Raw genomic sequence first — 56176 nt, 5'->3', positions numbered from 1 at the left:
TAGAGCGCTATGCGCCGGGCTTCGGCAATGATGTAATCGAGGCGCAGCTTTTACTGCCGCCCGATATGGAGCGGATCGTGAACCTGCCGCAGGGCCATGTTTTCCATGGCGAGCTGTCGGCGGACCAGTTGTTCTTCCAACGTCCGGTCTCCGGCTACGCTGATTATCGCACACCGATTGGCGGGCTTTATATCTGTGGATCCTCAATGCATCCGGGCGGCGGCGTAACAGGCATTCCAGGTCATAACGCGGCGCGGGAGATACTGAGGGATCAAAACACCAAAATGGGGTGAGCAAGATTGTGTGGTAGCTTCGCCTACGAAGGCGTCAATCGCGTCAGGTAGAAAGGTTCGCCTTACGGTCGTCTTATTTGCGGTACCCTGAAGAGGGGCAACAATCCGACCGAACTTCTTCTGATTAAGGATCGCCCCGTACCACCGCGTTTGGCAGGCGGGCCTTTTCGCTCCGTGGCTCCAACTGAAAACGAGGGGGGCGACCAACTTCCGCTAGTCCCTGTAAACGCCTATGGATGTAGTATGACTGAGACAATCCGAATTGCTACTATCGAAGACGCTAAGGCTGTCACCACGATAACCCGCTTAGCATATGCAAAGTGGGTTCCGCATATCGGTCGGGAACCGCTGCCGATGAAGGCAGACCATGCCGCCCATATCCGCGACCACCGCGCCGACCTTCTAATTGTCGGAAAGGAAATTGCCGCTCTGGTCGAAACGATCCAACACCCCCGATACTTGCTGATAGAGAATGTCGCAGTAGCCCCGCCTTATCAAAAGCGTGGTTTTGGCAGGAGGATGCTCGCTCACGCCGAGCAGATTGCAGCAACAGACGGATTAAGCGTTATACGGCTCTACACCAACGCCAAGTTCGAGGAAAACATACGTCTTTACAGCTCGTTGGGGTACGAGGTTGAACGAAAGGAAGCCATGAACGGAGGCATTATCGTTCACATGGCGAAGAGCATCGGTTGATTTGGATTTATAGCGCTTTCTTGCTGGACTACCGAGCCTCAATCGAATGCCGCGATGAAAGCGGCTACCGCTTAAAATCCACCATGGCTCTTTGCCATCTGACTATGGCCGTAGGACCACTGATCTTGGCTCGTAAGCCTGGATCTAGCGGGCATGCGATAGCGCGGCGTTCGGCCCGATGACATGCTCATCGGGAAGTCGCGCGGGAGGTCACATCGACCTTCGTTGTATTCATGTCAGGTTGACTCGGCAAAGCATCGTCATAGTTCTGAAATATATGCGTCATCGAAATCAAGAAGAGAATTTCGCCGTTCAGAAATACGACGGCCGCGAGCCGGTTCTTGGCACGACAGGGCCGTGTTACGGCGTAACCGAGACCTTCGAGCAAGCTGGCGACGTATGCCGATGTCTTGTCTTCGCAAAGACCGATCTCTGGATGCCTGTGCAGGGCTTCGGTGGAGCCGGCGGACCGCTTCGTCATACTTTTCTCATCTACTGCATCTCTCATTCCGCTCATGGAAAGTCGGAAGACATATTCGCCCTGATTTCGGTGCTCTTACATTCCCCTATGAATTGATTTCGACTCGATGGACGTCCAGTCGGAGTATCTCATTAATAATCACGATCCGGGCGGCCCACGCGAAAACATCTGAACAATTGCTATCAATCCGCACTAAAAAGGCCTCCCTTTTCGACCGTGGATGAAACCCTTTCAAAGACGCGTCAGCAGCATCGATATGCCTTGCCCGACGCCGATGCACATGGTGGCCAGCGCCCGCCTGGCATCCCGCTGTTCGAGTTCCAACGCCGCCGTCAAGGCTAGCCGCGCACCGGACATGCCGAGTGGGTGGCCCAGCGCAATGGCACCGCCATTGGGGTTGACGTGAGGGGCATCGTCGGGGAGGCCGAGGTCACGCAGGCAGGCGAGTGCCTGCGCCGCAAAGGCCTCGTTGAGTTCGATGATGTCGATGTCGTCGATCGAAAGACCTTGGCGGGCGAGCAGCTTGCGGGTGGAATAGATCGGGCCGATACCCATGATGCGTGGCGCAACGCCGGCCGTCGCCATGCCGTCGACACGGGCAAGCGGCTGCAGGCCATGGCGTTCGATGGCTGCGCGGGAGGCGAGGATGAGCGCGGCGGCGCCGTCATTGACGCCCGAGGCATTGCCGGCGGTCACCGCGCCGCCGCTTCGGAAGGGGGCGGGCAGACTGGCGAGCTTTTCCAGCGTCGTCTCGCGCGGGTGTTCGTCCTCGCTGACCAGCGTTATCTCGCCCTTGCGACCCTTGATCGGATAGGGGGCAATCTCGCGGGCCAAACGGCCGTTCTTCTGGGCTGCGGCCGTACGGGCCTGGCTGCGGTATGCAAACGCGTCCTGATCCGCGCGCGAAATGGAAAATTCGGCGGCGACGTTTTCCGCCGTCTCCGGCATGGAATCGATGCCGAAGCTTGCCTCCATCTGCGGGTTGACGAAGCGCCAGCCGATCGTCGTGTCGTGGACTTCGGTGTTGCGCTGGAAGGGATTGCTCGCCTTCGGCATCACGAAGGGCGCGCGCGACATGCTTTCCACTCCGCCGGCAATCATGATATCGGCTTCGCCGAGCCGGATGGCGCGGGCGGCATAGCCGACGGCATCGAGGCCGGAGCCGCACAACCGGTTGAGCGTGGTGCCGGCCACGGTTTCCGGCAGGCCCGCGAGCAGCGCCGCCATGCGGGCGACATTGCGGTTATCCTCGCCGGCCTGATTGGCGCAGCCGAAAACCACCTCGTCGATCTCTTCGGCCGGTACGCCCGCCACCCGCGCCAGCGCCTCGCGGATCACGTGGGCGGCGAGATCGTCTGGCCGCACGGAGGAGAGGGCGCCGCCATAGCGGCCGATGGGTGTGCGGACGCCGCCGACGATATAAGCTTCGGTCATGCCGTCAGGTCCTTGTGCTGTCCGGCAAACATCGGTCCGCCTTTGTGGGCGGGGAAGCCGTAGCCATTGATCATCACCACATCGATATCGCTGGAGCGTGCGGCGATGCCCTCCGCGATCAGGGCGCTTCCTTCATCAAGCATCGCTTTCAGAAGACGGGCCGTGATTTCGTCCGCGCTGAAGGCGCGCGGGAGGATGTTCTTCTTAGCCCGTGCGGCCTCGATCATCGCGGTTACCGTGGAATCGACCGTGCGCTCGCCATTGGGATAGGCATACCAGCCGAGGCCGCTTTTCCTGCCAAGGCGGCCGGCCTCGCAAAGCCGGTCGGCGATCTCGACATAGCGTTCGGCCGGGTTGCGGGTTGCGGCATGCCGCTGGCGGCGTGCCCAGGCGATTTCGAGGCCCGCCATGTCGTTGACGGCGAAGATGCCCATCGGAAAACCATAGGCTTCGAGCGCCGCGTCGATCTCCTGCGGCAGGGCGCCGTCCTCCAGCATGAACTCGGCTTCGCGGCGATAGGCGGAGAAGATGCGGTTGCCAATAAAACCCTCGGTGACACCGCAGACGATGGCGAGTTTGCCGAGGCGTTTGGCGAAGGCGAGCGCGCTTGCCAGCACATCCGGCGCGGTGTCGGCGCAGTCGACGACTTCGACGAGGCGCATGATATTGGCGGGCGAGAAGAAGTGCAGTCCGACCACGCGGGAGGGATCGGCTGTCGCGGCGGCAATCTCGTCCGGGTTGAGATAGCTGGTGTTGGTCGCGAGAATGGCCGTGGGCGCGACGATGCCGTCTAGGCGGCGGAACAAGTCGGTCTTGACCGAAAGAGCATCGAAGACGGCCTCGATGACGAGATCGGCGGCTGCGAGCGTCGTCGCGTCGTCAGTGGTTTGGAGACGGGCGAGGCAGGCATCGCGTGCCTCGGCGGTGAGGCGGCCGGATTGCACGGTCTTGTCGAGAGCGGCGGCGATGCGGGCATAGCCGGCGGCCGCGCCTTCCTGCGTCTGCTCCAGCGCGATGACGCGGTAACTGCCGGTCAGCGCCGAAACCGCGATGCCGGAGCCCATCAGCCCGGTACCGACTACGCCAACCGTCTCGATCTGCCGCGGCGAGATACCCTCAAGCTTCTCGACCTTGCCGGCGGCACGTTCGGCAAAGAATACGTGCCGCAAGGCGGCGGATTCGACGGAATCCCGCAGGCGCAGGAAGGTAGCGCGTTCTTCCGCCAGACCCTGTTCGAGGTCAAGCCAGCCGGCCGCCTTGACGAGGCGGATTGCCTCGCTCGGAGCAGTCTGGCCGCGACTTTTCGCGATGATCTTTGCCGCCGCCGCGTCGATGGCAGCGGCATCGGCGGACGGAACATCCAATGCGCCGGTGCGGCGGAGCGGCCGGTCGGCTTTTTCCCGCACGGCGGCAACGGCGGCCTGGATCGGGCCGGCGGTGACGGCATCGGCAAGACCAATGCTCACAGCTTCGCCGGCCTTCACCGTGCGCGCCGTTCCGATGAGGTCGAGCGCGGCAACGGTGCCGATCAGGCGCGGCAGGCGCTGGGTGCCGCCGGCGCCGGGGATGAGGCCAAGCTTGACTTCCGGCAGGCCGAAGCTCGCTGCTTCTCCGGCAATGCGGCTATGGCAGGCGAGCGCGACTTCGCAGCCGCCGCCGAGTGCGGCGCCATTGACGGCGCAGATGACCGGTTTGCCGAAAGCTTCGATGCGATTGATGACATCGAGCAGCAGCGGCTCGACCGGCGGTTTGCCGAATTCGCGGATATCCGCCCCGCCGATGAAAGTGCGGCCGGCGCCGGTGATGACGATCCCCGCGATTGCATGATCACCGGCGGCATGGTCGAGCGCCGCCATCAGGCCGGCCCGCACCTCTGCCGAGAGGGCGTTGACGGGTGCATTATCGATGGTGACGACGAGCACGCCATCATCCAGATCGGCAAAAATAGTTTCCGAAAAACGCAGCTGCGACATCGCGGCAGGCCTCACGCGGGAATGACGGCCGTGGCCTGGATTTCGATCTTGGCGCGGTCTTCCACCAGCGCCACCACCTGCATCGCCGCCATGGCCGGATAGTGCCGGCCGATGGTCTCGCGATAGGCGTGGCCGATGCCGCGCAGGTTGCCGAGATATTCCTGCTTGTCGGTGAAATACCAGGTCATGGTGGTGATGTGATGGGGCTCGGCGCCCCCGGCGGCGAGTACCGCGACGATGTTCTTCAGCGTCTGGCGCACCTGCTCGACGAAATCGTCAGTCTCGAACTCGGAATTTTCGTTCCAGCCGATCTGGCCGCCGACGAACAGTGTGCGGCCGGTCGCTGCCACGCCGTTGGAATAGCCGATGGGCTTGGCCCAGCCTTCAGGTTGCAGGATCGTGTGCATGGGGCATCTCCAGATGATGGGTCAGGGCGGCGCGGATGTCGTCCGGCCAGGCAATGGAGCCGTGGGTATCGAGCGAGGTAGCGACGACGCGATGTTTCGCCGTCCAGAGCACGGTGCCGCGGGCGGAAACCGTGTGCTCCATGTCGAGGGAAGAGCGGCCGATGCCTTTGACGGCAAGCGCGAAGTCGAGTTCGTCGCCCTGAAAACCGGGGCTTTTGAAGGTGAGATCGAGGCGCAGTGTCGGCACGCCGATCTTGAGATCGTCGGTCATCGCCCGGAAGGGAAAGCCGAGCGAGGTAAAGAAGTCCTCCAGCACCCCCACGAGGATGTTGAGATAGGAGGGGAAATAGGCGATGCCCGAAGGATCGCAATCTCCAAACCGCAGCGGTCTTTTCGTCGTGAACACCGCCGGCCTCAATTCGCGAAGGCGGCGATGCCGGTGATGGCGCGGCCGAGGATTAGCGCATGGATGTCATGCGTTCCCTCATAGGTATTGACGACTTCGAGATTGACGAGATGGCGGGCGACCGGGAATTCGTCCGAGATGCCGTTGCCGCCGAGCATGTCGCGGGCGGCACGGGCGATATCGAGCGCCTTGCCGCAGGAGTTGCGCTTGACGATCGAGGTCAGCTCGACGGGCGGATTGCCCTCGTCCTTCATGCGGCCAAGACGCAGGCAGGCCTGCAAGCCTAGGCTGATTTCCGTCGCCATGTCGGCGAGCTTTTTCTGGATCAGCTGATTGGCGGCGAGCGGCCGGCCGAACTGCTTGCGGTCGATGACATACTGCCGCGCCGTCTCATAGCAGGATTCGGCGGCCCCGAGCGCCCCCCAGGCGATGCCGAAGCGGGCGGAGTTGAGGCAGGTGAAAGGCCCCTTCAGGCCGGTGACATCCGGCAGCAGGTTTTCTTCCGGCACGAAGACGTCGTCCATGACGATCTGGCCGGTGATCGAGGCGCGCAGCCCGACCTTGCCGTAGATCGCCGGTGCGCTCAGCCCCTTCCAGCCCTTTTCGAGGATGAAGCCGCGGATCAGGCCATCCGGGGTTTTCGCCCAGACGACGAAGATATCGGCGATCGGCGAATTGGAAATCCAGGTCTTGGAGCCGTTCAGGAGATAGCCACCATCGACCTTTTTGGCGCGAGTCAGCATCGAGCCGGGATCGGAGCCATGGTCGGGTTCCGTCAGGCCGAAGCAGCCGATCTTGGTGCCGGCGATCAGCGGTGGCAGGTATTTGCGCTTCTGCGCCTCGCTGCCGAAGGTGTAGATCGGCACGATCACGAGGGAAGACTGCACGCTCATCATCGAGCGGTAGCCGCTGTCGATGCGCTCGATTTCGCGGGCGATCAGGCCGTAGGAGACGTAGTTCAGTCCCGCGCCGCCGTATTCCTCGCTGACGGTCGGGCCGAGCAGGCCGAGTTCGCCCATTTCGGCGAAGATCGAGGGATCGGTCTTTTCATGGCGGAAGGCCTCCTGCACGCGCGGCAGCAGCCGGTCCTCGGCATAGCCGCGGGCGGTATGGCGCACCATGCGCTCTTCTTCGGTGAGCTGCGCTTCCAGATCGAATGGGTCCTGCCAATCGAACGACGCTTTCGAACCGTGCATAGTGATCCCTCCCTTTATCGTGTCTTCATCAACTCGCGGCCGATGATCAGTTTCTGAACTTCGGTCGCACCCTCGTAGATGCGCAAAGCGCGGATCTCGCGGTAAAGCCGCTCGGTGATCTCGCCGACACGCACGCCACGGCCGCCGAAAAGCTGCAGTGCCTGGTCAATCACCCATTGGGCGTTTTCCGTCGCCGTCATCTTGGCCATGGCGGCCTCGCGCGTCGTCGGCTGCTTCTGCACATCGCGCTTCCAGGCGGTGCGGCAGGTGAGGAGTGCCGCGGCATCGATGGCGGTCGCCATCTCGCCCAGCGTGCTTTGCGCGGTCGGCAGGTCGGAGAGCGTTGCGCCGAACATTTTCCGGCTCTTGGCGTGGGCGACGGCCTCGTCCAGCGCCCGGCGGGCAAAGCCGGTGGCGGCGGCGGCAACCGAGGGGCGGAAGATATCGAGCGTGCGCATGGCGATCTTGAAGCCTTCGCCGGGGCTGCCGAGAAGCTGCGAGGCTGGAATGCGGCAATTGTCGAAGCGGATACGGGCCAGCGGATGCGGCGCGATCGGCTCGATGCGCTCGGCAATACTGAAGCCGGGCGTATCGGCAAAAACGACGAAGGCGGAGATGCCGCGCGTGCCCGGCGCTTCGCCGGTGCGGGCAAAGACCGTGTAGACATCGGCGATGCCGCCGTTGGAAATCCAGGTCTTCTCGCCGTCGAGAATGAAGTCGTCGCCTTCGCGGCGGGCGGCACAGGCCATGGCCGCGACATCCGAGCCGGCATCGGGTTCGGAAAGGGCGAAGGCGGAAATCCATTCGCCGCGCGCGACCTTCGGCAGCACCTTTTCCTTCAGCGCATCGGAGCCGGAAAGGCTGATCGCGCCGGTGCCTAGCCCCTGCATGGCGAGCGCGAAATCGGCGAGGCCATCGGCATAGGCAAGCGTTTCGCGCAGCAGGCAAAGCGCCCGGCTGTCGATCGCCTCGCTGACGCCGCCAAATGCCTTCGGCACGCAGTGGCGCAACAGGCCGGCCTTTCCGAGCGCCGCCACCAGCTGCCGGCAGGCGGCATCGGCATCGCCGTGGTCGATATCGCCAAGACCGCCATTGGCGACGAAGCTATCGATTTCCGCCGCAAGGGCGCGGTGGCTTTCGTCGAAAAACGGCCAGTCGAGGTGGTCGCGGGTCGGCGCTCGCGCGGCAGCGTGCATGGTCAATTCCCCTCGAAGACCGGTTTCGTCTTGGCGGCGAAGGCCTCGAAGGCACGGCGGAAATCCCCGGTCGCCATGCAGATCGCCTGCGCCTGCGCTTCCGCCTCGATCAGCTGGTCGATGCCCATCGCCCATTCCTGATCGAGCATCGTCTTGGTCATGGCATGGGCAAACCAGGGACCGTCGGCGACAGTGCGGGCGAATTTCTGCGCCTCAGCCAGCAGCGCATCGCGGTTATGAAGGGTATTGTAGAAGCCCCAGGCATGGCCTTCGACCGCGGTCATCACCCGGCCGGTAAACAGAAGTTCGGCGGCGCGGCCCTGGCCGATGATGCGGGGGAGAATGCCGCAGGCGCCCATATCCGCCCCGGCAAGCCCGACGCGGGTGAAGAGAAAGGCGGTCTTCGCCTCCGGCGTCGCCACCCGGAAATCGGCGGCCATGGCCAGAATGGCGCCGGCACCGGCGCAGATGCCGTCGATGGCGGCAATCACCGGCTGCGGGCAGGCGCGGATCTGGCGCACCAGCTCGCCCGTCATGCGGGTGAAGTCGAGCAGGTCCGGCATCGCCATGCTGGTCAGCGGCTCGATGATTTCGAACACATCGCCACCGGAGGAGAAATTGCCGGCGGCACCCGTCAGCACCACGGCGCGCACGTCGCTGGCGCGGGCGAGCGACCGGAAGAGATCGCCGAGCTCCTCATAGCTTTCGAAGGTCAGCGGGTTTTTCTTGTCCGGGCGGTTGAGCGTGATCGTCGCGACCCGGCCGTCGGCATCGGTTTCGAACAGGAAGTGTTTGGCCTTGTGGTTCTTGAAGGGGCGCTTCTTGGCCTGCATGGGGTTCGTCATCGTCTCTTCCTTCAAAGAATTTCGCCGCCGGCCACTGCGATGGCCTGGCCGGTGATGGCGGTCGCCTTTTCCGAGGCGAGCCAGAGGACGGTGTGCGCCACCTCGTCAGGCGCCACCAGCCGTCCCTGCGGATTGGAACGGGCAAGGCTGGCGCGGGCTTCCTCGCGCGAGCGGCCGGTCTTTTCGCTGATCGTGTCGAGCGCCCCGTCGATGAGCGGCGTATCGGTGAAGCCGGGGCAGACGGCGTTGACCGTGACGTCGGTGCGCGCCAGTTCCAGCGCAAGCGCCCGCGTCAGGCCGATGACGCCGTGCTTGGAGGCGCAATAGGCCGAGACATAGGCATAGCCGGTAAGACCGGCGGTGCTCGCGACATTGATGACGCGGCCGTTTCCGGCGCGGCGCACCGAGGCAAGTGCGGCCTGCGTTACCAGAAAGACGCCGGTCAAGTTGATGGAGAGTACATGGCTCCAGAGCGCCGGGTCGGTCTTTTCGAAGGGTGCGGAGGGGGCTTCGCCGGCGCAATTGACGAGCACGGCAATCTCCCCCGCAGAGGCAATCGCTGCCGCGATACCGCGTTCGATGGTGGCCGCGTCGGTCACGTCGAAACCATCATGGACGAAGGCTTCGCCACCCGTCGTGAGGATTTCATCCTGCACGGCCTGAAGCTGCGCGGCCCGCCGCCCGGCTAGGCTCACCACATGGCCATCGGCGGCGAGCGCCAGCGCGATCGCCTTGCCGATGCCGCTGCCGGCACCGGTCACGAAAGCGTGGCGGCGGCTCATGGCTTGCCTGCCGTTGCGGCGCGCGCGAGGTTGTTCACATATTGGCCGCGGGCCGAATGATACTGCTTCGGCCAGGGCTGGGCGTCATAGCCGATCTTCGCCGCCTCGTGCATGACGAAGGACGGGTCGGCCAGATGCGGGCGGGCGACAGCGCAGAGATCGGCGCGGCCGGCGGCAATGATCGAATTGGCGTGATCGGCCTCGGAAATCGCGCCGACGGCGATGGTCGGCACCTGGATTTCGTTGCGGATCTTGTCGGAGAACGGCGTCTGGAACAGGCGGCCATAGACCGGCTTTTCCTCCTTCACCACCTGCCCCGAAGAGCAATCGATCATATCGGCACCGGCTTCCTTGAACATGCGGGCGAAGATTGCCGCATCCTCCGGCGTGTTGCCGCCCTCATGCCAGTCATGGGTCGAGAGGCGTACGGAAATCGGCTTGTCCTCGGGCCAGACCTTGCGGATGGCATGGAAGACTTCGAGCGGGAAGCGGGCACGGTTTTCGTGGCTGCCACCGTATTCGTCAGTGCGCCGGTTGGTGAGCGGCGACAGGAAGCTCGACAGCAGGTAGCCGTGGGCGGCATGCAGTTCGAGGATATCGAAGCCCAGATCGCGGGCGCGCTTGGCGGCCTGTACGAAATCCGCGACGATCCGGTCCATATCCGCGCGGGTCATTTCGCGCGGCGTCTGCGAATGGGCGAGATAGGGCAGGGCAGAGGCCGACATCAGTGGCCAGCCGCCTTCGCTCAAGGGCTGGTCGATACCCTCCCAGGCAAGTTTCGTCGCGCCCTTGCGGCCGGCATGGCCGATCTGGATGCCGATCTTGGCCGGCGTCTGGTGATGCACGAAATCGACGATGCGCTTGAAACCCTGCTGCTGCTCGTCGTTCCAGAGACCGAGGCAGCCGGGGGTGATGCGGCCATCGGCTGAAACGCAAGTCATCTCCGGGAAGACCAGCGCCGCGCCACCCATCGCGCGGGCACCGAGATGGACGAGATGGAAATCGTTCGGCACGCCGTCGGTCGCCGAATACATCGCCATCGGCGAAACCACGATGCGGTTCCTGAGGGTCATGCCGCGCAGCTTGAACGGCGTAAACATCGGCGGGGGCACTGCGCCGTTTGCCGTAGGCTCTGCCCCGGCGCGCTCGGCAAACCAGCGCTCGAAACCCTCGAGCCAATCCTTGTCGCGCAGGCGCAGGTTCTCGTGGCTGATGCGCTGCGAGCGGGTCAGCATCGAATACATGAACTGCTCCGGCTCCAGCGTGTCGGCATATCGCGTGCCGACCACCTCAAACCATTCCATGGCATTGCGTGCGGCATTCTGGATGCGGGCGACATCGACGCGGCGCACCTCCTCATAGGCTGCGAGCACGGCGGGGATGGAGGCCTTGTCATGGCCGAAAATATCGAATTGCCGCGTCAGCTCGATCGCATCGTCGATGGCGAGCTTGGTGCCGGAACCGATAGCGAAATGGGCGGTGTGGGCGCTGTCGCCCATCAGCACGACGTGGCTGTTGCCGTTGAAATGGCTCCACTTCTCGCAGATCAGCCGGCCGAAATTCAGCCAGGCCGAGCCGCGCATATGCCGTGCATTGGTCATCAGGCTGTGGCCGTCGAGCGTCTCGGCGAAGAGCTTTTCGCAGAAGGCGATGGATTGGTCCTGATCCATCTGATCGATGCCGTGGGCCTTGAAGACCTCGTCGGTGGTTTCGACGATGAAGGTCGAGGTGTTGTCGTCGAAGCGGTAGATATGGGCCTGGAACCAGCCATGTTCGGTGCGCTGGAAATCGAAGGTGAAGGCGTCGAAACGCTTGTCGGTACCGAGCCAGATATAGCGGTTCGGCCGGACGACCATATCCGGCTTGAAGACCTCGGTGTATTTGTTGCGGATGCGCGAGTTGACGCCGTCCGAGGAGATGATCAGGTCGGCGTCGGCGAATTCCTCGTCGCCCTGCACGTCGCGTTCGAACAGCAACTCGACGCCGAGTTCCAGGCAGCGCTCCTGCAGGATGTTCAGCATCTTCTTGCGGCCAATGCCGACGAAGCCGTGACCGGTGGTGCGGATCTTGCGGCCCTTGAAGACGAGTTCGATGTCGTCCCAATGATTGAAGGCGTCCTCGATCGTCCCGGCCGTTTCCGGGTCCCAGCGGCGCATCGACTGCATGGTGGCATCGGAAAACACCACGCCCCAGCCGAAGGTGTCGAAGGGCCGGTTGCGCTCGACGACGGTGATATGATGTTCCGGGTGCTGGCGTTTCATCAGAAGCGCGAAATAGAGGCCGGCAGGCCCACCACCGATACAGACGATCCGCATGTCGTTCTCCTCCCGGCTGCGTGTCGCGGTCGAGGGTACACCCTCCGGCCGTGATCGGCAGAGTGGGCTCGTTTCGGAGAAATTTCAAGCTTAAAATTGTTTTGGGTGGACGGGCCTTTTTCGCTAGGCGCCGCCCCTGCCGAGAGATGCGATGATCGATCGCTTGAGCTTGGCAAGCTCATCCATTAGCACGCCGCCGTCTTTCGGAGTGAGACCGGCGAAAAGGTCGGAAATCCAGTCGGCGTGACGGGCCGCCATCTTTTCGAATTCGGCGCGGCCGAAGGGGGTGAGCGCGATGATCTGAACGCGCCGGTCGGTCGGCAGGGTCGTGCGACTCAGGTGTCCGCTCTCCGTCAGGCGCTCGACCAGAACGGTGATGTTGCCGGGCGAGACCATCATGCGTTTGGAGACTTCACCCAGCACCATGCCGTCTGCCGCGCGCTCTAGTTGCGCCATGAGGTCGAAGCGGGGCAGGGTCGAGTCGAACTCCTCGCGCAGGCGGCGGCGAACCTCGCTTTCCACCAGCGTCGAGCAGGTGAGAAGCCGCAGCCAGAGGCGCAACTCGGCGCGATGATCGTGCGGTGCTTCCAGCGCCTTGGTTTCGCCATCCACCCAGTCCGGCGCGATGTCGAGCGTCTTGTCAGCCGTCATTTCCAAACGTCCGTTTCTACCTCCGGCCCTGCGCGGAGGAATCCATCGCCTGTCTTTTAGATAGGTTCATCGCGCTTGGACAGGCCGAACGTCGGCTCGGGTTTGCTAATGTCCGGTCATGTGTCTGTACGCAGGCGAAAACGCTGGATTTTGCCGGTCTGCGTTTTAGGTAGCGCCGCCACAAACCGGATGGACCGTGGATATTTATACGGTGCTATGGTCGCCTTGACGTGGTCCTGCAACCGCTTGACGGTCAGCATGTCCGGTTCCACTCCGGCGATGAGAACCACATGGGCCTCGACGATCTGCCCGCGATCGCCATCCGGGGCGCCTATCACGGCGCATTCCAGCACGTCGGGATGGGTCAGCAGCGCCGCCTCCACCTCGGGACCGGCGATGTTATACCCGGCGCTGACGATCAAGTCGTCGGAGCGGGCGGCGAAATGGAAGAATCCGTCCTCGTCCTGCAGGAAGGTGTCGCCGGTGAGGTTCCAGCCGTCCCGCACATAGTCGCGCTGGCGTGCATCGGCCATGTAGCGGCAGCCGGTCGGCCCGCGCACGGCAAGCCGTCCGACGGCGCCGCACGGCACCTCGCGCATTTCCTCATCGACGATCCGCGCTTCGTAGCCGCCGACAGGTTTTCCGGTCGAAGCGGCCTTGCTGTCCTCGAAACGGTTGGAAATGAAGATGTGCAGCATTTCGGTGGCGCCGATGCCGTCGAGGATCGGCTTGCCGGTCTTCTGCGTCCATTCCTCGAAGACGGGGCCGGGCAACGTCTCGCCCGCCGAAATGGCGACACGCAGGGAGGAAAGATCGGCCCCGGCATCCATCGCCTTCAGCATGGCGCGGTAGGCGGTGGGGGCGGTGAAGGAAATTGTCGCCCTGTAGCTCTCAATGATCTCAACCATGTTCGGCGGCGTGGCGTGCTCCAGCAGCGTCGCGGCCGCGCCGAAACGCAGCGGAAAGATCGCAAGGCCGCCGAGTCCGAAGGTGAAAGCGAGCGGCGGCGAGCCGACGAAGATATCGTCCGGCGTGACTTGCAAGACTTCCTTCGCATAGGCATCGGCGATGATCAGGAGGTCGCGATGAAAATGCATCGTCGCTTTTGGCACGCCGGTCGTGCCGGAGGTGAAGCCGAGCAGCGCCACGTCGTCGCTGCCCGTGTTCACGGCTTTGAAGAGCACTGACTTGTCGAGTGCGATACGGTCGAGTTCGGCGTCGTGATTGGCGGTTCCGTCGAAGCCGACGACCTGCTTGAGGAAGGCGCTGTCCTTGGCGCAGGCCACCATCTCCTCCATCAGCCGCGTGTCGCACAGCGCCAACGTTATCTCGGCCTTGTCGACAATCTTGGCAAGTTCTCCCGCACGCAGCATCGGCATGGTGTTGACGACGACGGCACCGGCCTTGGTGGCGGCCAGCCAGCAGGCGACCATGGCGGGATTGTTGGCCGAGCGGATCAGCACCCGGTTCCCGGGCTCCAGCCCGTAATTTTCCACCAGCGCATGGGCGATGCGGCTGGTCCAGTCGGCCAGTTCCTTGTAGGTGCGCCGGCGTCCGTTGCCGATCAGGGCCGTGTGGTCGCCGAAGCCGCGTTCCACCATCCGGTCGGTCAGTTCGACTGCGGCATTGATGCGCGCGGGATAAGCGAAGCCGTCGAGCAGGAAATCCGGCCATTCCTCCGGCGGCGGCAGGTTGTCGCGCGTGAACGTGTCGATATGGGCAGATGGACCTAGCACCGTGGTTCCCCCGAGATGACGGTTGCGCTGCGCCGGGCTGGTGGTCCGGCGCGAACGCTTCCTCTCGTCCCGCCAGCCTTGCCGGGCTGATCGCGGAAAGCTCTCATAGGCAAAAAATTATTTCAAGCCTAAGTTTTTTCCCGCTCGCTTGACGAAAGCGGCGGGTGACGGCCATTGCTATAGACGCGCCGGCTCGATTGGAGGCGGACCGGCGCCCTAAAAAACCGAAATCAAAAAAATGGGGACTTTCTCCAACAGGTGATGCCGGGACAGCACGGAACGGCCGGCATAGTGTAGCGTCGGCGCCAATCATAAACGCAATTTCACGCCAATCCGGAAGCGTTGCATAAAAGAGGGAACAGAAGAAACATGAAGAGATTTCTCATTGCATCCGTGTCGTGCCTGGCGCTGGCTGGGTTCGCCCGGGCCGAGGACGTCAGGGTGGGGATCGAGATGGGCTTCACGGGCCCGATCGAGTCGCTGACGCCGCCCATGGCGCAGGCCGCCGAGCTGGCGATGAAGGAGGTCAGCGATTCCGGCCTTTTCCTGAACGGGGCGAAGGTCGTCCCGGTTCGCGGCGACGAAACCTGCATCGACGCGGGAGCCGCCACCGCGACGGCGGAGCGGCTCGTCACCTCCGACCAGGTTTCCGGCATCATCGGCCCGACCTGTTCCGGCGCGGCCAGCGCCGTGCTCACCAATGTCGCCATTCCGAACGGCATGGTGCTGATCTCGCCCTCGGCCACCTCGCCGGGCCTGTCGACCATCGACAGCAAGGGCCTGTTCTTCCGCACCGCGCCGTCCGACGCCCGCGAGGGGGAAATCCTCGCGCAGATCATGATGGAGCGCGGCGTCAAGTCGGCGGCGATCAGCTACACCAACAACGATTACGGCAAGGGCATCGCCTCCTCCATCCAGGCCGCCTTCGAGAAGCAGGGCGGCAAGATCACGCTGAGCGCGCCGCATGAGGACGGCAAGAGCGACTATTCGGCGGAAGTCGGGGCGCTTGCTTCGGCGGGCGGCGATGCGATCGTCGTCGCCGGTTATGCGGACCAGGGCGGCGCGGGCGTCGTGCAGACCGTTCTCGATACCGGCGCCTTCTCCAGATTCGTGTTCCCGAACGGCATGTGGGGCGAGAGCCTGATCGCGAAGTTCGGCAACCAGATCGACGGCGCCTTCGGGGATCTTCCCGGCTCCGACGATTCAGGCGCTGCCAAGCTCCTGGAGATGACCACGGCCGCCGGCATCAACGGCTCGGCGACCTTCGTGCCGGAAACCTATGACGCGACCGCGATCATGCTGCTGGCCATGCAGGCGGCCGGTTCCGCAAAGCCTGCGGACTACAAGGGCAAGATCATGGATGTGGTCAACGCGCCGGGCGAGAAGATCTATCCGGGCGAGCTCGCCAAGGCCCTGCAGATCCTCAAGGACGGCGGCGATGTCGACTATGTCGGCGGTTCCTCGGTCGAGTTCATCGGCAAGGGCGAAAGCGCCGGCTCCTACCGCGAGGTGGAGGTCGAGAACGGCGCCATGAAGACGGTGAAGTTCCACTGATCCAGGTGTTTCGCGGCCCGGCGCGTCTCGCGCCGGGTCTTCCGCCCAACCTCCAGCAAGGGACGACATACGGCGGATGATCGTTTGTCACGACATACACAAGCATTTCGGCGGCTTCCGCGCCATCGACGGCGTTTCCCTGAAAATTCCCGAAGGAGCCATCACCGGCCTGCTCGGGCCGAACGGCGCGGGCAAGTCGACGCTGTTCAACGTCATTGCCGGGGTGCACAAGCCCACGTCCGGCAAGGTCACGCTGGCGGGCGAGGATATTACCGGCCTGCCGCCGCATGCGCTTTTCGCCAGGGGCGTTCTGCGCACCTTCCAGATCGCCCACGAATTCTCCTCCATGAGCGTGCTCGAGAACCTGATGATGGTGCCCGGCGGGCAAAGCGGCGAAACGCTCTGGAACACCTGGTTCCACCGCTCCCGGATCGCGCGGGAGGAGGAGGAATTGCGGGCCAGGGCCGAGGATGTGCTCGACTTCCTGACGCTCACCCATGTCCGCGACGAGCGGGCCGGCAATCTCTCCGGCGGGCAGAAGAAGCTGGTCGAGCTCGGCCGCACGATGATGGTCGATGCCCGCGTCGTCTTTCTCGACGAGGTCGGCGCCGGCGTGAACCGCACCCTGCTCGCCACGATCGGCGACGCCATCGTGCGGCTGAACCGCGAGCGCGGCTATACGTTCTGCGTCATCGAGCACGACATGGATTTCATCGCGCGGCTGTGCGACAGCGTGATCGTCATGGCCGAGGGGCGGGTGCTGGCCGAGGGCGCGCCTGCCGACATCATGCAGAACGAGCAGGTGATCGAGGCCTATCTCGGCACCGGGCTCAAGAACAAGGTGATCCACGGCGAAGCCGCGGCCATGGGCGGGGCGGCGTCGGCATGAGCAATCCCTTCCTCATCGGCGAGGCCATGCGCGGCGGCTATGGCGCGGCCGACATTCTCAACGGCTGCACCATCGCGGTCGAAAAGGGCGAGATCGCCGTCATCGTCGGTCCCAACGGGGCGGGCAAGTCGACCGCCATGAAAGCGGTCTTCGGCATGCTGCGGCTGCGGCAGGGCAGCGTGCGGCTGGGCGGCGAGGACATCACGCGGCTGCAGCCGCAGGAGCGTGTCGCCAGGGGCATGGCCTTCGTGCCGCAGACCGAGAACGTGTTCGCCTCGATGACCGTCGAGGAGAATCTCGAAATGGGCGCCTTCCTGCGCCGTGACGATTTCCGTTCGACCATGGAGCAGGTCTATGCCCTGTTCCCGGTGCTGCGCGACAAGCGGCGCCAGGCGGCGGGCGAGCTTTCCGGCGGCCAGCGCCAGCAGGTCGCCGTCGGCCGCGCCTTGATGACGGAGCCTTCCGTGCTGCTGCTGGACGAGCCGACGGCGGGCGTCAGCCCCATCGTCATGGACGAATTGTTCGACCGCATCATCGATGTCGCCCGCACCGGCGTCACGGTGCTGATGGTCGAGCAGAATGCGCGTCAGGCGCTGGAGATCGCCGACCGCGGCTACGTGCTCGTGCAGGGCGCCAACCGCTTCACCGGGACGGGCAGGGAACTGCTTGCCGATCCCGAGGTGCGCAGCACCTTCCTGGGAGGCTGACGGAATGGATATATTGAACGCGCTCGTCGCCTTTGCGAATTTCGTGCTGCTGCCGGGCATGACCTACGGGTGCCAGCTTGCGCTCGGCGCTCTCGGCGCGACGCTGGTCTATGGCATCCTGCGCTTTTCCAATTTCGCCCATGGCGACACCATGGCCTTCGGCACCATGGCCACGATCCTGGCCACATGGGGATTGCAGGCGGCGGGCGTCAGCATCGCGCCGCTGCCGACGCCGCTCATCGCCCTGCCGTTCGGCTTCGCCGCCACGGTGCTGATGGTGCTGGCGACCGACCGGCTCGTCTATCGGCCCTATCGCAACCGCAAGGTCGCCTCGATCACGCTGGTCATGACCTCGCTCGGCGTCATGTTCGTGATGGGCGGCCTCGTGCGCATCTTCATCGGGGTGGACGACAGGCAGTTCGCCGACGGCGCCCGCTTCGTCTTCACGGCGGCTCAGTTCCGAACCTGGACGGGCCTTGGCGAGACCGTGGCGCTGCGCACCGCGCAGGTCATCACCATTGTCGCCACGGCCGTCGCCGTCGGCTGGCTGCACTGGTTCCTGACGCGCACCCGCACCGGCAAGTCGATGCGCGCCTTCTCCGACAACGAGAATCTCGCGCTGCTCTCCGGCATCAACCCGGAAAGGGTGGTGATGATCGTCTGGGTGCTCTCGGCGATGCTGGCGACGCTGGCCGGCGTCCTCTACGGCCTCGACAAGTCCTTCCGTCCGATCACCTATTTCCAGCTCCTGCTGCCGGTCTTCGCGGCGGCGGTGGTCGGCGGGCTCGGCAATCCGCTCGGCGCGGTCCCCGGCGGCTTCGTGATCGCCTTCTCCGAGGTTCTCTTCACCTACAGCTTCAAGAAGGTGGCCTCGTACCTGCTTCCGCAAGGCTGGCAGCCGGAAGGCTTGCTGCAATTCCTCGCCACCGATTACAAGATCGCCGTCAGCTTCGCCGTTCTTGTTCTCGTTCTCCTGTTCCGGCCCACCGGCATTTTCCGAGGCAAGACGGCATGAGCCAGACGACACGAAACGCCCTGCTTTTCCTTCTGGTCGGCGCGCTGATCGTGCTGACCGGATTGACCCAGAGCTGGAATGCGGCGCTGACCATCGTCAATATGGGCCTCCTCTCGGCGATCATGGCGCTCGGCGTCAACATCCAGTGGGGCTATGCCGGCCTCTACAATGTCGGCACGATGGGCTTCATCGCGCTCGGCGGGCTGGCGACGGTGCTGGTGGCGATGGACCCGGTGCCGGGCGCCTGGCAGGCGGGCGGCCTGCGCATTCTCGCCGCGCTCATCTTCGGCGGCGCGGTCATCGCCGCCGCCGCGCTCCTTTACCGGCGGCTGGCGGGCAGCCTTTCCGGTGTGCTGGCGCTTGCCGTGCTGCTGGTGGCCGGCTTCGTGTTCTACCGGTGGGTTCTCGATCCGGCGGTTGCCGCCGTCGAGGCGATCAATCCGGCCCTGCAGGGCAATATCGGCGGCCTCGGCCTGCCGGTGCTGCTTTCCTGGCCGGTCGGCGGGCTGCTTGCCGCCGGCGCGGGCTGGCTGATCGGCAAGACGGCGCTCGGCCTTCGCTCCGATTATCTCGCCATCGCCACGCTCGGCATCGCCGAGATCGTCATCGCCGTGATGAAGAACGAGGAATGGCTGGATCGCGGCGTCAAGAACATCGTCGATATTCCCCGTCCCGTGCCCTATGAAATCGATCTCCAGGCGAACGAGACCTTCCTGTCGCTGGTGTCCGCACTGGGGGCGAACCCGGCATCGGCCTCGGCGATTGCGGTGAAGCTTCTCTATGCCGCCATGTTCTTGGTGGTGCTGCTGGCGCTGATCTGGCTGTCGAACGCAGCGCTGCATTCGCCCTGGGGACGGATGATGCGGGCGATCCGCGACAACGAGGTCGCCGCCGCGGCGATGGGCAAGGACGTCACCCGGCGTCACCTCCAGATCTTCGTGCTCGGCTGCGCCGTGCTCGGCATCGCGGGCGCCATGCTCGCCACCATGGAGAGCCAGTTGACGCCCGGCGCCTTCCAGCCGATGCGATACACCTTCCTGATCTGGGTGATGGTCGTGGTCGGCGGTTCCGGCAGCAATCTCGGCTCGGTGCTCGGCGGCTTCCTGATCTGGTATCTGTGGGTGCAGGTGGAGCCCTGGGGCACCGGCCTGATGAGGCTCGCCACCGCCGGCATGGCGGATGGCTCGCCGCTCAAGCATCATCTCGTCGAAAGCGCCGCCCATATGCGCCTGGTGGTGATGGGCGCGATCCTGATCCTGATGCTGCGGTTCCGTCCGCAGGGCCTTATCCCCGGAAAGTGATCCTTCCGGGGAACCGCAACGGTCATTCCGCGCGGGTGGAGGCGGTCAGCTCGATCTCGATCTTCGCGCCGGGGGCGGGCAACTGGCAGATCAGCAGGGTGTTGGTCGGCCGGATATCGCGGAACGTCTCGCCGAGCACCGTCGCCACGTCCTTCAGATAAGAGCCGTCGGTGATATAGACGCGGCAGGCCACGGCGTTCTTCAGGCCCGCGCCGGCGGCTTCGAGCGCCTTGCCGATCGAGGCGAGCGCGTTGCGCGCCTGCTCGGCGACACCCTCCGGCATCGCGCCTGTATCGGGGTCCTGGCCCATCGTACCGGATACGTAAATCGTCGGACCGTCGATCACCGCCTTGGCATATCCGGCGAAGTCTTCCGACGGCGCTCCTGAGAAAATCCGGTTCTTCATGCTGGCAAACTCCTCGCTCTTGCTTGGTCTTGAAACGGTTCCGCTGAACCGCGCCGGCACTTTCGCCGGATTTGCATGAGCAAGGAATGGCCGGGACTTGCGCGATCGGGCGCTTGTTTTACGTGACCGGCTGTTGTGGCGGAGCGCGCCTGGCCTCGGCCATGGCCTTGGCGGCAGCGAGGATCGCGGCCACGGCCGGCCGGTCCTGTTCGTCCGGCCGGACGCCCCAGGCGTGGAAGAACGTCTCGAGGTTGGCGGCCATCGTTTCCGCCGCCGGCTGTCCCTTGCAGTCGAGCGAACCGGCGAGCTGCGCCAGCATCAGCAATTCGCCATGTTCGCAATCGATTTCCGTCGCCAGCACGCTGGCATAGAGGCCGTATTGTTCCGGCTGCTGCTTCAGCCAGCGCCGGGCGGCGCGGATCGGCAGGACGGTCGCTTCGCGCCAGTCCCGCGCGGCTGCCGCCAGCGCGGCCATCTCTCCATCCGGGATGCTGCCGCCGACAGTCCCGCGCCACAGGCAGAACAGCATCAGCGTCACGTCGATGTCGTGGCGCTCCTGCAGCGCAAGGCAGGCGGGTGCGACGTCCGGCCGGGCATAGAGGCGGGTGATGAAATCCCAGGCGGGATGTTCGGGAAACCTGCTCATGCGAGCCATTCGCGAAGATCGATGCCGTCTTCGCCGGGAATGGACTTGCGGGCGAATTCCGCCTCGCGGCCGAAAGGCATGGTGGCGTCGATGCAGAGCCTCCCCCAGTGATCCTTGTGCGGGTCGCGGTAGAAGCCCGGAACATCGTTGAGGATCATGGCGCGTGTATCGGCGCGTCCTCGGGTCATATAGGCCCACATCACGTCGTCGAGATCGTAGATGTCCACATCCTCGTCCACCACGATCACCACCTTGTTGTAATCGAGATAGGAGCCGAGCGCTGCGAGGATGGCGTGCTTGCCCTGGCCCTCGTAGGTCTTGCGGATCTTGATGATCGAGATCATTACGTTCGGGCGGCAGCAGACGTCTATGACGCCCGGCACCTGCGCCGCGACATGGCGATAGACGCGCGCGGCTGTGACGGCTTCCAGCGGCCGCAGATCCTCCGGCGAGCCGCAGACCAGCGCATGGAAGACCGCGCCCGGCCGCCAGCTCACATGGGTCACCTCGAAGACGTGATTGTCGCCGACGCCGACATAGTTGCCCATGAACTCGCCGAACGGGCCTTCCGGCCGCTTGACGTTGGGCAGGAAGCGGCCTTCCACGACGATGTCGACGGAAGCGGGAACGTCGAGATCGATGGTCTTGCAGCGGCGCATCGGGATCTTGCCGCCGGCAATCTGCGCGGCCATCACCAGCTCGGATGCCTCATAGGGCAGCGAGGCGCAGGCGGAGAGGAAGATTTCCGGCGGGCAGGACAGGAGCAGCGCCGCCTCCAGCGCCTCGCCGCGCGATTCCGCCTTGGCCTGATAGCGGGCGAGATCGTGCGTCGAGCCAAGGCGCACCCGCAGCTCGTCGTCGGACACATGCATGGAGCGGTGGAAGGAGAGGTTGGGAACGCCGCTGTCGGGCTCGCGCGCCAGGAAGATCGCCGAGGTGAAGTAAGGCCCGGCATCGCACCCGTGATAGGTGATGGCCGGCAGGTCGGACAAGGTGCCCGAGACGAACTCCGCCTCCACCGCGTCCGGAGCCGGTTCCAGCACATCGGCGTCGCGGCTGGCGATGCAGGCGTCGGTCAGCTCGATCCAGCGCTGGCAGAAGGTCTTGTCGGTGGCGCCGACCAGCCGGCAAAGCCGGTCGTGGCTGCCGTAGAGATTGGAGACGACGGAAAAGACCGTTCCCTCGACCGCTTCGAACAACACGGCCTTTTCGCCGGCTTTCTGGACGGCCTTGGTGACGGCGGCGAGCTGATGGCGCGGATCGACAGGCCGGCGCACCGTGGCAAGTTCGCCCCGCCGGGCAAGATCGTCGATGAATCGCCGCATAATCGTCTCCTTGTTCGATGCTTCAGGTTAACCCCGTTGCGGCGGCGGGCAACAGCCATCCCTTTTATCTTGCCCGCCCAATTTTTTTGGAATTCGGTTTTAGGGGTGCGGCCGCCCCTTTGCCGCGAGGCGATGCTGGGCCATGCTCCGGTCAGATCAGAGAGGAATTGCCCCATGGCCCGCACGCTCGACATTCGCAATCCGCGCACCGGCGCGAACGATTACACGATCACTCCGCTCAGCCGCGAGGCATTGGAGGCCCGCTGCAAGCAGTTGCGCGCCGCCCAGCCCGCCTGGCAGGCGCTCGGCATCGAGGGGCGCGCCAAGGCGATGATCGCGCTTTGCGATGCCGTCGACCGGCACTACGACGCGATCCTGCAGGCGCTGTGCGCCGATACCGGCCGCTACGAATGGTCGGTCAACGAAATCGAAGGCCTCAAGGGCATCACCCGGATGCGCTGCGCCACCGCCGCCGAGGCGATGGCGGAGGCGAGCGGCAATTCCTCCGATCCGACGCTGCGCTTCCGGCAGCAATATGTGCCCTATGAGCTGGTCGGCATTGTCTCGCCGTGGAACTATCCGCTGATCCTGTGCATGATCGACGCCATCACGGCGCTGCTTGCCGGCTCGGCGGTGGCGATCAAGCCTTCGGAAGTGACGCCGCGCTTCATCGCCCCGTTCCGCAAGGCCATCGCCGAGGTCGAGCATCTGCGCGACGTGCTCGATGTGTTCGAGGGCGACGGCGAGACGGGTGCGATGGTGGTCGATCTCACCGACACGCTGGTCTTCACCGGGTCGGTCGCGACCGGCCGCAAGGTGCAGCAGCAGGCCGCCTCGCAGTTCAAGACCGTGTTCCTCGAGCTTGGCGGCAGCGACCCCGCCGTGGTGCTGGACAGCGCCGAATCGGATTTCGCGGCGGAGATCATCGTGCGCGGGTCGGTCGAGAATTCCGGCCAGCTCTGCTGCGCCATCGAGCGCGTCTATGTGCAGCGCGGCGTCTATGACGCGGTCTGCGCCCGCGTGGTCGAGCGCATGCAGGCGCTGAAGATGAACACGGACGATATCAAGTCCGGCGAACTGGGGCCGGTCATCTTCGCCCGCCAGGCGGAGATCCTGCGCGCCCAGCTTGCCGACGCGCTCGCCAAGGGCGCGCAGGTGCTGACCGGCGGCAATATCGTCGAGCATGGCGGCGGGTTGTGGTGCGAGCCGACCGTGCTGGTGAACGTCAGGCAGGACATGGCCGTCATGCGCGACGAGACCTTCGGCCCCATCGTCCCGATCATGGCCTTCGACACCGAGGAAGAGGCCGTCCGGCTTGCCAACGACACGGAATTCGGCCTCTCCGCCGCCGTGATCGGGGCGGAGGAAAAGGCCATCGCCATCGGCAGCCGCATCAATGCCGGCGGCATGTGGATCAACGATTTCGACACGATGGGCGGCGTCGGCGCGCGCGCGGAAAAGACCGCCTTCGGCTGCTCGGGCCTTGGCGGCACGCGCTACGGCTATGGCGGTTTCGGCCGGTTCCTGCGAAAGAAGGCGATCGTCATCCGTTCCGTGGCCGCTTGATCCAGGACTTTCCCCATGACCGACTTCTCCGCCACCCGCGCCGTCTTCCACCTGCCTCAAGGGGTTGTCTACCTGGACGGCAATTCGCTCGGTCCGCTTCCCGTCGCCGCCGGAGAGCGCCTTGCCCGGATGCTGGCCGAGGAATGGGGCAACGAGCTTATCCGCGGCTGGAACAGCGCCGGCTGGTACGTGCAGCCGCGCAAGGTGGGGGACCGGGTGGCCAAGTTGATCGGTGCCGCCCCCGGCACGGTGGTGATGGGCGATACGCTTTCCATCAAGGTCTACCAGGCATTGTCGGCGGCCCTCGGCCTCAATCCGGAGCGGCGCGTGGTGCTCTCCGACAGCGGCAACTTCCCGTCCGATCTTTATGTGGCGCAGGGCCTTCTGGCCGCGCTCGGGCGTGGATACGAGCTCAAGGTGGTGGAGCCGGAGGCGATGGAGGACGCCATCGACGGGAGCGTGGCGGCGACGCTGATCACCGAGGTCGATTACCGTACCGGCCGGCGCCACGACATGAAGCGCATCACCGCCGCCGCCCATGCGGCGGGCGCGCTGGCGATCTGGGATCTCGCCCATTCCGCCGGCGCGGTCGATGTCGACCTGACCGGGGCGGATGCGGATTTCGCGGTCGGCTGCACCTATAAATATCTGAATGGCGGGCCGGGCGCTCCGGCCTTCATCTATGTCGCGCCGCGCCATGCAGAGCGGGCGCGTCCAAGCCTCTCCGGCTGGATGGGCCATGAAGCGCCTTTCGCCTTCGATCTCGACTACCGTCCCGCGCCGGGAATCGAGCGGATGCGTGTCGGCACGCCGCCGGTCATCGCGCTCACCGTGCTCGACGCCGCCCTCGACGCGTGGGAAGGGATCGACATGCGCGACGTGCGCGCCCGCTCCATCGAACTGTCCGAGCGGTTCATCGCCGGGGTGGAGGCCGCCTGTCCGGGGCTGGAGCTGGGCAGCCCGCGCGATCCCGCCCGGCGCGGAAGCCAGGTGTCCTTCCGCCATCCGCACGCCTATGCGGTCATGCAGGCCTTGATCGACCGGGGCGTGATCGGCGATTTTCGCGCGCCCGATTCCATGCGCTTCGGCTTCACGCCGCTCTATATCGGCCCGTCGGATATCGACAGGGCCGTCGCCATTCTCGCCGAGGTGCTGGACAAGCGCCTTTGGGACAATCCCGATTACCATCGCAAGGCTGCCGTGACATGACGCAACCCTATGATCCCGCCGTCGAAGGCGCGCAAATGTCCTTCTCGCGGAAAATGTCCTACGGGGACTATCTGCAATTGGATCAGGTGCTCAGCGCGCAGCAGCCCCTGTCCGAAGCGCATGACGAACTGCTGTTCATCGTCCAGCACCAGACTTCGGAACTGTGGATGAAGCTCGCCATCCACGAAATGCGCTCGGCGGCACAAGCAATCAGCGAGGACCGCTTGCAACCGGCCTTCAAGATGCTGACGCGGGTGGCGCGCATCTTCGATCAGTTGAATTCGGCCTGGGACGTGCTTCGCACCATGACGCCCTCCGAATACAACATCATGCGGCCCTCGCTGGGGCAATCCTCCGGCTTCCAGTCCTGGCAGTACCGGGCCATCGAATATCTCGCGGGCAACCGCAATCTCGCGATGCTGCGGCCGCATGAGCACCGGGCCGAGATCATCGAGACGCTGGAAGGCATCCTCTCGCAAAAATCGATCTACGACGAGGCGATCGCGCTGCTAGCGCGCAACGGCTTCGATGTCGGCGACGAGCCGCGCGCCGATATCCGGCAGGCCCGCGCCATCAATCCCAAGGTGCAGAAAGCCTGGCGGCAGGTCTATGCCGATCCCGAACGCCACTGGCCGCTTTACGAGCTGGCCGAGAAACTGATCGACTTCGAGGATTATTTCCGCCGCTGGCGCTTCAACCATGTGACCACGGTGGAGCGCATTATCGGTTTCAAGCGCGGAACCGGCGGCACCGGCGGGGTTTCCTACCTGCGCAAGATGCTGGAGGTCGTGCTGTTTCCCGAACTCTGGAATGTCAGGACCGACCTTTGAGCGGGGCGAGGCGCATCGTCGTCGGCATTTCCGGCGCGTCGGGCGTCATCTATGGCGTGCGCCTGCTGACGGCGCTCGGCGAGGCGGGCGTCGAGACGCATCTCGTCATGTCCCGCTCCGCCGAGATCACGCTGGCGCACGAGACCGACCTCAAGGTCGCCGAGGTGCGGGCGCTCGCCGCCCACTGGCATGCGCAGACGGATATCGGCGCGGGGATATCCTCCGGTTCCTTCCGCACCATGGGCATGATCGTCGCGCCCTGCTCGGTGCGCTCCATGTCGGAGATCGCCACCGGCGTGACCTCGGGCCTGCTGACGCGCGCCGCCGACGTCACGCTGAAGGAGCGTCGCCGCCTCTTGCTGATGGTGCGGGAGACGCCGCTGCATCTGGGGCACTTGCGCACCATGACGCAGCTTGCGGAAATGGGCGCCGTCATCGCACCGCCGCTGCCGGCCTTCTATGCCAAGCCGAATAGCCTCGACGAGATGATCGACCACTCGATCGGCCGCGTGCTCGATCTGTTCGGGATCGACAACGGTTTGGCGCGGCGTTGGAAAGAGCCCGGCTAACGCCAGGAGTCCCATGCAAATTTTTTCCGATAGATGCTAGATTGCCTGGCCCGCGCGAACGCGGCCGGAGAAATGGATGATTGAGAATGACGCCACCGCGCGGAACAGAGGCCTGTTCCGCGCCAGTTTCGCAGGGCCCGAGGGAACGACCGTCGCTGCATTCCGCAACCTCCTGACGGCCGATGTGCATCGGAAGATCGACACGCGCCTCGGCCTGTTCTACGCCCGCGCGGATCTCGATCCGGGCGAGGGCAGGGGATCGTGGCGCTTCCTTTCGCCCGGCGACGGATTGTTCGCCGTCATGACGGATTGCGAATATTTCACGGTGCGTCATGAGCGCGTGGTCGCCGACGGGCTGCTCGAGTTCCACATCCTGCTCGAAGGCCCGGTTGAACTGTCGCTGCCGCAAGCGGACGATGCGAAGGCGCCGGCCAACGTTTCGTTGATGGTATGCCAGCAGGCGGCGGGAATGGCCTATGACGTCGTCTGCCAGCCGGGAACCTACAAGATGGTGAGCATCTACGCCCAGCCCGCCCTGCTGCGCGAAAGTTTCGGCATAGATGCGCAGGAGAGCCGGATGCGGCAACTGTTCGCACCCGACGAGGGAACGATGGCGATGATGGAGCGCCAGATCGATCCCGATTTCCTGCGGCGGCTGCGCGATCTCTTTGAAATCGACTTCCAGGGTCCCCGCGAACTGCCGCGCGCGCTCGCCTGCATCCTGGAACTCGTCGTCCTTTCCGTCGATGCGCTCGAGCGGGGCGGCAAGGCGGAGGAGCAATCGGTCGTTTTCACGGCGCGGGAACTGGCCATGTTCGAGCGTGCGCGCGAGGTCCTGGCCACCGATTTCTCCGAATCGCAGACCATTCCCCGCCTGGCGCGGAAGCTCGGGACCAACACCACCAAACTGAAAAGCGGTTTTCGCCTGCTCTACGGCACAACGATCTTCGCCTATCGCAACCGTCACCGGATGGATCGTGCCATGGAACTTCTGGCCGAGGACGAAACCTCCATCGCCGCCGTCGCCTCGGCGGTGGGCTTTCGCCATCAGGCCAGCTTCACCTCCGCGTTTCGCGGCCATTTCGGCGTTACCCCCAACCAGGCGCGGCAAAAGCTGGCCCGCGCCGGAAAGACCTGAAACCGGCAAGGCCGGCAATCGGGGTTCGTCTTCCGGGCGTCGTTTTGTCGAATTCCGCCTTTCCGGGCCGCTCCCGGCTTGCCGTCGATTGCGGCCCGGAGTGAGGCTGGCGCAATTAGTGCGTTGCGTGGAAGAGTGCATCGGTCAGGTGGAAGATGGGCGGCCAGAACATAATCGTCATCGGGGCGGGTATCGCCGGGCTTGTCGCGGCAAGGCGGCTGGCGGAGGCTGGCCATTCCGTTCGCGTGCTGGAGGCGGGCGACGTCCCGGGCGGACGGGTCGGCGACAGGGAGGTCCGCGGCATCCGGTTCAACGCGGGCGCGCGGCTCCTCTACAGCTTCAGCCGACCTTTCAACGCCCTGCTGGACGAGATCGGATTGACGCCGGCCCTTACTCCGATCCGCGGCCTTTCGGCGGAGTGTGATGGGATCGGCGAGCGCTGGAGCGTGGAACTCATGCCGGGCGTCAAAAGCCTGCTCACGCCGGGCATTTCAATCGGCGAACGGCTGCGCTTCATCGCCTTCGGCCTGCGGGCGCTCGCCGCGCGCGGCCATGTCGATCCCGACGATGCGGCCTCCGCGTCGAGGGAGGATCAGGAAACCCTTGCGGCCTACATTCGCCGCGTTCTCGGCGCGGGCGTGCTGGAGCGCATGGTGGAGCCGGTCTTCCGGGGCACGCGCAACTGGAATGCCGATGAGGCCTCCGCGGCCTTCTTCGCTTCCGTCACGCCGCATCTGGTGGGGCGCGACACCGTGCATGTCCCCGCCGGCGGCATGGGCCGGCTGCCGCAGGCGCTGGCGGCCGGACTGGCCGTCGAAACCGGGATAAGGGTTCTCCAGGTAGAGACGCCCGATACGGGGCCTGCCCGCATCCACGCCGAGCGCGGCGGTGAAACGTTCGTCGGCGAGGCCGATCTCGTTCTGTGCGCCACCGAGGGCGCGTGTGCGGCCGGCCTTTTCCCGCAGTTGCCGCAGGAGGACCGGGCCTTCTTCGCGCACGTGCGCTACAACGCGCTCGGCATCGTCCACTATCGCCTCGACCGACAGGTCGCCCCCGCCATGCGGTTTTTCAGCCGGGATGCGGCAGGCCCGATCGCGACCTGGCAGCAGGTTCCGGGCAATGAAAAGACCGGACAGGCGCCGCAACTCTATGCCCAGATGTCACCGGAAGGGGTAGAACACGCGATTCGCGAAAACATGACCGGAAGGCTCGACGCCATCGTGCGCGAGCGGGTGCGCGAACTCTATCCGGCGTTGGAACGGGACTGCTCCGATGTTCATAACCAGTGGATTGCCCGCATGTTGCCGCTGTTCTATCCCGGCTATGCGCAGCATATGGCTGCGTTCCGCGACAGTCAGTCGGCCGCCCGCCGCCGGGTCTACTTCTGTGGCGACTATCTCGCCCAGTCCCTGGTCACCGGCGCGGCGGCGAGCGGAGAACGGGCGGCAGCGGATATCCTGCGTCACTGGGCCTGAGGACGTTTTCCTGCGGCATCGCCAGAAGATTTGATGGCATCGTTCAGCCGTTCCAGAACCGGACGCTTCTCCGGGCAAAGTTTCGACATGCCGAGCGCCAGCGGCAGCTTGAGGAAGTGATCGGCCGGTGTGGTTATCCGGCCGGAAAAGTGCTGCCCGGCAAGCAGCGTGCCCGCTTCCAGATTCAGCGCCGCCGCATCCGCCTGCCCGGACACCACCATTCGCAACGGCTCGATGTAGTCCTTCGTCAGCAGAAGCGCCGTTTCCGGCGCATTGGCGCGTAGGAACGCCGCGAGAGGCCCCGTGGCCGGGGTTGCGACGGTTTTGCCGCGCAGACTCTCAAGATCTGATGGCGAGGGGGATGGGGCAGCGACGAAAAAACCGCCGCCGGTCGTCAGTACCGGCTCGCTGAAATCGAACACTGCGAGCCGCTCCGCATTGACGGCAAGGGGGAAGGCGGCCTGCGCCCTGCCTGCGGCTATGATCGCCTGAACGCTCGATGCGGGGGCGGGGATATATTCCAGTTCCACGCCGGCAAGCCGGGCTGCGGCGTCGAGAGCCTCGATCGCCAAGCCGACGGCGCGCCCGTCCTCAGCATGAACGAAGGGCGGAAAACTCTCTTCAACGACAATCGTGAGTCTGGCCGGTGCCCCGGTTGCGAAGGCGTTTTCCGGAGCATCGGCTGTTTGTGCGCTCATATCGGGAACCTCGGGAACGGACTGTGTCGAAGCCCTGTTGGTCAGGGTAGTACGGGATGCACGCGTTCGCGCATATCGCTGGTGAAACGGGAGGCGGACAGCCCACCTTCCGTGGGAAGGTCCACCCCGACGATCCATCGGGATTGATCCTCCAGCAGAAAAAGGACAGGCGCGGCGATGTCGTCGGGGAGGGCTATGCGGCCCGTGCGCTCAAGGATGTCGTCCACATTCTGCATCCCGAAGGCGCTGACGAAATCATCGAAGATCGGCGTCTTCACCGGCCCCGGGCTGACGGCGTTCATGCGGATGCCATGGCGCATGTACCAGCCGCTAGCGACAGCCCGCGTCCATACGATCAACGCCTCCTTGAACTTGCTGTAGCTTTCCTCGAACATGACCGAATGCGCATCGATCCATGCCTCGGCCTCGTTCCAGTCGTCGATATTGGCGAGTTCCCATAGCAGGTTCGCCCTTTCATGCCACATATGACCGGCGGTGCTCGCAAGATTGACGATCGCGCCGCCGCGCGCCATGCGTGGCAGGAGGCAGCCGGAAAGCCGTTTCAGGCCGAGATAATTGACCTTATAGACAGTCTCGTCACCCGCCGTTTCGGGAACGCCCGCGATGTTGCACAATCCATGGACCGGCTCTTCCTCAAGCGAAGCGACGGCCGCGTCGATGCTGTCGGGATCGCCGAGATCGACCTGTATATATCGCGAAAGAGCCAGCGGCGGCGGCTTCCGGTCCAGAGCGATGACCCGGGCGCCGCGTTCCGTCAGCATTTCGGCCACCCGCAGGCCGATGCCGGAGGAGGCTCCGGTGACGACGATGTTCTTTTCAGGCCAGTTTGTCGGCTGCATTCCATTCTTTCCTGCGCAATCGGCGTGACGGGACAGGCAACCGCCTCTTCAGTTGCCGAGAAGGGCTCGTGTCAGCGGATGATGGGGAGTAAGGAGGCCGTCCAGAACATCGAAATGATGCCGGTCGGGCTCCTCGTAGCTTGCCGTTTCGGCGCCGAGGCCGGCCCAGATATTGGCCAGAAGCGCATTCTGGCGGCGAAACTCCGCGCGCTCGCTTGCACCCACCCAGCACAGAAGGCGCGTTCCCGCGCGCGGCACCGAGAGGACCGGGCTTTCCGCAGCCGCTTCGCGCACGTCGAGATGCAGGACATCGTTCACCTCGGTTCTCATGAGCGGACGCAGATCGTGGACGCCGGAAATGGAGACGGTATTTGCAATGCGCCGTGCGACTGCCTCGCCGAGGGGCGACTGCTCCGCCAGCATGCGCGTGACCAGATGGCCGCCTGCGGAATGACCAGCCAGATGAACGGGTCCGGCGATCATTCCGGCAGCACGGGTTATCGCCGCCGCCACCTGCACCGTGATCTCGGCGATGCGAACCGCCGGGCAGAGCGAATAGCCGGGGATGGCGACCGCGTAGCCGCTGTCGATGCTGCCTGCGGCCAGATGCGACCAGTAGCTGTTGTCGAGTTCCGACCAGTAGCCGCCGTGAACGAAAACGACAAGGCCTTCCGGCTCTCCGGCAGGCAGGAAGAGATCGAAGCGCTCGCGCTCGCCGTCGCCATAGGCAAGGCCGAGTCTGGCCCTGCCGTTTGCTTCGGCCGAGGCGCGATAGGCGGCGGCAAGCTCTGTCCACAGCGCTGGCCATCCATCTCCGCCAGCGATGTGGATCGTGTTCGAATAGGCATTCGTCCAGTCATCGACCGAATAGTAGATCATGTGCGCTCACCCAGAATTCGATTGCTTCGATATGCGGTTACCGGCGGTAAAAGCCAGCTCATTCCTTGAAACATTCCTTTGGCTGCGCACCGGCCCGCTTCAGGCCGAGGCTCGGCGCGGCCAGCATGATGAGGACGAAGACGCCTGTGGCGATCTTCAGATCCCCCGGCGGCAGGCCGACGGCGAGACAAACCGAAATGAGCTGGTAGTATACCACCGCGCCGACAACAACCGCCGCGATCTGTCGCTGGATGGTTTTACGGCCGATCAGTCCTTCCCCGATCATCAGAGCCGCCAGCGCGTTGATCAGCACGCCGAGACCCATGTTGACATCGGCAAAGCTCTGGCTCTGCGCCATCAAGCCGCCGCCGAAGGCCGCGCAGGCCCCGGCAAGGCCGACGCCCCCGATCGTCACGCCCCAGACGTTGATACCCTGCGCCTCGGCCATCTCCGCATTGGCGCCGACGGCGCGCATCGCCGTGCCGTGCTCGGTCAGGAACCAGAGATTCAGCGCCAGCGCCAGCAACAGGATCATGGCTCCGACGAGGACGATCTTGACCCAGCTGTCGGTGAGTCCCACATCCGCGAGCCAGCCGAATATCTTGGTTTCCTGAAACAGTGGCGTATTGGCCTTGCCCATGATCCGCAGGTTGATGCTATAGAGCATCGTCGTGATGAGGATTCCGGCCAGCAGGGTGTGGATGCGGAAGCGCAGATGAATGAAGGCGGTCAGGCATCCCGCCAGAAAGCCCGCCGCCGCCGCCGCCAGCAGGGCGACCAGCGGCGGGGCGCCCGCGACCAGCGTCATGGCGCAGACACAGCCGCCGAGCGGGTAGCTGCCTTCCGAGGTCAGGTCGGGAAAGCTGAGGATTCTGAACGGCAGCATCACCGCCATCACGACAAACGACAGGATCAGGCTTTGCGCCAGCGTGGCTGGAATCATCGCCACCCACGCATTGAAAATATCGATCAAGGCTACACTCCCAAAACCATGCGGTCTGTCTTGACGGAAAAATGACCGATCAGGTCTCGAACCGTAGCGCGGGCCTTTTCCTCGCCCGAAAGCTCCAGCAGCACCTTGCCGGAGTCCAGCATGATCACGCGGTTTCCGTATTCCACGGCATGGGCCATGTTGTGCGTGACCATCATCGTGGTCAGCTTCAGCGCGTTCACGGCCCTGAGCGTTGCGTTCAGCACCAGATCGGCGGTGCGCGGATCAAGCGCCGCCGTATGCTCATCGAGAAGCAGGACGTCGGGTTCGCCGCTGACGGCCATGACCAGCGACAGGGATTGGCGCTGGCCGCCCGACAGCAGCGAAACCTGCGTATCGAACCGGTTTTCGAGGCCGAGGCCCAGATAGGAAAGGTGCTCGCGGTATTTTTCACGCCGCTGGGGCGTCAGGCCCCGGCGCAGCCTTGCCGGGTTCTGGCGAAGGTCGGCCAGCAGCATGTTCTCCGCGATCGTCATCGAGGCGGCGGTGCCCTTCATCGGATCCTGGAAGACGCGCGCCACATGGCGCGCGCGGGCATGCACCGGCATTGTCGTGACATCGTCGCCATTGATGACGATGCGGCCTGAATCCACCAACAGCGCGCCGGAGATTGCATTCATCATGGTGCTCTTGCCGGCGCCGTTGCTGCCGATCACGACAACAAAGTCTCCCCGGTTGAGCTTGAGCGACAGCCCGTCAAGGGCCACCTTCTCGTCCGGCATGCCCTTGAAGAATGTCTTGCGGGCATTGCTGATTTCAAGCATCACGTCCTCCGGTCGTCAGTCAACGATGCAGCCGCAATCGGCGAGGCTTTCCGGGATCGTGATGCCGATGCGCTCCATCGCCTTCCTGGAGATCATGATCGACTGGTCCGCGGGCGTGGGGTAGGCGGGCGGGATGTCGGAAGGCTTTTCGCCTTTGAGGATACGCACCGCGATCTTGCCAGCCATATGGCCGTGCTTTTCGTATCCGACCCCGACGGCGGCGGGGATGATGCCGGTATCGACCATGTTGGTATTGTTGTTGATCAGCGGAATCTTCGCCTCGTTCGTCGCGGCAACGACAGCCGCGATCGCCGGCTGGATGAGGCTCGATCCGAGACCGTAGACGACATCGACCTTGGCGGCGAGTGCCGCGACGCGGGGCTGGATGTCGTTCGGGCTGTCGACGCCGACCTCGGCGATTTCGAAGCCGTACTTGGCCGCATGCTGCGTGAACTGCTCGACCGTGGCGACATCGTTGGCTTCACCGGGATTGAACGGCACGCCGAGTTTCTTCGCATTCGGAAGCAGCTTGCGGGTAAAGAGCATCACCCCTTCGACATTCACCGCGTCGGAAACGCCGGTCATGCTCGGGCCGCTCTTGTCGGCGGATGGCACGAGGCCGCCCGCGATGGGATCGGTGACCGCCGCGAACACCATCGGAATGCCCTTGCCTTCCAGCTGGTTCTTGAAATTCTGGCTGACCGGCGTGCTGATGGTGAGCACGAGCGCCGGTTTCGTTGCCTCGATCTTGGCGATCATCTGCGGGATCAGGGTGGTGTCGAAGTTCACATGGTCAAGCGTGAACACGACGTCCTTTCCCTCGACCATCCCGGAGGCGAGAATTTCCGCTTTGAAGCCGTCGACCACGGTGTTCAGGATTGGATGCTCACCGAAATTGGCGATGGCGACGGTTTTTGGCTCGGCGGTCGCATTGCTGACGCCAACCGAACCGAATGCGGACAGCGCAAAAGCGGCAGCCAGGAATTGTCTGCGGAAAATTGCCATATAATCCTCCCGAGGATAGGCTTTATCAGTGTATCAAATCAACGCATCCCACATCGGCGACGGCTTTTTTATTGGTTATCTCTGCCATTCAGGGCGATGTTTTCGATTGGATACTGCATTACTGCCTTGCGCGCGCAGGTTTGCAATCGCCTGCGGTGCGGGCCTTATGCGAATGGGCTGATTTCATAAAAACGAGGCCCATAAAAGAAAACCATCCGGGTCTGCGGCATTACCTCCAATGGCAAGCGGGGCAGGAACAGGGTTTACGATGTTCCTGCCCCGCACCCTATATCCCGGCGTGCCGGTGCAGATGATGCCGCCCGGTTGCAGCGTCACGTAGGTGCTGAGGAAGGACACGACATGGTCGAAGATCATCAGGTCCGTGGTGCTGTCCTGCATGACCTTGCCGTTTAGCCGGGTCTGGATGCGAAGCTTGTGGGGGTCGGGAATTGCCGATAGGGGCACCAGACCGGTCCGGCAGGAAGCCGTATATCGACTTGCCGACGATCCACCGGCTGACGCGCAGCTCGATATCGCGCGCCGAAACGTGGACCGGTCACCACCGGCCCCGGTTCGACGTTGAAAACCGCAAACCCGTGATGCGGCTTTCGACAGGGCGGGCGGCGCGGCCCAGCGGCCTTTATTCCTGTAGGTGACGAGACTTCTTATTGTTGTGGCGTGAGGAGGCCCATTGCGTTTCGATGCCATGCTTGGCGAGCACGTTGGCGGCAACCGCCTGATGAGCGAAATCCGCAGCTCGAACGCGATATCGTGCAGGCCGCGCGTGTCTCGCCGCGCCCGCGTCCGAGTTCAGTGGAGCTGTGGCTGGCCAGAGCGCAGCGGAGACCAGATGCGGCACAATAGAGCACAGTGCCGTGGGAATGCGTAGAAAGCCTGTTCTATTTTTCACCAGACGTGCGAAAAGCCAAAGGTGGGGCCTTCGTGGGGGGCCGATCTCGATGATTTACAGATGCACGATCTCAACGTCAGGCCATTTTGTTGCTAAGTATTCTGCGACAAGTCGTCGGTGACAGCGGTGAGGCTTGTCCTCGCTGCACAACAGGCATCCATCTTCAAATTTCTCCTTGTCGATCATCTCGATACGGCGTTGCGAAATCAGATCCAGAAATCTTGCGGCATAGGTGTTCCAGTCTCCCCCTCTTACCTTGAACTCTTCGAACATCTCCTTCGTCGGCGCAAGTTCCGGCAGATGCTCATACTCCATTCCACAAAGGGCTTCGGAAAAATATCTCAGGTCTTCACGCTTCGCGAAGCCTGATAGCTGTGAAACATTATTGAGGCGAACATCGACAAGCCGTTTGGCGCCAGAGTCCCTCAACCTCGCGAAAAAGTGCTGAGCCGAAGACTTGGTAAATCCAATGGTGAATATTCTCATCGTCTTTATCTACCCAACCCCCCACACGTTCGAAGGTTAGCCCCTCATATCGTCGACCATGCCGCACGATCTCGATGCCTCCTATGCTAGGACGACGAGGAGAGCACCAGTTGTCAAACTCAAAAATTCCTTCGCAGAATCATTCGATCGCTTGCAGGGCTGAAAAGCCCAAGCGTCAAGTAAAAGGCGCTTCAAGGTCAGGAGGAACGAGCGTTCACCGTCGAGCGAAGATGACAACTCGCGTCCGTTCCGCAAGAGGTTAAGAGCCTATCTGCTACTCCCATCAACGCAGTTGGCTATCTTTGTTGCCACGACGGTTGATCGTGGAGATTGGTGGCCGTTTATCGCGTTCACTTTGGCAAGCAATGCATGTCCTGACTGACGGAATGGTCTGGCGACGTCTCAACGGGATCTCGTCGCCACACACCTCGCATTCGACGGTACCCTCTCTCGATGGAAGTCGAGAACGTGCCGCCGATAGTGCATCGGTTACAGTCGCATTAATCTGGTCCTGAATCCCGCCTTCGGGTCCCCAACCGTTCGCCATGTCCGGCTCCTTTAAAGTACATGGGATGTCCAACAGTTACGTGGCTAAACAAGGCCCGATTACCCTGCCACAATCTTATATAGGAATACCCCCCCCCAGTATAAATATTCCTGACGGATATCTTCTGGAAGATGGTCGCGGAGTTTAACCTCTGCAGCGTTGTCGGGCGGAGGATCTACGATGAGCGCTGCTAACACACGAAGCTGCAAGGTTGCACGGCAAGATCAATATACTATATAGTAGATCCCTGTATTCTTATCATTGGCGAGCGACTGGTGGATTCGGTTGGCGTGCGAGCGCTGCGCCGTTCGTCGCGATTCCACTGTGAGGTGATCTTGACTGACTTATTCACAACGAGGCCCCAGCCTCCCTTGGCCGAACTCCTGCGCCCCAAGAAGCTAGATGAATTCGTCGGGCAACGGCATTTGCTTGGCCCGGGCAAGCCGCTGCGACTTGCCTTCGAGGCGGGCAAGTCGCACTCGTTCATCCTCTGGGGGCCGCCAGGTGTGGGCAAGACCACCTTGGGGCGCTTGGCCGCCAGTACGACAGACAGCCGGTTCATCGCAATCTCTGCCGTGCTTGCCGGGGTAAAGGATATCCGGCAGGCCATCGACGAGGCCCAGGCTGAACTGGACAATCATGGTCGATCGACAGTACTTTTCGTCGATGAGATCCATCGCTTCAACAAGGCGCAGCAGGACGCCTTGCTGCCCCATGTCGAGTCGGGGCTCCTGACCCTGGTAGGGGGAACCACCGAGCATCCTGGCCTGGCGGTCAATTCCGCACTGCGCTCGCGGGCGCAGGTCTATACCCTCGAACCGCTGTCCGGCGACGAGCTGAACCAGCTCTACGAACGCGCACTGCCGCATCTCCAGGGCGTCACGTTGGATGCGGACGCACTTGACCTGCTCAAGGGCTTCGCCGATGGCGATGGCAGGCGCTTCCTCAATCTGCTTGAGCAGGTGACGAATGCTGCGTCGGGGTCTGGAAAGGCCGTGATCGATGGCGAGTTCGCCAGGCTGTCTACCAGCCCATCGCTGCGCAGGTTCGACAAGGGCGGCGACGAGTTCTACTGGCAGCTCTCGTCCTTCCACAAGTCGCTGCGGGGCTCTGACCCCGATGCAGCCTTGTATTGGCTGGCCCGCATCCTCGACGGAAGCGGCGACGTGAGCCAGGTGACCCGCCGCATGGTCGTGATGGCCAGCGAAGACATCGGCAATGCCGACCCGCAGGCGCTTCAACTGGCACTCAACGCCGCGCTGGCCTACGACAGGCTGGGTTCGCCCGAGGGTGAGATACCGCTGGCGCAGGCGGCGACTTACCTCGCCCTCGCCCCCAAGTCGAATGCCTCCTATGCCGCCTGGGACCAGGCCAAGGCATTCGTCAAGCGCAGCGGCTCCCATCCTGTTCCCCTCCATCTTCGCAATGCACCGACGAAGTTGATGGAGCAGATGGGGTATCACGAAGGCTACCGCTATGCCCATGATGAGCCCAGCGGCTATGCTGCCGGGCAAACCTATTTTCCCGAGGGCGTGGCGCGGCCGGGCTGGTACCAGCCAACGGACAGTGGCGTCGAGCGCAGGCTGGGAGAAAGGCTTGCTTGGCTGCGCTCGCTCGATGACGCAGCGCCGCCAAGCGCCGATGCTTGACCGATCCTCCCCGAAACCGGCTCATCGCTCCCTCACGAATTACAGGACGAGAACATGCCAGACTCTTCTTTCGGTGAATCCTCGGCGAATATCAGATGGAGACGAGTTGCCCACTATCTGCGCACGGAGCCTGGTGCAGCGGTATTGCTGGTGATCGTCACGGTCGTGGCGCTCGTGTGGGCGAACTCGCCGCTGTCCGATGCTTATTTTGCGTTGTGGCACCTTGATGTCGGGTTCAATTTCGGCCCGTTCGGCCTGCACATGGATCTGCACCACTGGGTCAATGACGGCCTGATGGTCGTCTTCTTCTTCCTGATCGGCCTTGAGGTGCGCCAGGAGTTCGCCCACGGATCTCTCCGGGACCGAAGCCGTGCCCGTCTCGCCCTGATCGCAGGGGTCTCGGGCGTCGTGCTTCCTGCGCTGGTTTATGTCCTGATCGTGGGGCTGGCCGGAAGTGAGGGCCTGCATGGGTGGGGTGCGGTGGTGGGCACCGATACGGCGTTCATGCTGGGCACCCTGGCGATCGTCGGCCCGCGGCTATCCGGTCAGTTGCGCGTGTTCCTGCTCACCCTGACCGTGGTCGACGACTTTCTCGCCGTGTCCATCATCGGCATCGTCTACAGCGAGGAGATCCGGATCGTCCCGCTGCTGATCGCCCTCGCCAGTCTCGTCGGGTTGTGGCTGCTAGGCCGTACCCGGCAATGGCGGGCAACGCCGTATGTGCTTATCGTGATCGTGCTGTGGTTCGCAACCGTGTACTCCGGCATCCATGCCTCCCTTGCTGGGATGGTGGCGGGGCTCCTGATCCCGGCCTACGCGACGCAGCGTCACAAGGTCGTCGCGGCAAGACAGCTGTTCCGGGATTTCTGGCAGTCTCCGAGTGCCGCATCGGCCCGTGCGGTGGACTGCGGGCTGTCCCGGGGTATCGCGGTGAACGAGCGGCTGCACGACTTCCTTCGGCTGCCGACCGCGCTGCTGATCGTACCGGTGTTCGCCCTGGCGAACGCCGGGGTGGACCTGCGTGGCGGGCTGCTCGCTGAGGCCTTAGGCTCGCCCGTGACCTGGGGGGTCATCGCAGGGCTCGTGCTCGGCAAGCTCCTGGGCATCGGACTCATCACTCTCGCCGCGGTCCGCCTCGGCCTGGGTCGGCTGCCCGAGGGCGTCGGGATGGGGAGCGTGTTCGGCGGTGCTGCACTGTCCGGGATCGGGTTCACCGTATCCCTGCTCATCATCGGGCTCGCATTCGGCACGACCTCCGACCTGGGCCGCCAGGCTACGGTCGGCGTGCTGGTGTCGATGGTGCTCGCTACGTTGCTGGGGTGGTTCGTCTTCAAGGTCGCCGCCCGGAGATGGGGTGAGGAGACGGCGGATCTGCCGACGGTGCTTGAGCCCCCGGTGGATCCCGAGGTCGACCATATCCGCGGCCCCGAGGACGCCCAGCTCACTCTCGTTGAGTACGTGGACTTCGAGTGCTCATACTGCGCGCACGCGACCGGCTCGTGGGATGATCTGCGCGGCCAATTCGGGGACGACCTCCGCTATGTGGTGCGCCACTTGCCGCACCACCCGCACGGGCCGATCGCCGCGCGGGCGTCCGAGGCCGCGTCGAACCAGGGGATGTTCTGGCCGTGGCTTGACTTCGTGTTCACGCGTCAGCATGCGCTGGAGCGAGAGGACTTGATCGGGTATGCAGCAGAGCTCGGCCTCGATGTCGACAGGTTCGTCGTGGATCTCGATAGCCCGTTGGTGATCGAGCGTGTGCAGCGGGATCTTGTGAGTGCGGTCGCCAGCGGGGCGCATGCGACTCCGACGTTCTTCGTCGATGGTCGCCGTCTGCGCGGCAGCTACGACGCCCGCACCCTCACCGCAGCGCTGGAGGCCAGCCGTCGCGGCACAAGGACTCAGGAAGTCGAATCCTGAGCGACGTCTCGATCCGGGCTACACCGGCACCGGAGGAACGGGCTCTGCATGGGCGGCTCTCGTCGCGCCGGACAGCGCCAACTCGACACACCCGTCAGCCTGATACCCTCTGAAACACTTTGCGGATTTAGACAGCTTGAAAGCTATCGCCGCTTTGTAGCCCACGCCGCCTTCACTCGCGTAGGCAAATCCTTAGTGTTATACTCGACGTGAAAAGATTACTGCGTGTACTGATAGTAATACCCCATAATTATACCATTGTTTTTGCACATCCAAGATGAGTAGGGCACTTATGAAAAACTCGGCTTTGACCGAAATTAAGCGATGGTTGGTTTCTCAAGGCCTGCTGGGGCGAACCGAATGTGAGATACTTGTCGGGTTTTGTGAAGGGTGTCGCCGACATGGGATAATGATCTCGCAGGGCGTTCTTTTTATTGATACGCTTCATCCCGTACTCGAATCCTGGGGTTTTTTTGGGACGAAGACGAGGGCGTAGAGCAATCACAACAGCAATTTCTCCGCGACAACGCTGAAGAAAATGCCCAAATTTGGCTACGCAGCCCCTTCTACGCCATGCAACAAGCTGGACAGGCTGAGCTGCGTGTGTCGTTGCAGGGGACCGAACCTCTTCCATTTCTGGTACTGAACGAACTCCGAGATAATGGTCAGACAGACTATTTCGCAATGATCCAAAGACTGTGTGAAGTCGATACTATCGGCGAAATGGACAATCTTTACTCGCGGTGGTCAAGCAAATCAGACAATGGATTCTCAGAAGGCGAAGTGGAAGCTCTTCGCGAGCTCCTCCCGACGCTTGCTCTATCGATTAAAACAGCGGCTGTCCGGAGGATAGCCCAGTCGCTGGTTAGTGTATATCTCGGTCGCGATCCTGGCCGCAGGGTTCTTCAGGGACGAATTGCGCGAGGTGCGGTCGATAGCATTCACACCGTCCTCTGGTTTTCGGACATGGCGGATTACACGTCCTTGTCAGAGCAGGTGGCAAGTGGGGAACTCATAGGTCTACTCAACGACTATTCAGAAGCTGCAATTCTCTCCGTGACAAAGAATGGTGGGGATGTCTTGAAGCTTATCGGAGATGGCACTCTCGCAATATTTAACGCGGAGTCTCCTGAGACCGCCGCTCAGAGCGCCCTCGCAGCTCGAAGGGAACTAGAAGAACGATTGCAATCGCTCAATCGAGTCCGTTGGGACAGCGGCCAAGTTGTAACCTCGATCTATCTGTCACTTCATGTTGGTGAGGTTTTCTATGGAAACATTGGTAGTTGCGATCGTTTGGATTTTACGGTGATCGGTCCAGCCGTGAACGAAGTTTGTCGCATCGCGTCAATATGCAACGAAATAGGACGACCACTCGTAATCTCATCAGCGTTTCGGTCCCTTCTGCCAATCAAAGACACGGAAACTTTCTTCAGCGCCGGATTCCATCGACTCAAGGGCGTTCGGCAACCGATGGAAGTGTACGCGGAAAGAGAAGGCTAGAAATGGGTCGTGCGGCCCTATCGAGCCAATGAGATGATGACGGTGCGCGCGGCGGGAATGTCCGTCGCAATTGCCGAGCCCGTTCTTCAAGACAAGTGGCCGTTTCCCTAGCGGAACCATCCACATATTTCAACGATTTATCATATCTTAGTGCGCCTTGGCGTGTATTTTAGGGTACCCGCCCAGCATATCGCTGAACCCGAGAAGTCCATCAGGCTGATGGCCCATCTCTTTAATTACCATGTTCGCGTTCGGATTGGTCCGCTCACAAGCCTAAAACAAACCCCTTCGACAGAAGAGACAATCTCCGCAGCTAATTGGCACCACAACCCTGTCGCCTATTTTCGGATTTGTGACCTCGGCCCTCAAGGGGGCCTTGCACGTCGAGTTCGAAGAGCTCAGCGGAATAGGAGTACAGGCCATCGAACCAGCGGAGCTTGTAGTCGAACTTCAGGCCCGGAGCCGGATTTCCGTTGAAAGATAGACGCAACCGATCACCACCTCATTCGATCGGCGCCTAAATGCACGGGCTCGATCTCTCGCCCACTTGGTCAATCGATTTTGCAGAAGGTCTGGCGAAGAGCCTAAAGGAGGGTTGAAACTCCCCCCCTGTACAGTATGGTGACGCAAAAATTTAGGAAAGCACCATGCCACATTCACCAGAAGACAAAAAACGGGCAATCACACGCGTCCGGCGTATTAAAGGTCAGGCGGAGGCTCTGGAACGTGCTATCGATGCTGGCACCGATTGTGCCCCGCTGCTTCAGCAAATAGTGGCGCTACGTGGAGCAGCCAATGGGTTAATGACCGAAGTGATGGAGAGCCATTTGAGGGAGACGTTCGGTGCCAATATCAATCCGAACGACGACAGGGCTCATGACGAAAATGTGGAGGCTATCATGAAAATTTTGCGGACATATTTTAAGTAGCGCCCATTAGGTCACATACCCATAAAATGCTTCTGCTGTTGATTGCGATATGATTCACTTTTCCGGCAGGAAGGAGGTGGTCATGGCGCGTTTTGATCTGACGGCTTTTGAATGGGACGTGATCCAGCCGCTGTTGCCGTCGAAGGTGCGCGGTGTGAAGCGGGTGGATGACCGGCGGGTGTTGAACGGCATCTTCTGGCGGCTGCGGACAGGGGATGCCCTGGGCTGACATTTCGGCACGTTATGACCCCTGCACGATTGCGTGGGAGGAGGACACAGACATTACTGTCAAAGGTGTTCCATAGGAGATTACTGACGCGAGGGTAGCATGAGAGACCACGATTTCAAGCTGCATTCACGCTCTACCGACACCGCAATTTGTTAGGAGCTCACGGAAGAATGAGTGATCCTGCGTTCGTCGAACATCAACCCACGACAAGACCGACGGAGGTGATTTTGCGTATGTTTTCGTTGCCGATGTACAGTACACGAGCCATCGACGGTTGTGTGCGCCACGATAGAGAGCCATAGGCGAGGAAATACATAATGGTTGAAGCTTTCGTTGGTACCGATTTGTGAACCGTGATGCTGAAGGTCTATGCAAAGCCGGGCGTCGCCCAGGCGTGCTTAGAATTGCAGGAGAGGTTTGAACTTGACGTACCGTTGCTCCTTGCGGTGCTCCAAGCGGCCGGGAAAGGCAGCCACATTGATTCCGACGCGATTCGGAACCTTGACGAGAACTGCCGCCGATGGCGTGCAGAGGTCGTCCGCCCCCTGCGCGCGATCAGGGTGCAGCTAAAGGCTAATCCCTGGATGGAGAGCCACCCACCGGTTGTGTCTTTCCGCTCGGAACTCAAGGCGCTACTGGACGCCGAGAAGCTGGAGGTCGCGGTGCTGGAGGAAGCGATCGCCGATCTGCCGCGCGATGAAGGTCAAGAGGAGGGGCGAGCGCGGATCAACCTCGTCGCACATATGGTTCTCGAACGTTTCGCCGGCTGCACTCTGCCGGAAGAGGTGCCACAAGCCCGCCTCATCGCGGATGCCGTATGGTCGCTTGCAGGGGGCTGATGCTGCATGCGCGAATGACCGTATCATCATAGGTCGCGTCTTTCGCGCCAGTTTCACTTGGCGAAGTCGAAGCCGGGCGTTTGGTGAGAAACAGGCCGACTTCAACTCCTGATTGCAAAGGTGACACGCACAAATGGGTGTGTTAGTCCTTCAAAAGGATATCATTACCAAGGCCAAGCATGCCCGAACCCGATCAGCACCTCTATGAGAAGATAAAAGCGACGATCGATCGCCGTGTCGAGGCGGAGGAGTGGCCCGCTGAATACCAGGTTCCGGCGGAGGTCGAGCTTGCGGAGGAGTTCGGGGCGTCCAGGCTGACGGTGAGACGCGCCTTGCGTGAATTGCAGGCCGAGGGCGTCCTCATCCGCATTCAGGGGCGCGGCACATTCGTGGTCGGCCGGCGCATGCAATGCGCCATCTTCAATATCTCCGACATGGCCGAGGAAATCGCGCTCAACGGCGGCGCCCATGCCTGCAGGGTGATCGAGCTCGGCGCGGTGCCGCGAGGTGACCCGCAATCCAACATGCTGGCCCTGGGGCCGGACGGCGTCGTCTTTCATGCGCGGCTGCTGCACCTGGAGGACGGCACGCCGATCCAGCTCGAGGATCGCTACGTCAATGCGAGCGAGGCCCCGTTATTCCTGGAGCAGGACTTCACCAAGATTACGCCGCACGCCTACCTGCTTCGCGAGACGACGGTGACATCCGTGGACAATACGATCCGCGCCATCCGGCCGGACGAGGAGGCGTGCCGGCTCCTGCAGATCGACAGTACCCAGCCCTGTCTCCTGCTGGACCGGTCGACCTGGCGCGACGGGACGCCGGTGACCCGCAGCCGCTTCCTCTATCCCGGCGATCGCTATCGGCTGCGCAGCTCGCACGAAGCGCGCCAGAACCGCATGGTCAACGCAAGTGGACCCTTGGCACCCAGGGGGCTCAAGAAGTTCAAGTGAGGAGGCTGTCCTTCAGCCCACCCCAGCGCCGGACGGCGCCGGTATCGATGTCGAAAAGGTCGAGGGCGCGGGCGCTGGAATGGGTGACCAGTTCGTCGATGCTTTGCGGCCTGGCATAGAAGGCGGGAACGGGGGGCATGACGATGGCCCCCATCCGGGTGAGCGCCGCCATCGTCTCGATATGCCCCAGATGCAGCGGCGTCTCGCGCAGCATGAGCACGAGGCGCCGGCGCTCCTTCAGCACCACGTCGGCGGCCCGGCTCATCAGGGTGGAGGTCACGCCCGTGGCGATCTCCGACATGGTCCGCACGGAACAGGGGGCGATGAGCATTCCCATGGTGCGGAACGATCCGCTGGCGATCGTCGCGCCGATATCGGCGACCGGGTAGATCACATCGGCCCGGCCTTCGAGATCGGCCTTCTGCAGGCCGAGCTCCTGGTTCAGCGTGAGAAGGGCCGAGCGGCTGACGACGAGGTGGGTTTCCATCCCCGCCGCCCGCGCAAGCTCCAGGGCGCGGATGCCATAGGCCGCACCCGAAGCCCCCGTGATTCCGACAATCAGCCGCCGCGTGCTCATGGTCAGGCGCCTGCGAACCAGTCGGAGAGACGGATGTCGTTCACCATGCGCAGCCGCTTGCGCTCGAATTCCTCCTCCCGTCCCCAGGGCTTGGTAGCGTCGACCAGCAGGCGTCCCCAGTGATCCTTGGCCTCGTCCCGGTAGAAGGACGGGGTCTCGGGAATGACGAGCGTGTCCTTGTCCGGGCGGCAGCGGGTCAGGATCGCCCATTGCACGTCGTCCATGTCGTAGATGTCGACATCCGTATCGACGACGGTGATCTGCTTGGCCCAGATGGGCTCGGCGCCGATGGTCGCCAGCATGACCTGGCGCGCATGGCCTTCGAACTGCGGCTCGATCTGCACGATGGCGTGGTTGACGAAGGGCTGGCAGGTCACGTTGACGATGCCGGGAAGCGCCGCGCTCAGCCGCTGGTAGATATTGGCCGAGACGGAAAGCTCCAGCGTCAGCACCTCCTCGGGCGAGCCGCAGAGGATCGAATGGAACATGGCGTCCTTGCGCACGGTGACGCCGAGCACCTCGAAGACGGCGTTGGGACCGACCGGGACGTAATAGCCCATGAACTCGCCGAACGGACCTTCCGGGCGGCGCTCGTTGGGCAGGAACCGGCCCTCGATCACCACCTCGGTCTCGGCGGGAACCTCAAGGTCGATATGGTTGCATTTGCGCATGGCGATCGGCGTGCCGCGCAGCCGCGCGGCCACTTCCAGCTCGTCCACGTCGTAGGGCAGGGGGGCGGCGGCGGTCAGGAAGGCGTGGGCCGGCGGGCCGATCAGCATGGCGGCCTCGAGCGGCCGGCCCATCTTCTCGGCCTTCTCGTGGTAGATCGTCAGGTGGTGGCGCGGGGCGAGGCGGCAGCGCAGCTCGTTGTCGCTGATGAACATCGAGCGGTGATAGGAGAGGTTGCCCACCCCGGTCTCGGGATCCTTGGCGATGAACATGGCGGAGGTGAAATAGGGGGCGCCGTCGCGGTCCGAATAGGTGATCAGCGGCAGGTCGGAGAGCCTGACCTCCTCGTATTCCGGGGTCTCGTTCGCCGGAACGAGGGGGTCGCGCATCTCGGCCGAGCCGAGCGAGGAAAGCTTGCTCCACTGCCGGCAGAAGTCGTTCGCGTCGATGCCGATCACCTCGCCCAGCCGCTCGCGGGTGCTGTAGACATTGGTGACCACGGGAAAGCGCGTGCCCTTCACATTGGTGAACATCACGGGCTTGGCCCATTTCTTCTGCGCGAGATGGGTGACGGCGGCGAGCTCATGGGCCGGGTCGATCTCGCGGTCGACGACCAGCAGGTCCCCGCGCTCCTGGAGTGTGCGAACGAAATTTCTCATGGGCGGCTCCTTCTGCCAAGGCTTCAGCGGCTTGTTCCGGATAGGGCGGGGATGGTGACGATGCGGTTGGTGCGCGCCTCGTGCCGGGAGCGCATGCGGTAGCGGTCGCCGGGATAGATGAAACGGCTGCGCGTGACGGGAATGCCGTCGCGCCAGGTCGAGCGGTCCAGCAGGAGGCACGGCTGGTCGGCGCCGATCTGCAGGTTAAGACGGGTTTCGTCGTCGACGCGGATGGAACGGATCGTGTTGTCGACGGTCGTGACGATGGTCTCGCGCAGCAGCCAGCCGTGCGGGCTCACCTTCGAGAAATCCTGCTCGATATAGTCCGGCGCCTCCGCGGCATTCACATAGCGGTCTTCCAGCTGGATCGGGCTGCCGTCCTCCAGATGAAGCAGGCGCGAATGGAAAACGGTGTCCTCGGCGCCAAGCTGGAGCATGTTCCAGCCGGGATCGTCCCTGGTGAGGGCCGAATGCCGGAGGAGCCGGCAGCTATGGGCGCCACCGCCGAAAGCGATCTCCTCCGATATGTCGGCGAGATTGAACACGGCGCATTGCATGCGCGGGCCGATGACGAAGGTGCCGCGCCCCTGGACGCGTAGCAGCACGCCGTCCGTCTGCAGCTCGCGCAGGGCCCGGCGCACGGTGAGGCGGGACGCGCCGAATTCGCTGGCAAGATCCTCTTCCGAAGGGACTTGAAAGTTGGGCGGCCATTCCTCGGTCTCGATACGGCGATCGATTGCGCTTTTGATCCGCTCGTACAGGGGCTGGTCTAGCGCCACCATGTCCTCCAAAATGATATCATTATTCTGAGGCGCAAATCACACCAAATTTGCCACGAAGGCAAGGGCAATTTCTGAATTTTGATGTTTCAGCGGCATTATTGATTATTTTTTAGGCATATAATTGTAAAAATGATGAATTCTTGCGCATACAACTAATTTATCGACTCGATAATTCCATCCTTGACAGCAAATAGAAATATCATTTTTAATCAAAACGGATATCGATATGGCGATTAAGGCGCTGCCTGATGCCGCGAAAAGGAGAGACCATGCCCATGCAAGACCTGCCGAAACTGTCCATGTATATCGACGGCGAATGGGTCGCCCCGGCCTCGGGGGAGTATATCGAGACGGTCGATCCCTTTACGGCAAAGCCCTGGGCCCTGATCCCGCGCGGCAATGCGCAGGATGCCGACCGCGCGGTGCGTGCGGCGCACCGCGCCTTCACGCAGGGTCCCTGGGGCAGGATGCACCCGACCCAGCGCGGCCGCATCATCCAGAAGTTCGCCGCCCTCATCGAGGAGCATGCCGACGCGCTGGCCGAGATCGAGGTGCGCGACAACGGCCGCCTGCTGGAGGAGATGCGGCACCAGATCCGCTACATTCCGCACTGGTATCACTATTATGCCGGCTATGCCGACAAGATCGAGGGTACGGTCCATCCCTGCGACAAGCCGGCGCTGAGTTTCTCGCGCCATGAGCCGCTCGGCGTGTGCGTCGGCATCGTGCCGTGGAACGCGCCCCTGCTGCTGTTCTCCCTCAAGGCGGCCCCTGCGCTGGCGGCGGGCAACACGCTGGTGATGAAGCCGGCGGAATTCACCTCCGCCACCGCACTCAAGCTCATGGAACTGGTCGAGAAGGCCGGCTTCCCGGCCGGCGTCATCAATGTCGTCACCGGCTACGGCCCGGAAGTGGGCGAGCCGCTGGTCACGCATCCGCTGACGCGGCACCTGGGTTTCACCGGCTCGACGAAGACGGGCGCCCATCTGTCTGCGCTGGCGGCGAGGGACATCAAGCGCGTCAGCCTGGAGCTCGGCGGCAAGTCGCCCAACATCGTCTTCGCCGATGCCGATCTCGACAATGCCGTGCGCGGCGTGGTCGGCGGGATCTTCGGCGCGGTCGGCCAGACCTGCATCGCCGGCTCGCGCCTGCTCGTGCATCGCTCGATCCATGACCGTTTCCTGGAGAAGCTCGCCGCCTTCACGAAAACGGCGCGCATCGGCGATCCGCGCAAGGTCGAGACCCAGATCGGGCCGATCGCCAACAGCATGCAGTTCGAGAAGGTGCTCGGCTATATCGACATCGCCCGCCAGGAAGGCGCCGAGCTCGTCCTCGGCGGCAAGCGCCCGGACCTTGCGGAATGCGGCACCGGCTTCTTCATCGAGCCGACCATCTTCGCCGGCGTCAACAACGATATGCGCATCGCGCGGGAAGAGGTGTTCGGTCCGGTTCTATCGGCCATCGCCTTCGACGAGCCGGAAGAGGCCCTCGCCATCGCCAATGACAGCGAATTCGGCCTCGGTGCCGGCGTCTGGACCTCGAACATGCGCCTTGCCCTGAAAATGTCCGAACAGCTCGAGGCCGGCAGCGTCTGGGTCAACACCTATCGCGACATTTCCTACACCACGCCCTTCGGCGGCTACAAGAAGAGCGGTCTCGGGCGCGAGAACGGCGTGGCCGGAATCTACGAATATCTCCAGACCAAGGCCGTCTGGCTCTCCACCGCCGAGGAAATCGCAAATCCGTTCGTGATCGGCTGAAGCGAAACGCCGATCTCATCGGGGCACAACGGCGAGCCACAACAGGCCGAGTGGCTGGTCGGCAACCTGAGGCCACAAAAGGGGAACACGTCATGATTTTCGAGAGAGTAAAACGCTACAGTTCCGTCTCCGCGGTGGGCGCCATCGCCGCAATCGGCCTGCTTGTCATGGCGGGCACCGCCAATGCGCAGTCGGCGGCCGACATTCTGCCCCAGAAATACAAGGATGCCGGGGTCATCAAACTGGTGACCGACGCGAAATATCCTCCCTTTCAGTCCATCAACGATGCCGGCGAGATGGTCGGCTTCGAAGTCGATCTCTGGAATGCGATCGCAGACCGTCTCGAGGTGAAGATCGAGGTGACATCCGTCGCCTTCGACTCGCTCATCCCCGGTGTCCAGTCCGGTCGTTGGGATCTCGCCATGGAGGGGATCACCGACAATGCGGAGCGGCAAAAGGTCGTCAGCTTCGTCGACTACGGCTACACCACCTCTTCCGCCTATGTCCTTGAGGAAAAGGGAAGCGGGATCGACGACCATCTCGGCCTTTGCGGCATGAAGGGAGCCGCGCAGAGCGGCACCGAATGGGTCGACATGATCACGAAGGAGATCGGCGACGCCTGCGCCGCCGCCGGCAAGGAGAAGCCGTCCGTCTCCGAATTCGGGACGTCGGAGTCGACGTTGCTTTCCCTCTATTCCGGGCGCACCGATTTCGTGCTGACTTCCGCGGCCATGGCCGGGGAAATCCAGAAGGCTGCCCCGCGTGCCGTGAAGGTCATCAGCATGCCGATCCTTGCCCGCATGCCGAGCGGCATCGCGTTTCGCAAGGATGAAATGGACCTCGGCGAAGCCGTGCTGGCGGCTCTGAAGGAAGTCCGGGCGAACGGCGACTACAACAAGATCTACGAGAAATGGACTGTCTCGCCGATGGCCATGGAACACGAGCCGGGCATCAACCTTGCCACTGTTCCGGCTGCGGAATGAAAATCGCGGCCGGTGGCCCCTGCCGCCGGCCGCATCCGACTGGCCACTATTGAGAGACAGCGATCATGTCGAATGATTCAACTCTGGCATTGACGGGCCCATCGGACCGGCCGGTGCTGACCTATGTCCCGGCCACCGCCTGGAAGACGCGGCTGGCCGCGGCCCTGCTGATCGTCTTCGTGCTGTATTGCGCGAACATGATCGCGGCAAATCCCAATTTCGGATGGGCTGTCGTCGGAGAATACCTGTTCGACGCCCGTATCCTTTCGGGCCTTTCCCTGACGCTGTGGCTGACGCTGGTCACCATGGCGATCGGTGTCGTCCTCGGAACGATATTCGCCATTCTCGCAATGACGGACAATGTCGTCATCTCGACCGTGGCCAATGCCTATATCTGGTTCTTTCGCGGCACCCCGGTCCTTGTCCAGCTCATATTCTGGTACAATCTCGGCGCTCTCTTTCCCGAGCTTTCCCTCGGCATCCCGTTCACGTCCCTGTGGGTTTCCATCCCCACCAACACACTCATATCGCCCGTCACGGCAGCGGTTCTGGGTCTTGGACTGAACGAAGGCGCCTATATGTCCGAGATCATCCGCAGCGGCCTGATGTCGGTGGACCCGGGCCAAAGGCAGGCTGCGAAATCGCTGGGCATGACCGGTGGAAAGGCGCTGTGGCGCATCGTCCTGCCGCAGGCGATGCCCGTGATCATCCCGCCGACCGGCAACCAGACGATCGGCATGCTGAAAACCTCCTCCCTGGTGAGCGTGATCTCGCTGGCCGACCTGCTCTACTCGGCCCAGACGATCTATTCCCGGAATTTCCAGACCATTCCGCTGCTGATCGTCGCCTGCATATGGTACCTGGCGGCGACCACGATCCTGAGCGCCGTCCAGATGCGGATAGAGCGGCACTTCAGCCGGTCGACCGTGACCGCCATCACCCCTGTAGGACGCCTGTTTCGCCGGAAGGTTCGATAAATGTCAGATCCGATGATTGTCTTTGACCGGGTGTCGAAAAGATATGGCAGCTTGCCGGTGCTGCACGACATCAATCTTGACGTCGCGGCCGGCGAGGTCATCAGCCTGATCGGCCCGTCCGGTTCGGGCAAGTCGACCCTCCTGCGCTGCGTCAATCACCTCGAACGGATCGAGCAGGGAAGCATCACGGTCGATGGGGAGCTGATCGGCTATCGGCGTGACGGAAACTTTGCCTACGAGCTGTCGGAAAGACAGATCGCCCGGCAGCGGGCGCGGATCGGAATGGTGTTCCAGAACTTCAATCTGTTCGGGCACAAGACCGCCCTCGAGAACGTCATGGAGGCGCCCGTCCATGTTCTCGGCATTGCAAGGCGGGAGGCCGAGGCGCTGGCGGTCGAGCTTCTGGCGCGCGTCGGCCTGGCCGACAAGATGCAGAATTATCCCCGGATGTTGTCCGGCGGGCAGCAGCAGCGCGTCGCCATCGCGCGGGCGTTGGCGATGAAGCCCAAGGTCCTGCTCTTCGACGAGCCCACCAGCGCGCTCGACCCGGAACTGGTCGGGGAAGTCCTTGACGTCATGCGATCCCTGGCGGACGAGGGCCTTACGATGATGGTGGTCACCCACGAGATGTCCTTCGCGCGCGAGGTCTGCAATCGCATTGCCTTCATGCAGGCAGGCAGGATCGTGGAACTGGGCGCGCCTTCCGAGATATTCAACAGCGCCGCTTTCGAGCGTACCCGCTCCTTCATGGCGAAGGTTCATTGAATGGGCGCTCGGGGAAACCTTCACGGATCGAACGCATGGGATCTGATCGTCGGCGGCGGCGGCATCGTCGGGTGCTCGGCGGCGCTTTATGCCGCGCGTTCCGGCCTGCGTGTCCTGCTCGTCGAGCGCGACACGCCGGGCTCCGCGCAATCCGGCCGCAATCTTGGCTTCGTCCGCCAGCAGGGACGGGACTTCCGCGAGCTTCCTCTCGCCATGGCCTCGCTGCGCCTGTGGAACGGTCTTGAAAAGGATCTCGGACGCAGCGTCGGCTGGTTTTGCGGCGGCAACATCGTCCTGGCGGTCAATGACGCGGACGTGGCCCATCAGGCGGACTGGCAGGCCAAGGCGAAGGACTTCGGTCTCGATACCGAACTGCTGACCCCGGCCGAGGTTGCCGGAAAACTCCCCTTCCTTTCGGAAAAGGCCGGCGTTCGAGGCGCGATGTTCACCGCCTCGGACGGGCGGGCGGAACCGGGACGCGCCACGCGTGCGCTGTTCGAGGCCGCCGTCGAGCGGGGCGTCTCGGTCGTCCTCGGCGGGAGCGTGAAGCGCCTGGATATCCAGGCCGGACGCATTCACGGCGTCTGGATCGATGGCAGGCTTTACCGCGCCGATACGGTTCTCTGCGCCGCCGGCACGGGAAGCGGCAGGCTCCTGCGCGCGGTCGGATACGATCTTCCCCAGGAAAGAATACGAGCAACCGTCGCACGCTCCCTGCCCGTGCCGCACTTGACCATCGATCCCTGTATCTCGTTGCCGCAGACCGGCCTTCGGCAGGATGTGAACGGAGCGATCGTTTTGTCGGTGGCGGGGGGAGAGTATGACGTGCGGCTCGATTCCTGGCGGTATATGCGCCATTATCGGGAGACGAGAAAAGGCAATCCGGATGCGGCGCGGATCAACTATCTGGGTCCCATCCAGCCCTTCGTCCCCTCGCGTCGCGCCGCGCCGATAGCGGATATCGCGCCCACCCGCGAAGCCGTGCAGCCCGCCCTTCATCGCGTCCGGCAGGCCCAGGCCGAATTGCGCAGGTTCCTGCCGGCATTGGCGGAAGTTGCCATCGACACCGTTTGGGCCGGCATCATCGATACCCTTCCCGACGTCGTTCCCGTCATGGGCAAGGTCGAGGCGGTCGAAGGGCTTCTCGTCGCAACCGGATTTAGCGGCCATGGTTTCGGACTGGGACCGATGGCCGGGAAAGTCATGGCCGAACTTGCGGCGGGGCAATCCCCATCGGTGGATATCTCGGCTCTCTCACCGGCCCGCTTCTGACAACGATCCAAACGAACCGATCCGCCTGACATGGAGACAAGAATGCCAAAGAGAATCTTTTCCGGTGCCCCTTCCGAAACGACCGCGGGCTACGCCAAGGCCGTGATCGACGGGACGACGATCTATGTGTCCGGCACGACGGGGCGCGACAAGGCAACGGGCCTGTTCCCTCCGGATGCCGCGGACCAGGCGCGCAATGCGTTCGCGGACGTCGAGGACGCATTGCAGAAAGCGGGGGCAAGCCTCGCCAATGCGGTGGCAAGCCGGGTGTACGTAACGGATCTTGAAGCCGCCGAGGCCGTAAGCCCGGTCCTTGGAGAGGTGTTCAAGGATATTCGGCCCACCAGCACGTTCCTGATATGCCAAATCCCCGCACGCGGAGCCAAAGTCGAAATCGAGATCACCGCCTCTCTCGCAGTGTGAGGCCGTCCTGTCGCGGCCATTGAGCTTCGGTTTTCTTTGCTCCGTTGAGGAAATGTGCGGTCAATTCAGGAGGTAATACATGATCGATGAATCGGACGAATATTCTAGACCATTCATCCTTGCTGTAGATGGTCAAACTTTTATTGCACAAGCGTCAGATAACCAGGTAAGAGGAAGACACCATTATTCATCACGTCCGGTCCTCTCGATCAATTGGGCTGTTCAAATTTGGCGAAGGCCTATCCTAGATTCCTGCTTTAAGATGCTATTACCCCTCTCGCAATTGCACCGTCGAGGCATACTCAGTCCCGGAGGGAATAGACGTTCGATCTCCTAAGCCGAGCGTGGACGACGGCAGCACGTTCAGCGACACCGATAACATCTCATTCTGGGCGGGACACCCGAAACCCGGCGGGACATGCCTTGGGCTTTTCCGTGCTCATGCTGGATCGCACCTGCCATGTCAGCCTGAGATTTCCGGGCGGAACCGCCATCTGCCCCGGGCGCGCATCGCCTTCCGACTTCCTGTCTGCCTCTCAGTTCCAAAAAACAGAACTGCCGCGCAAATGTCGACGCCTTGAGACAGGGTTGAAACTCCCCCTTGTAAAGTATGTTACGTCCATCATTCAGGAAAACGCGATGCGAAATTCACCAGAAGAGAAGAAGCTGGTGATCATACGTCTACGGCGCATCAGGGGACAGGCAGAAGCGTTGGAACGTGCGATCGAAGCCGGAACCGACTGCGCCCCATTGCTCCAGCAGATCGTGACAATGCCTGAACGACCGGGCGAAGCTGTAATTACGGTTGCAGCAAACGGTCGAGGTTTGTCGGTTGCCGCAATCTCTTACTATGTCGTCGGCCTCCTCGCGTATCTCATCAAGGGGGTACCTGGATTGCATGATGGGGTGGCGCCGAATTGGCGATTTCTGCCCTTGTTCCTGTTGTCGTCTTGGCGATTTGGTGGACAGTTCGGCAAATTCGGCTTTCTCATAGCATGGGGCCAAGCTCACTAAAGCATTTCTAGCCAAAGCGGCTTCGCTTTTGTGTCTTATAATACTGTAAAAACAATATATTATAGAAATTCCGTTGAGCCGGATTTCACCGGAATTTCTCTAGGCAACTCATCGAGCCGTCCGGCAGCGTAAGATCAGGCTACTTGAGATAGGTCCGCAAGATCTTCATCACGTCGTCGATCTCATCATCGACGTCGCCTGCGCGCTGCGTCGAGGGCTTTTGATCTTGACCAAACGTCTCACGAAAATGACTCTCCATGACTTCCGCCATCAGTCCATTTGCCGCTCCTCGCATGGCGACAATCTGCTCCAAAAGTGCACCGCAGCCGGTGTTGGCCTCGATGGCACTGTCCAGTGCCTCTGCTTGCCCCTTGATGCGACGAAGGCGCGTGATGGCCCGCTTCTTCTCTTCCGGTGTCTGTAGCATCAAGTTATCCTATTTCATGGCCCGTATCATACTATACAGGAGGCTAGTTTCTTCCAAGATTCCCGCGTCGTCCTTGTCAGAGGGGGATAATAGCACCGTGCGCGAACTCGTAAGATGGATGGCTGTTCAAAGCCGTCGGCCTATCCATGGCAGATCGCCGTTTCGTATGTGCGCGGATGCTGGAAAGCAAGCTCTCCGCCCTTGTTACTCGCTGCGAGCAACCTGCATATACTCCATACTAGTATATGGCTAGTGGTTTGAAGATTTCTCGCGATTGCCTAGATGAGCCGTGAATAGCGATCGCATTCTTTGACCCGATTTTGCATAGAATGGATGCCGACCGCTTGATGCGCCACCTTCAGGGACTTGCCGATTCCGGCAATATGGTAATCGTGGTCGAGCATGACATGCGCATCGTTGCCCAGGTCGATTGGATAGTCGACCTCGGGCGGGCTGGCGCGGGCGAGGAGGGTGGAAATATCGTCGCCAGTGGCGACCCACAGGATGGTGCCGGTGAAAAAAGCAGTGTGACGGTCCGCTATCTCAAGGCGGCAATATGCTAGACTGGAGCTTGCTAAACGCTTCCCCGCCGAATGATGCTGTAACCTACATCTGCGATTTTCTTTCGTACCTTCTTGTCAGAGTACCGCGCGATGATCATTCGCGCCGCTTCCTGGCCAATCTTGTCCCCGGGCGATCGCACAGTGGTCAAGCCGGGCGACAACTCGGCTGCAATCTCATAATCGCCATATCCGACGACGGAGAGCCTGTCTGGAATCTGCCAATTTCGCCTCATGCAGTCGAAAACCACGCCCGAAGCGAGAACGTCCGTGTAACAGAAAACCCCCTCCAGTTTAGCGTCCTTGGCTATAAGTTCCGCGAGCGCCATCCTGCCACCGGGGAAGCCCAGTTTCAGAGGCACCAGCGCAACAAGATCGGTCGGCAAACCAGCGGCTGCCATGGCATCCATGAAACCGGCCAGCCGCTCCTGGTATCTGTGTTTCTCCCCGGTTTCATAGCCGACGACGCCGATCCTTCGCAGTCCCTTGTCGATCATCAATTGTGTGGCATCGCGTGAAGCCGCGCGGTCCATGAATCCAACCCCCATGTCGACGAACGGCCCGTTCAGGCTCCATGTTTCGACCGTGGGTATGCCGGACTGTTCGAGCAAGCGGAAGGTCGACTCATCCCGATCGACGCCAGTGAGCACGATCCCGTCGACGCGGCGTCCGATGAGCGCTCGCACGGCATCATATTCCCGATCGGAAGAGCCTACGACCGAGACGATCAAGTGATAGCCATGCGCATCGAGTTCCTGCTCGAGCCCCATGATCATGTCGGCGAAGCTCGAATTCTGAATGGTCGGAATGATTGCGGCAATCACCTTGCTGCGTCCGGACACCAGGTTTCCTGCAATCAGGTTCGGCACATAACCCAGCCGGGCCGCCGCTTCGAGCACCTTCAGTCGTGTTTCCGGGATCACTTTGTCCGGATGCTTGAAGCAGTTCGATACGGTCATATGCGAGACTCCTGCCAAGCGTGCCACGTCAACCATGCGGGCGCCAGGTCTTGCATCTACGGGTGCCTTTTCCATCCCTCGTCTCCGAATCTGCGATTTTCCCAATCCCTGCCTACAGAGGAGGCAGTTTCCGACTCAAGCTATTTTTT

The 56176-nt window shown here is 62.7% G+C and carries 55 protein-coding genes and 4 pseudogenes (1 of these 59 cut by a window edge); 29 read left to right on the top strand and 30 right to left on the bottom strand.

Translation table 11 applies throughout. The features are described from left to right. Together GB927_RS32015 and GB927_RS32010 are read left to right on the top strand one after the other, a co-directional pair. Positions 1-293, top strand: the 3' portion of a protein-coding gene (locus GB927_RS32015) for a phytoene desaturase family protein (RefSeq protein ID WP_256121239.1). Its footprint begins 1330 nt before the window's first position; only the last 293 of its 1623 coding nucleotides appear in the window; its start codon lies off the left edge, out of view; its stop codon occupies positions 291-293. A 243-nt stretch (positions 294-536) separates the two neighbouring features. Further along, a complete protein-coding gene (locus GB927_RS32010; RefSeq protein ID WP_256121238.1) occupies positions 537-989 on the top strand; it encodes a GNAT family N-acetyltransferase in 453 nt (150 codons plus the stop codon). Between the two features lie 187 nt (positions 990-1176). On the opposite strand, the gene GB927_RS32005 is transcribed toward GB927_RS32010, so the two are convergent. The 12 genes from GB927_RS32005 to GB927_RS31950 all read right to left on the bottom strand — a co-directional run bounded on the left by GB927_RS32005 (position 1177) and on the right by GB927_RS31950 (position 14411). Then, entirely contained in the window at positions 1177-1470 is a 294-nt protein-coding gene (locus GB927_RS32005) for a hypothetical protein (protein ID WP_256121270.1), read from the bottom strand. 231 nt (positions 1471-1701) lie between these two features. Then, positions 1702-2904, bottom strand: a complete 1203-nt coding sequence (gene pcaF / locus GB927_RS32000; protein ID WP_256121237.1) for a 3-oxoadipyl-CoA thiolase — start codon at positions 2902-2904, stop codon at positions 1702-1704. Continuing rightward, the gene (locus GB927_RS31995; protein ID WP_256121236.1) at positions 2901-4877 is read right to left on the bottom strand and encodes a 3-hydroxyacyl-CoA dehydrogenase NAD-binding domain-containing protein; all 1977 of its coding nucleotides are present in this window, start codon (positions 4875-4877) and stop codon (positions 2901-2903) included. Before GB927_RS31995 ends, pcaF begins: the two co-directional genes overlap by 4 nt. An 11-nt stretch (positions 4878-4888) precedes the next feature. Continuing rightward, entirely contained in the window at positions 4889-5284 is a 396-nt protein-coding gene (locus tag GB927_RS31990; RefSeq protein WP_256121235.1) for a RidA family protein, read from the bottom strand. Then, on the bottom strand, positions 5262-5690 hold the full coding sequence (locus GB927_RS31985) for an acyl-CoA thioesterase (protein ID WP_256121234.1): 429 nt from the start codon (positions 5688-5690) through the stop codon (positions 5262-5264). The genes GB927_RS31990 and GB927_RS31985 overlap by 23 nt, the downstream gene beginning before the upstream one ends. Before the next feature lie 8 nt (positions 5691-5698). Then, a complete protein-coding gene (locus GB927_RS31980) occupies positions 5699-6886 on the bottom strand; it encodes an acyl-CoA dehydrogenase (protein WP_256121233.1) in 1188 nt (395 codons plus the stop codon). 14 nt (positions 6887-6900) lie between these two features. Further along, a complete protein-coding gene (locus GB927_RS31975; protein ID WP_256121232.1) occupies positions 6901-8082 on the bottom strand; it encodes an acyl-CoA dehydrogenase family protein in 1182 nt (393 codons plus the stop codon). Positions 8083-8084: 2 nt separating this feature from the next. Next, the gene (locus GB927_RS31970; RefSeq protein WP_369431762.1) at positions 8085-8927 is read right to left on the bottom strand and encodes an enoyl-CoA hydratase family protein; all 843 of its coding nucleotides are present in this window, start codon (positions 8925-8927) and stop codon (positions 8085-8087) included. Between the two features lie 11 nt (positions 8928-8938). Then, positions 8939-9709 carry an SDR family NAD(P)-dependent oxidoreductase gene (locus GB927_RS31965; RefSeq protein WP_256121230.1) on the bottom strand — a complete coding sequence of 257 codons (771 nt, stop codon included), beginning with the start codon at positions 9707-9709 and terminating at the stop codon, positions 8939-8941. After that, positions 9706-12024, bottom strand: a complete 2319-nt coding sequence (locus GB927_RS31960) for a bifunctional salicylyl-CoA 5-hydroxylase/oxidoreductase (RefSeq protein ID WP_256121229.1) — start codon at positions 12022-12024, stop codon at positions 9706-9708. The genes GB927_RS31965 and GB927_RS31960 overlap by 4 nt, the downstream gene beginning before the upstream one ends. Before the next feature lie 123 nt (positions 12025-12147). Continuing rightward, positions 12148-12675: a MarR family winged helix-turn-helix transcriptional regulator gene (locus GB927_RS31955; RefSeq protein WP_256121228.1), complete on the bottom strand. Its 528-nt coding sequence runs from the start codon at positions 12673-12675 to the stop codon at positions 12148-12150. A gap of 116 nt (positions 12676-12791) precedes the next feature. Next, positions 12792-14411 (bottom strand): AMP-binding protein, encoded by a 1620-nt coding sequence (locus GB927_RS31950; RefSeq protein WP_256121227.1) that lies wholly within the window; start codon positions 14409-14411, stop codon positions 12792-12794. 369 nt (positions 14412-14780) lie between these two features. On the opposite strand from GB927_RS31950, the gene GB927_RS31945 reads away from it, so the two are divergent. The 5 genes from GB927_RS31945 (at position 14781) to GB927_RS31925 (ending at position 19877) form a co-directional block, all read left to right on the top strand. After that, positions 14781-15965 (top strand): ABC transporter substrate-binding protein, encoded by a 1185-nt coding sequence (locus GB927_RS31945; protein WP_256121226.1) that lies wholly within the window; start codon positions 14781-14783, stop codon positions 15963-15965. A 76-nt stretch (positions 15966-16041) separates the two neighbouring features. After that, positions 16042-16854, top strand: coding sequence for an ABC transporter ATP-binding protein (locus GB927_RS31940; protein ID WP_256121225.1), 813 nt, complete (start codon positions 16042-16044; stop codon positions 16852-16854). Then, on the top strand, positions 16851-17561 hold the full coding sequence (locus GB927_RS31935) for an ABC transporter ATP-binding protein (RefSeq protein ID WP_256121224.1): 711 nt from the start codon (positions 16851-16853) through the stop codon (positions 17559-17561). The genes GB927_RS31940 and GB927_RS31935 overlap by 4 nt, the downstream gene beginning before the upstream one ends. Positions 17562-17565: 4 nt before the next feature. Continuing rightward, complete coding sequence (locus tag GB927_RS31930) at positions 17566-18576, top strand: branched-chain amino acid ABC transporter permease (RefSeq protein WP_256121223.1); 1011 nt, start codon at positions 17566-17568, stop codon at positions 18574-18576. Beyond that, positions 18573-19877 (top strand): branched-chain amino acid ABC transporter permease, encoded by a 1305-nt coding sequence (locus GB927_RS31925; protein WP_256121222.1) that lies wholly within the window; start codon positions 18573-18575, stop codon positions 19875-19877. The genes GB927_RS31930 and GB927_RS31925 overlap by 4 nt, the downstream gene beginning before the upstream one ends. A gap of 22 nt (positions 19878-19899) precedes the next feature. On the opposite strand, the gene GB927_RS31920 is transcribed toward GB927_RS31925, so the two are convergent. The 3 genes from GB927_RS31920 to GB927_RS31910 form a co-directional block, all read right to left on the bottom strand. Continuing rightward, a complete protein-coding gene (locus GB927_RS31920; RefSeq protein WP_256121221.1) occupies positions 19900-20283 on the bottom strand; it encodes a RidA family protein in 384 nt (127 codons plus the stop codon). A 118-nt stretch (positions 20284-20401) separates the two neighbouring features. After that, a complete protein-coding gene (locus tag GB927_RS31915; protein WP_256121220.1) occupies positions 20402-20929 on the bottom strand; it encodes a TIGR02444 family protein in 528 nt (175 codons plus the stop codon). Then, positions 20926-22254 carry a UbiD family decarboxylase gene (locus tag GB927_RS31910; protein ID WP_256121219.1) on the bottom strand — a complete coding sequence of 443 codons (1329 nt, stop codon included), beginning with the start codon at positions 22252-22254 and terminating at the stop codon, positions 20926-20928. Before GB927_RS31910 ends, GB927_RS31915 begins: the two co-directional genes overlap by 4 nt. Before the next feature lie 174 nt (positions 22255-22428). Here GB927_RS31910 and GB927_RS31905 point away from each other — a divergent pair, with 174 nt between their 5' ends. The 7 genes and pseudogenes from GB927_RS31905 to GB927_RS31880 all read left to right on the top strand — a co-directional run bounded on the left by GB927_RS31905 (position 22429) and on the right by GB927_RS31880 (position 29041). Next, positions 22429-23820: an aldehyde dehydrogenase family protein gene (locus tag GB927_RS31905; protein WP_256121218.1), complete on the top strand. Its 1392-nt coding sequence runs from the start codon at positions 22429-22431 to the stop codon at positions 23818-23820. A 15-nt stretch (positions 23821-23835) separates the two neighbouring features. Beyond that, positions 23836-25029, top strand: coding sequence for a kynureninase (gene kynU / locus GB927_RS31900; protein WP_256121217.1), 1194 nt, complete (start codon positions 23836-23838; stop codon positions 25027-25029). Beyond that, the gene (gene kynA, locus GB927_RS31895; RefSeq protein WP_256121216.1) at positions 25026-25859 is read left to right on the top strand and encodes a tryptophan 2,3-dioxygenase; all 834 of its coding nucleotides are present in this window, start codon (positions 25026-25028) and stop codon (positions 25857-25859) included. The genes kynU and kynA overlap by 4 nt, the downstream gene beginning before the upstream one ends. Continuing rightward, a complete protein-coding gene (locus GB927_RS31890; RefSeq protein WP_256121215.1) occupies positions 25856-26428 on the top strand; it encodes a UbiX family flavin prenyltransferase in 573 nt (190 codons plus the stop codon). The genes kynA and GB927_RS31890 overlap by 4 nt, the downstream gene beginning before the upstream one ends. A gap of 76 nt (positions 26429-26504) precedes the next feature. After that, positions 26505-27179 (top strand): annotated as a pseudogene (locus GB927_RS34560) (hypothetical protein); the annotation flags it as partial. Between the two features lie 60 nt (positions 27180-27239). Then, the gene (locus GB927_RS34530) at positions 27240-27566 is read left to right on the top strand and encodes a helix-turn-helix transcriptional regulator (RefSeq protein ID WP_439655549.1); all 327 of its coding nucleotides are present in this window, start codon (positions 27240-27242) and stop codon (positions 27564-27566) included. Between the two features lie 155 nt (positions 27567-27721). Next, entirely contained in the window at positions 27722-29041 is a 1320-nt protein-coding gene (locus GB927_RS31880) for a protoporphyrinogen/coproporphyrinogen oxidase (RefSeq protein WP_256121213.1), read from the top strand. Here GB927_RS31880 and GB927_RS31875 read toward each other — a convergent pair. The 9 genes from GB927_RS31875 to GB927_RS31835 all read right to left on the bottom strand — a co-directional run bounded on the left by GB927_RS31875 (position 29029) and on the right by GB927_RS31835 (position 36181). Next, complete coding sequence (locus GB927_RS31875) at positions 29029-29739, bottom strand: substrate-binding periplasmic protein (protein ID WP_256121212.1); 711 nt, start codon at positions 29737-29739, stop codon at positions 29029-29031. The genes GB927_RS31880 and GB927_RS31875 overlap by 13 nt on opposite strands. Before the next feature lie 41 nt (positions 29740-29780). Then, positions 29781-30599, bottom strand: coding sequence for a coniferyl-alcohol dehydrogenase (locus tag GB927_RS31870; protein WP_256121211.1), 819 nt, complete (start codon positions 30597-30599; stop codon positions 29781-29783). Between the two features lie 48 nt (positions 30600-30647). Then, positions 30648-31478: a hormone-sensitive lipase gene (locus GB927_RS31865; protein WP_256121210.1), complete on the bottom strand. Its 831-nt coding sequence runs from the start codon at positions 31476-31478 to the stop codon at positions 30648-30650. A gap of 58 nt (positions 31479-31536) precedes the next feature. Further along, positions 31537-32421, bottom strand: a complete 885-nt coding sequence (locus GB927_RS31860; protein WP_256121268.1) for an ABC transporter permease — start codon at positions 32419-32421, stop codon at positions 31537-31539. A gap of 32 nt (positions 32422-32453) precedes the next feature. Then, complete coding sequence (locus GB927_RS31855) at positions 32454-33233, bottom strand: ABC transporter ATP-binding protein (protein ID WP_256121209.1); 780 nt, start codon at positions 33231-33233, stop codon at positions 32454-32456. A gap of 15 nt (positions 33234-33248) precedes the next feature. Then, on the bottom strand, positions 33249-34238 hold the full coding sequence (locus GB927_RS31850) for an ABC transporter substrate-binding protein (RefSeq protein WP_256121208.1): 990 nt from the start codon (positions 34236-34238) through the stop codon (positions 33249-33251). A gap of 183 nt (positions 34239-34421) precedes the next feature. After that, positions 34422-34946: a fumarylacetoacetate hydrolase family protein gene (locus tag GB927_RS31845; protein WP_256121207.1), complete on the bottom strand. Its 525-nt coding sequence runs from the start codon at positions 34944-34946 to the stop codon at positions 34422-34424. A 256-nt stretch (positions 34947-35202) separates the two neighbouring features. Continuing rightward, positions 35203-35634 carry a DUF488 domain-containing protein gene (locus tag GB927_RS31840; RefSeq protein WP_256121206.1) on the bottom strand — a complete coding sequence of 144 codons (432 nt, stop codon included), beginning with the start codon at positions 35632-35634 and terminating at the stop codon, positions 35203-35205. Positions 35635-35917: 283 nt separating this feature from the next. Beyond that, positions 35918-36181, bottom strand: a complete 264-nt coding sequence (locus GB927_RS31835) for a DksA/TraR family C4-type zinc finger protein (RefSeq protein ID WP_256121205.1) — start codon at positions 36179-36181, stop codon at positions 35918-35920. A 371-nt stretch (positions 36182-36552) separates the two neighbouring features. Between GB927_RS31835 and GB927_RS31830 the strand changes: the two genes are divergently transcribed. From GB927_RS31830 to GB927_RS31820, 3 genes are all read left to right on the top strand, one after another. Next, entirely contained in the window at positions 36553-37830 is a 1278-nt protein-coding gene (locus GB927_RS31830; RefSeq protein ID WP_439655548.1) for a replication-associated recombination protein A, read from the top strand. Between the two features lie 54 nt (positions 37831-37884). Then, entirely contained in the window at positions 37885-39750 is a 1866-nt protein-coding gene (gene nhaA / locus GB927_RS31825; RefSeq protein WP_256121203.1) for a Na+/H+ antiporter NhaA, read from the top strand. Positions 39751-40323: 573 nt separating this feature from the next. Further along, positions 40324-41250, top strand: a complete 927-nt coding sequence (locus GB927_RS31820; RefSeq protein ID WP_256121202.1) for an adenylate/guanylate cyclase domain-containing protein — start codon at positions 40324-40326, stop codon at positions 41248-41250. Positions 41251-41611: 361 nt separating this feature from the next. Here GB927_RS31820 and GB927_RS31810 read toward each other — a convergent pair. Beyond that, positions 41612-41751: pseudogene (locus tag GB927_RS31810) on the bottom strand (exodeoxyribonuclease III); the annotation flags it as partial. 146 nt (positions 41752-41897) lie between these two features. Between GB927_RS31810 and GB927_RS31805 the strand changes: the two are divergent. From GB927_RS31805 to hutC (GB927_RS31790), 4 genes and pseudogenes are all read left to right on the top strand, one after another. After that, positions 41898-42179: a metal/formaldehyde-sensitive transcriptional repressor gene (locus GB927_RS31805; protein WP_256121201.1), complete on the top strand. Its 282-nt coding sequence runs from the start codon at positions 41898-41900 to the stop codon at positions 42177-42179. Between the two features lie 82 nt (positions 42180-42261). Beyond that, positions 42262-42445 (top strand): annotated as a pseudogene (locus tag GB927_RS31800) (transposase); the annotation flags it as partial. Between the two features lie 319 nt (positions 42446-42764). Then, complete coding sequence (locus GB927_RS31795; protein WP_256121200.1) at positions 42765-43247, top strand: TIGR02444 family protein; 483 nt, start codon at positions 42765-42767, stop codon at positions 43245-43247. Positions 43248-43426: 179 nt separating this feature from the next. Then, on the top strand, positions 43427-44200 hold the full coding sequence (hutC, locus tag GB927_RS31790) for a histidine utilization transcriptional repressor HutC (protein WP_256121199.1): 774 nt from the start codon (positions 43427-43429) through the stop codon (positions 44198-44200). On the opposite strand, the gene GB927_RS31785 is transcribed toward hutC (GB927_RS31790), so the two are convergent. Genes GB927_RS31785 through hutC (GB927_RS31775) form a run of 3 tightly spaced genes read right to left on the bottom strand, consistent with a single transcriptional unit; the run spans position 44193 to position 46887 of the window. Then, positions 44193-44777, bottom strand: coding sequence for a UbiX family flavin prenyltransferase (locus GB927_RS31785; protein ID WP_256121198.1), 585 nt, complete (start codon positions 44775-44777; stop codon positions 44193-44195). The genes hutC (GB927_RS31790) and GB927_RS31785 overlap by 8 nt on opposite strands. Before the next feature lie 2 nt (positions 44778-44779). Continuing rightward, positions 44780-46105 (bottom strand): UbiD family decarboxylase, encoded by a 1326-nt coding sequence (locus GB927_RS31780; protein ID WP_256121197.1) that lies wholly within the window; start codon positions 46103-46105, stop codon positions 44780-44782. 23 nt (positions 46106-46128) lie between these two features. Further along, on the bottom strand, positions 46129-46887 hold the full coding sequence (gene hutC / locus GB927_RS31775) for a histidine utilization transcriptional repressor HutC (protein ID WP_006470633.1): 759 nt from the start codon (positions 46885-46887) through the stop codon (positions 46129-46131). Between the two features lie 275 nt (positions 46888-47162). On the opposite strand from hutC (GB927_RS31775), the gene GB927_RS31770 reads away from it, so the two are divergent. The 7 genes and pseudogenes from GB927_RS31770 to GB927_RS31740 all read left to right on the top strand — a co-directional run. After that, positions 47163-48647: an aldehyde dehydrogenase gene (locus GB927_RS31770; RefSeq protein ID WP_006470634.1), complete on the top strand. Its 1485-nt coding sequence runs from the start codon at positions 47163-47165 to the stop codon at positions 48645-48647. Positions 48648-48739: 92 nt separating this feature from the next. After that, positions 48740-49630 carry an ABC transporter substrate-binding protein gene (locus GB927_RS31765; RefSeq protein ID WP_256121196.1) on the top strand — a complete coding sequence of 297 codons (891 nt, stop codon included), beginning with the start codon at positions 48740-48742 and terminating at the stop codon, positions 49628-49630. 65 nt (positions 49631-49695) lie between these two features. Continuing rightward, positions 49696-50607, top strand: a complete 912-nt coding sequence (locus tag GB927_RS31760) for an amino acid ABC transporter permease (protein ID WP_006470636.1) — start codon at positions 49696-49698, stop codon at positions 50605-50607. Further along, positions 50608-51372, top strand: a complete 765-nt coding sequence (locus GB927_RS31755; RefSeq protein WP_369431759.1) for an amino acid ABC transporter ATP-binding protein — start codon at positions 50608-50610, stop codon at positions 51370-51372. Then, the gene (locus GB927_RS31750; RefSeq protein WP_256121195.1) at positions 51373-52644 is read left to right on the top strand and encodes an NAD(P)/FAD-dependent oxidoreductase; all 1272 of its coding nucleotides are present in this window, start codon (positions 51373-51375) and stop codon (positions 52642-52644) included. 42 nt (positions 52645-52686) lie between these two features. Further along, positions 52687-53067: a RidA family protein gene (locus GB927_RS31745; protein WP_256121194.1), complete on the top strand. Its 381-nt coding sequence runs from the start codon at positions 52687-52689 to the stop codon at positions 53065-53067. A 639-nt stretch (positions 53068-53706) separates the two neighbouring features. Continuing rightward, positions 53707-53841, top strand: a pseudogene (locus GB927_RS31740) (metal-sensing transcriptional repressor); the annotation flags it as partial. A gap of 379 nt (positions 53842-54220) precedes the next feature. Here the strand turns inward: GB927_RS31740 and GB927_RS31730 are convergent. After that, positions 54221-54508, bottom strand: coding sequence for a metal/formaldehyde-sensitive transcriptional repressor (locus tag GB927_RS31730; RefSeq protein WP_256121193.1), 288 nt, complete (start codon positions 54506-54508; stop codon positions 54221-54223). Between the two features lie 329 nt (positions 54509-54837). Between GB927_RS31730 and GB927_RS31725 the strand changes: the two genes are divergently transcribed. Continuing rightward, positions 54838-55071 (top strand): DNA helicase UvrA, encoded by a 234-nt coding sequence (locus tag GB927_RS31725; protein ID WP_256121192.1) that lies wholly within the window; start codon positions 54838-54840, stop codon positions 55069-55071. A gap of 11 nt (positions 55072-55082) precedes the next feature. Here the strand turns inward: GB927_RS31725 and GB927_RS31720 are convergent, their stop codons facing one another. Further along, on the bottom strand, positions 55083-56063 hold the full coding sequence (locus GB927_RS31720; protein WP_256121266.1) for a LacI family DNA-binding transcriptional regulator: 981 nt from the start codon (positions 56061-56063) through the stop codon (positions 55083-55085). Positions 56064-56176 lie beyond the last annotated feature (113 nt).

This window comes from Shinella lacus, assembly GCF_010994755.1.
Taxonomy (GTDB): domain Bacteria; phylum Pseudomonadota; class Alphaproteobacteria; order Rhizobiales; family Rhizobiaceae; genus Shinella; species Shinella lacus.
The sequence above is the reverse complement of the archived record's forward strand: the minus strand, read 5'-3'. Positions and strand labels throughout refer to the sequence as shown.

Coding starts and splice junctions, on each gene's coding strand:
- GB927_RS31860 (WP_256121268.1), bottom strand. CDS start 32,421: ATGATTCCAGCCACGCTGGCGCAAAGCCTGATCCTGTCGTTTGTCGTG.
- GB927_RS31795 (WP_256121200.1), top strand. CDS start 42,765: ATGCTGAAGGTCTATGCAAAGCCGGGCGTCGCCCAGGCGTGCTTAGAA.
- GB927_RS31850 (WP_256121208.1), bottom strand. CDS start 34,238: ATGGCAATTTTCCGCAGACAATTCCTGGCTGCCGCTTTTGCGCTGTCC.
- GB927_RS31910 (WP_256121219.1), bottom strand. CDS start 22,254: ATGCGGCGATTCATCGACGATCTTGCCCGGCGGGGCGAACTTGCCACG.
- GB927_RS31725 (WP_256121192.1), top strand. CDS start 54,838: ATGGATGCCGACCGCTTGATGCGCCACCTTCAGGGACTTGCCGATTCC.
- GB927_RS31945 (WP_256121226.1), top strand. CDS start 14,781: ATGAAGAGATTTCTCATTGCATCCGTGTCGTGCCTGGCGCTGGCTGGG.
- GB927_RS32005 (WP_256121270.1), bottom strand. CDS start 1,470: ATGACGAAGCGGTCCGCCGGCTCCACCGAAGCCCTGCACAGGCATCCA.
- GB927_RS31865 (WP_256121210.1), bottom strand. CDS start 31,478: ATGATCTACTATTCGGTCGATGACTGGACGAATGCCTATTCGAACACG.
- GB927_RS31840 (WP_256121206.1), bottom strand. CDS start 35,634: ATGAGAATATTCACCATTGGATTTACCAAGTCTTCGGCTCAGCACTTT.
- GB927_RS31755 (WP_369431759.1), top strand. CDS start 50,608: ATGTCAGATCCGATGATTGTCTTTGACCGGGTGTCGAAAAGATATGGC.
- GB927_RS31845 (WP_256121207.1), bottom strand. CDS start 34,946: ATGGCATCGAAACGCAATGGGCCTCCTCACGCCACAACAATAAGAAGT.
- GB927_RS31820 (WP_256121202.1), top strand. CDS start 40,324: ATGCAACAAGCTGGACAGGCTGAGCTGCGTGTGTCGTTGCAGGGGACC.
- GB927_RS31870 (WP_256121211.1), bottom strand. CDS start 30,599: ATGCAGCCGACAAACTGGCCTGAAAAGAACATCGTCGTCACCGGAGCC.
- GB927_RS31785 (WP_256121198.1), bottom strand. CDS start 44,777: ATGAGCACGCGGCGGCTGATTGTCGGAATCACGGGGGCTTCGGGTGCG.
- GB927_RS31960 (WP_256121229.1), bottom strand. CDS start 12,024: ATGCGGATCGTCTGTATCGGTGGTGGGCCTGCCGGCCTCTATTTCGCG.
- GB927_RS31915 (WP_256121220.1), bottom strand. CDS start 20,929: ATGAGCAGGTTTCCCGAACATCCCGCCTGGGATTTCATCACCCGCCTC.
- GB927_RS31765 (WP_256121196.1), top strand. CDS start 48,740: ATGATTTTCGAGAGAGTAAAACGCTACAGTTCCGTCTCCGCGGTGGGC.
- nhaA (WP_256121203.1), top strand. CDS start 37,885: ATGCCAGACTCTTCTTTCGGTGAATCCTCGGCGAATATCAGATGGAGA.
- GB927_RS31855 (WP_256121209.1), bottom strand. CDS start 33,233: ATGCTTGAAATCAGCAATGCCCGCAAGACATTCTTCAAGGGCATGCCG.
- GB927_RS31995 (WP_256121236.1), bottom strand. CDS start 4,877: ATGTCGCAGCTGCGTTTTTCGGAAACTATTTTTGCCGATCTGGATGAT.
- GB927_RS31770 (WP_006470634.1), top strand. CDS start 47,163: ATGCAAGACCTGCCGAAACTGTCCATGTATATCGACGGCGAATGGGTC.
- GB927_RS31875 (WP_256121212.1), bottom strand. CDS start 29,739: ATGAGCGCACAAACAGCCGATGCTCCGGAAAACGCCTTCGCAACCGGG.
- GB927_RS31935 (WP_256121224.1), top strand. CDS start 16,851: ATGAGCAATCCCTTCCTCATCGGCGAGGCCATGCGCGGCGGCTATGGC.
- GB927_RS31980 (WP_256121233.1), bottom strand. CDS start 6,886: ATGCACGGTTCGAAAGCGTCGTTCGATTGGCAGGACCCATTCGATCTG.
- GB927_RS31780 (WP_256121197.1), bottom strand. CDS start 46,105: ATGAGAAATTTCGTTCGCACACTCCAGGAGCGCGGGGACCTGCTGGTC.
- GB927_RS31745 (WP_256121194.1), top strand. CDS start 52,687: ATGCCAAAGAGAATCTTTTCCGGTGCCCCTTCCGAAACGACCGCGGGC.
- GB927_RS31940 (WP_256121225.1), top strand. CDS start 16,042: ATGATCGTTTGTCACGACATACACAAGCATTTCGGCGGCTTCCGCGCC.
- GB927_RS31955 (WP_256121228.1), bottom strand. CDS start 12,675: ATGACGGCTGACAAGACGCTCGACATCGCGCCGGACTGGGTGGATGGC.
- GB927_RS31760 (WP_006470636.1), top strand. CDS start 49,696: ATGTCGAATGATTCAACTCTGGCATTGACGGGCCCATCGGACCGGCCG.
- pcaF (WP_256121237.1), bottom strand. CDS start 2,904: ATGACCGAAGCTTATATCGTCGGCGGCGTCCGCACACCCATCGGCCGC.
- GB927_RS31835 (WP_256121205.1), bottom strand. CDS start 36,181: ATGGCGAACGGTTGGGGACCCGAAGGCGGGATTCAGGACCAGATTAAT.
- GB927_RS31965 (WP_256121230.1), bottom strand. CDS start 9,709: ATGAGCCGCCGCCACGCTTTCGTGACCGGTGCCGGCAGCGGCATCGGC.
- GB927_RS31970 (WP_369431762.1), bottom strand. CDS start 8,927: ATGACGAACCCCATGCAGGCCAAGAAGCGCCCCTTCAAGAACCACAAG.
- GB927_RS31990 (WP_256121235.1), bottom strand. CDS start 5,284: ATGCACACGATCCTGCAACCTGAAGGCTGGGCCAAGCCCATCGGCTAT.
- GB927_RS32010 (WP_256121238.1), top strand. CDS start 537: ATGACTGAGACAATCCGAATTGCTACTATCGAAGACGCTAAGGCTGTC.
- GB927_RS31730 (WP_256121193.1), bottom strand. CDS start 54,508: ATGCTACAGACACCGGAAGAGAAGAAGCGGGCCATCACGCGCCTTCGT.
- GB927_RS31930 (WP_256121223.1), top strand. CDS start 17,566: ATGGATATATTGAACGCGCTCGTCGCCTTTGCGAATTTCGTGCTGCTG.
- hutC (WP_256121199.1), top strand. CDS start 43,427: ATGCCCGAACCCGATCAGCACCTCTATGAGAAGATAAAAGCGACGATC.
- GB927_RS31720 (WP_256121266.1), bottom strand. CDS start 56,063: ATGGTTGACGTGGCACGCTTGGCAGGAGTCTCGCATATGACCGTATCG.
- hutC (WP_006470633.1), bottom strand. CDS start 46,887: ATGGTGGCGCTAGACCAGCCCCTGTACGAGCGGATCAAAAGCGCAATC.
- GB927_RS31880 (WP_256121213.1), top strand. CDS start 27,722: ATGGGCGGCCAGAACATAATCGTCATCGGGGCGGGTATCGCCGGGCTT.
- kynA (WP_256121216.1), top strand. CDS start 25,026: ATGACGCAACCCTATGATCCCGCCGTCGAAGGCGCGCAAATGTCCTTC.
- kynU (WP_256121217.1), top strand. CDS start 23,836: ATGACCGACTTCTCCGCCACCCGCGCCGTCTTCCACCTGCCTCAAGGG.
- GB927_RS31975 (WP_256121232.1), bottom strand. CDS start 8,082: ATGCACGCTGCCGCGCGAGCGCCGACCCGCGACCACCTCGACTGGCCG.
- GB927_RS31905 (WP_256121218.1), top strand. CDS start 22,429: ATGGCCCGCACGCTCGACATTCGCAATCCGCGCACCGGCGCGAACGAT.
- GB927_RS31920 (WP_256121221.1), bottom strand. CDS start 20,283: ATGAAGAACCGGATTTTCTCAGGAGCGCCGTCGGAAGACTTCGCCGGA.
- GB927_RS34530 (WP_439655549.1), top strand. CDS start 27,240: ATGTTCGAGCGTGCGCGCGAGGTCCTGGCCACCGATTTCTCCGAATCG.
- GB927_RS31805 (WP_256121201.1), top strand. CDS start 41,898: ATGCCACATTCACCAGAAGACAAAAAACGGGCAATCACACGCGTCCGG.
- GB927_RS31925 (WP_256121222.1), top strand. CDS start 18,573: ATGAGCCAGACGACACGAAACGCCCTGCTTTTCCTTCTGGTCGGCGCG.
- GB927_RS31750 (WP_256121195.1), top strand. CDS start 51,373: ATGGGCGCTCGGGGAAACCTTCACGGATCGAACGCATGGGATCTGATC.